General features: G+C 44.0%; 48 protein-coding genes (2 of these 48 cut by a window edge). 24 read left to right on the top strand and 24 right to left on the bottom strand.

Going from position 1 to position 57671, the window contains the following annotated elements; genetic code table 11:
• Nucleotides 1-348: the start of an alpha/beta fold hydrolase gene (locus F3J22_RS02410; protein WP_167013934.1), read on the bottom strand. 657 nt of this gene lie to the left of the window's left edge; 348 of the gene's 1005 nt are visible here — the first part of the coding sequence; the start codon lies at nucleotides 346-348; its stop codon lies beyond the left edge, outside the window.
• A 262-nt stretch (nucleotides 349-610) separates the two neighbouring features.
• On the opposite strand from F3J22_RS02410, the gene typA reads away from it, so the two are divergent.
• A complete protein-coding gene (typA, locus tag F3J22_RS02405; RefSeq protein ID WP_167013932.1) occupies nucleotides 611-2419 on the top strand; it encodes a translational GTPase TypA in 1809 nt (602 codons plus the stop codon).
• A 763-nt stretch (nucleotides 2420-3182) separates the two neighbouring features.
• On the opposite strand, the gene recA is transcribed toward typA, so the two are convergent.
• The 5 genes from recA to F3J22_RS02380 form a co-directional block, all read right to left on the bottom strand.
• On the bottom strand, nucleotides 3183-4196 hold the full coding sequence (gene recA / locus F3J22_RS02400) for a recombinase RecA (protein WP_167013930.1): 1014 nt from the start codon (nucleotides 4194-4196) through the stop codon (nucleotides 3183-3185).
• 566 nt (nucleotides 4197-4762) lie between these two features.
• The gene (locus F3J22_RS02395; protein ID WP_167013929.1) at nucleotides 4763-5473 is read right to left on the bottom strand and encodes a hypothetical protein; all 711 of its coding nucleotides are present in this window, start codon (nucleotides 5471-5473) and stop codon (nucleotides 4763-4765) included.
• A 6-nt stretch (nucleotides 5474-5479) separates the two neighbouring features.
• Complete coding sequence (rpoN, locus tag F3J22_RS02390) at nucleotides 5480-6964, bottom strand: RNA polymerase factor sigma-54 (protein ID WP_167013927.1); 1485 nt, start codon at nucleotides 6962-6964, stop codon at nucleotides 5480-5482.
• Between the two features lie 54 nt (nucleotides 6965-7018).
• On the bottom strand, nucleotides 7019-7618 hold the full coding sequence (locus F3J22_RS02385; RefSeq protein ID WP_167013925.1) for a ribonuclease HII: 600 nt from the start codon (nucleotides 7616-7618) through the stop codon (nucleotides 7019-7021).
• A gap of 66 nt (nucleotides 7619-7684) precedes the next feature.
• Nucleotides 7685-8116, bottom strand: coding sequence for a hypothetical protein (locus tag F3J22_RS02380; RefSeq protein ID WP_167013923.1), 432 nt, complete (start codon nucleotides 8114-8116; stop codon nucleotides 7685-7687).
• Nucleotides 8117-8349: 233 nt separating this feature from the next.
• Here F3J22_RS02380 and F3J22_RS02375 point away from each other — a divergent pair, with 233 nt between their 5' ends.
• From F3J22_RS02375 to F3J22_RS02350, 6 genes are all read left to right on the top strand, one after another.
• A complete protein-coding gene (locus F3J22_RS02375; protein WP_167013921.1) occupies nucleotides 8350-10512 on the top strand; it encodes a S46 family peptidase in 2163 nt (720 codons plus the stop codon).
• Between the two features lie 111 nt (nucleotides 10513-10623).
• A complete protein-coding gene (locus tag F3J22_RS02370; protein ID WP_167013919.1) occupies nucleotides 10624-11793 on the top strand; it encodes a porin in 1170 nt (389 codons plus the stop codon).
• A gap of 88 nt (nucleotides 11794-11881) precedes the next feature.
• Entirely contained in the window at nucleotides 11882-12541 is a 660-nt protein-coding gene (locus tag F3J22_RS02365) for a succinate dehydrogenase cytochrome b subunit (protein WP_167013917.1), read from the top strand.
• A 6-nt stretch (nucleotides 12542-12547) separates the two neighbouring features.
• Entirely contained in the window at nucleotides 12548-14458 is a 1911-nt protein-coding gene (locus F3J22_RS02360; protein ID WP_240154987.1) for a fumarate reductase/succinate dehydrogenase flavoprotein subunit, read from the top strand.
• Between the two features lie 16 nt (nucleotides 14459-14474).
• The gene (locus tag F3J22_RS02355; RefSeq protein ID WP_167013913.1) at nucleotides 14475-15221 is read left to right on the top strand and encodes a succinate dehydrogenase/fumarate reductase iron-sulfur subunit; all 747 of its coding nucleotides are present in this window, start codon (nucleotides 14475-14477) and stop codon (nucleotides 15219-15221) included.
• A 264-nt stretch (nucleotides 15222-15485) separates the two neighbouring features.
• The gene (locus F3J22_RS02350) at nucleotides 15486-15815 is read left to right on the top strand and encodes an IPT/TIG domain-containing protein (RefSeq protein WP_167013910.1); all 330 of its coding nucleotides are present in this window, start codon (nucleotides 15486-15488) and stop codon (nucleotides 15813-15815) included.
• A gap of 132 nt (nucleotides 15816-15947) precedes the next feature.
• Here the strand turns inward: F3J22_RS02350 and F3J22_RS02345 are convergent, their stop codons facing one another.
• From F3J22_RS02345 to rlmD, 10 genes are all read right to left on the bottom strand, one after another.
• Nucleotides 15948-17003, bottom strand: a complete 1056-nt coding sequence (locus tag F3J22_RS02345) for an META domain-containing protein (RefSeq protein WP_167013908.1) — start codon at nucleotides 17001-17003, stop codon at nucleotides 15948-15950.
• Nucleotides 17004-17057: 54 nt separating this feature from the next.
• On the bottom strand, nucleotides 17058-17969 hold the full coding sequence (locus F3J22_RS02340) for a hypothetical protein (protein WP_167013906.1): 912 nt from the start codon (nucleotides 17967-17969) through the stop codon (nucleotides 17058-17060).
• Nucleotides 17970-17983: 14 nt separating this feature from the next.
• Nucleotides 17984-18604: an alpha-ketoglutarate-dependent dioxygenase AlkB gene (locus tag F3J22_RS02335; RefSeq protein ID WP_167013904.1), complete on the bottom strand. Its 621-nt coding sequence runs from the start codon at nucleotides 18602-18604 to the stop codon at nucleotides 17984-17986.
• A gap of 66 nt (nucleotides 18605-18670) precedes the next feature.
• Nucleotides 18671-19666, bottom strand: a complete 996-nt coding sequence (locus tag F3J22_RS02330) for a M28 family peptidase (RefSeq protein WP_167013902.1) — start codon at nucleotides 19664-19666, stop codon at nucleotides 18671-18673.
• Between the two features lie 14 nt (nucleotides 19667-19680).
• Nucleotides 19681-21183, bottom strand: a complete 1503-nt coding sequence (gene cysS, locus F3J22_RS02325) for a cysteine--tRNA ligase (protein ID WP_205195132.1) — start codon at nucleotides 21181-21183, stop codon at nucleotides 19681-19683.
• 150 nt (nucleotides 21184-21333) lie between these two features.
• The gene (locus F3J22_RS02320) at nucleotides 21334-22473 is read right to left on the bottom strand and encodes an endonuclease/exonuclease/phosphatase family protein (protein ID WP_167013898.1); all 1140 of its coding nucleotides are present in this window, start codon (nucleotides 22471-22473) and stop codon (nucleotides 21334-21336) included.
• A 32-nt stretch (nucleotides 22474-22505) separates the two neighbouring features.
• Entirely contained in the window at nucleotides 22506-23621 is a 1116-nt protein-coding gene (locus tag F3J22_RS02315) for an endonuclease/exonuclease/phosphatase family protein (RefSeq protein ID WP_167013896.1), read from the bottom strand.
• An 83-nt stretch (nucleotides 23622-23704) separates the two neighbouring features.
• Nucleotides 23705-24640: a rhomboid family intramembrane serine protease gene (locus F3J22_RS02310; protein WP_167013894.1), complete on the bottom strand. Its 936-nt coding sequence runs from the start codon at nucleotides 24638-24640 to the stop codon at nucleotides 23705-23707.
• A gap of 55 nt (nucleotides 24641-24695) precedes the next feature.
• On the bottom strand, nucleotides 24696-25514 hold the full coding sequence (locus tag F3J22_RS02305) for a rhomboid family intramembrane serine protease (protein ID WP_167013892.1): 819 nt from the start codon (nucleotides 25512-25514) through the stop codon (nucleotides 24696-24698).
• A gap of 18 nt (nucleotides 25515-25532) precedes the next feature.
• Nucleotides 25533-26948, bottom strand: coding sequence for a 23S rRNA (uracil(1939)-C(5))-methyltransferase RlmD (gene rlmD / locus F3J22_RS02300; RefSeq protein WP_167013890.1), 1416 nt, complete (start codon nucleotides 26946-26948; stop codon nucleotides 25533-25535).
• A 62-nt stretch (nucleotides 26949-27010) separates the two neighbouring features.
• Here rlmD and F3J22_RS02295 point away from each other — a divergent pair, with 62 nt between their 5' ends.
• The 3 genes from F3J22_RS02295 to F3J22_RS02285 all read left to right on the top strand — a co-directional run bounded on the left by F3J22_RS02295 (nucleotide 27011) and on the right by F3J22_RS02285 (nucleotide 30219).
• On the top strand, nucleotides 27011-28423 hold the full coding sequence (locus F3J22_RS02295) for a TlpA family protein disulfide reductase (RefSeq protein ID WP_167013888.1): 1413 nt from the start codon (nucleotides 27011-27013) through the stop codon (nucleotides 28421-28423).
• A gap of 283 nt (nucleotides 28424-28706) precedes the next feature.
• On the top strand, nucleotides 28707-29327 hold the full coding sequence (locus F3J22_RS02290; RefSeq protein WP_167013886.1) for a porin family protein: 621 nt from the start codon (nucleotides 28707-28709) through the stop codon (nucleotides 29325-29327).
• Between the two features lie 199 nt (nucleotides 29328-29526).
• Nucleotides 29527-30219 carry a porin family protein gene (locus tag F3J22_RS02285; protein WP_167013884.1) on the top strand — a complete coding sequence of 231 codons (693 nt, stop codon included), beginning with the start codon at nucleotides 29527-29529 and terminating at the stop codon, nucleotides 30217-30219.
• A 346-nt stretch (nucleotides 30220-30565) separates the two neighbouring features.
• Here F3J22_RS02285 and metF read toward each other — a convergent pair whose 3' ends face one another.
• Nucleotides 30566-31519: a methylenetetrahydrofolate reductase [NAD(P)H] gene (gene metF / locus F3J22_RS02280; protein WP_167013881.1), complete on the bottom strand. Its 954-nt coding sequence runs from the start codon at nucleotides 31517-31519 to the stop codon at nucleotides 30566-30568.
• Nucleotides 31520-31645: 126 nt separating this feature from the next.
• Between metF and lptB the strand changes: the two genes are divergently transcribed.
• The 8 genes from lptB to F3J22_RS02240 all read left to right on the top strand — a co-directional run bounded on the left by lptB (nucleotide 31646) and on the right by F3J22_RS02240 (nucleotide 44718).
• Nucleotides 31646-32410 (top strand): LPS export ABC transporter ATP-binding protein, encoded by a 765-nt coding sequence (gene lptB, locus F3J22_RS02275; RefSeq protein ID WP_167013879.1) that lies wholly within the window; start codon nucleotides 31646-31648, stop codon nucleotides 32408-32410.
• An 88-nt stretch (nucleotides 32411-32498) separates the two neighbouring features.
• A complete protein-coding gene (locus F3J22_RS02270) occupies nucleotides 32499-33965 on the top strand; it encodes a GH3 auxin-responsive promoter family protein (protein WP_240154986.1) in 1467 nt (488 codons plus the stop codon).
• 18 nt (nucleotides 33966-33983) lie between these two features.
• Nucleotides 33984-34733, top strand: a complete 750-nt coding sequence (gene fabG, locus F3J22_RS02265) for a 3-oxoacyl-[acyl-carrier-protein] reductase (RefSeq protein ID WP_167013875.1) — start codon at nucleotides 33984-33986, stop codon at nucleotides 34731-34733.
• A 63-nt stretch (nucleotides 34734-34796) separates the two neighbouring features.
• Complete coding sequence (locus F3J22_RS02260) at nucleotides 34797-35417, top strand: RNA polymerase sigma-70 factor (protein WP_167013873.1); 621 nt, start codon at nucleotides 34797-34799, stop codon at nucleotides 35415-35417.
• Nucleotides 35418-35503: 86 nt separating this feature from the next.
• Complete coding sequence (locus F3J22_RS02255; protein ID WP_167013871.1) at nucleotides 35504-36607, top strand: FecR family protein; 1104 nt, start codon at nucleotides 35504-35506, stop codon at nucleotides 36605-36607.
• A gap of 269 nt (nucleotides 36608-36876) precedes the next feature.
• The gene (locus F3J22_RS02250) at nucleotides 36877-40050 is read left to right on the top strand and encodes a TonB-dependent receptor (RefSeq protein ID WP_167013869.1); all 3174 of its coding nucleotides are present in this window, start codon (nucleotides 36877-36879) and stop codon (nucleotides 40048-40050) included.
• Between the two features lie 22 nt (nucleotides 40051-40072).
• Nucleotides 40073-41572 (top strand): RagB/SusD family nutrient uptake outer membrane protein, encoded by a 1500-nt coding sequence (locus F3J22_RS02245; RefSeq protein ID WP_167013867.1) that lies wholly within the window; start codon nucleotides 40073-40075, stop codon nucleotides 41570-41572.
• 125 nt (nucleotides 41573-41697) lie between these two features.
• On the top strand, nucleotides 41698-44718 hold the full coding sequence (locus F3J22_RS02240) for a glycoside hydrolase domain-containing protein (protein WP_240154985.1): 3021 nt from the start codon (nucleotides 41698-41700) through the stop codon (nucleotides 44716-44718).
• A gap of 90 nt (nucleotides 44719-44808) precedes the next feature.
• Here the strand turns inward: F3J22_RS02240 and F3J22_RS02235 are convergent, their stop codons facing one another.
• Nucleotides 44809-45702: an SMP-30/gluconolactonase/LRE family protein gene (locus tag F3J22_RS02235; RefSeq protein WP_167013865.1), complete on the bottom strand. Its 894-nt coding sequence runs from the start codon at nucleotides 45700-45702 to the stop codon at nucleotides 44809-44811.
• 165 nt (nucleotides 45703-45867) lie between these two features.
• On the opposite strand from F3J22_RS02235, the gene F3J22_RS02230 reads away from it, so the two are divergent.
• On the top strand, nucleotides 45868-46920 hold the full coding sequence (locus F3J22_RS02230) for a nucleoid-associated protein (protein ID WP_167013863.1): 1053 nt from the start codon (nucleotides 45868-45870) through the stop codon (nucleotides 46918-46920).
• A 181-nt stretch (nucleotides 46921-47101) separates the two neighbouring features.
• Here F3J22_RS02230 and F3J22_RS02225 read toward each other — a convergent pair whose 3' ends face one another.
• The 6 genes from F3J22_RS02225 to radA form a co-directional block, all read right to left on the bottom strand.
• Nucleotides 47102-48583, bottom strand: a complete 1482-nt coding sequence (locus F3J22_RS02225) for a regulatory iron-sulfur-containing complex subunit RicT (RefSeq protein WP_167013861.1) — start codon at nucleotides 48581-48583, stop codon at nucleotides 47102-47104.
• A 147-nt stretch (nucleotides 48584-48730) separates the two neighbouring features.
• Nucleotides 48731-49870, bottom strand: coding sequence for a DNA polymerase III subunit delta' (locus tag F3J22_RS02220; RefSeq protein ID WP_167013859.1), 1140 nt, complete (start codon nucleotides 49868-49870; stop codon nucleotides 48731-48733).
• Nucleotides 49871-49902: 32 nt separating this feature from the next.
• A complete protein-coding gene (locus tag F3J22_RS02215; RefSeq protein ID WP_167013858.1) occupies nucleotides 49903-50454 on the bottom strand; it encodes a hypothetical protein in 552 nt (183 codons plus the stop codon).
• A 108-nt stretch (nucleotides 50455-50562) separates the two neighbouring features.
• Nucleotides 50563-51096, bottom strand: a complete 534-nt coding sequence (locus F3J22_RS02210; RefSeq protein ID WP_167013857.1) for a glutathione peroxidase — start codon at nucleotides 51094-51096, stop codon at nucleotides 50563-50565.
• A gap of 85 nt (nucleotides 51097-51181) precedes the next feature.
• Nucleotides 51182-51841 (bottom strand): ComF family protein, encoded by a 660-nt coding sequence (locus F3J22_RS02205; protein WP_167013855.1) that lies wholly within the window; start codon nucleotides 51839-51841, stop codon nucleotides 51182-51184.
• 45 nt (nucleotides 51842-51886) lie between these two features.
• Complete coding sequence (gene radA / locus F3J22_RS02200) at nucleotides 51887-53260, bottom strand: DNA repair protein RadA (RefSeq protein WP_167013853.1); 1374 nt, start codon at nucleotides 53258-53260, stop codon at nucleotides 51887-51889.
• Nucleotides 53261-53842: 582 nt separating this feature from the next.
• Here radA and F3J22_RS02195 point away from each other — a divergent pair.
• The 5 genes from F3J22_RS02195 to tsf form a co-directional block, all read left to right on the top strand.
• Nucleotides 53843-54532, top strand: coding sequence for a zinc metallopeptidase (locus F3J22_RS02195; protein WP_167013851.1), 690 nt, complete (start codon nucleotides 53843-53845; stop codon nucleotides 54530-54532).
• Nucleotides 54533-54811: 279 nt separating this feature from the next.
• Nucleotides 54812-55255 (top strand): 50S ribosomal protein L13, encoded by a 444-nt coding sequence (gene rplM, locus F3J22_RS02190; RefSeq protein WP_167013849.1) that lies wholly within the window; start codon nucleotides 54812-54814, stop codon nucleotides 55253-55255.
• A 14-nt stretch (nucleotides 55256-55269) separates the two neighbouring features.
• Entirely contained in the window at nucleotides 55270-55659 is a 390-nt protein-coding gene (gene rpsI, locus F3J22_RS02185) for a 30S ribosomal protein S9 (protein ID WP_167013847.1), read from the top strand.
• Between the two features lie 82 nt (nucleotides 55660-55741).
• Nucleotides 55742-56734 (top strand): 30S ribosomal protein S2, encoded by a 993-nt coding sequence (gene rpsB, locus F3J22_RS02180; RefSeq protein ID WP_167013845.1) that lies wholly within the window; start codon nucleotides 55742-55744, stop codon nucleotides 56732-56734.
• Nucleotides 56735-56850: 116 nt separating this feature from the next.
• Nucleotides 56851-57671, top strand: the 5' portion of a protein-coding gene (gene tsf / locus F3J22_RS02175) for a translation elongation factor Ts (protein WP_167013843.1). It continues 4 nt past the right edge of the window; 821 of the gene's 825 nt are visible here — the first part of the coding sequence; its start codon is at nucleotides 56851-56853; its stop codon lies off the right edge, out of view.

Below are 57671 nucleotides of genomic sequence, written 5' to 3'. Positions count from 1 at the left end.
TTGGAGGTGTTTTGGCTTGGAAGATTTACCGAAGCCTATCTGGTCGGGGATGATCACCCGGTAGCCGTTTTTGCTGAGATCTTTTGCTGTTTGTTCCCAGTAGGCGCCGTTGAAGTTTTTGCCGTGCAGGAGCATAATCACTTTGCCATTGGGCTGGGTGGGCTTTACATCCATGAAGGCCATCTGTAGCGTGTCTCCTTGAATATGAAGTTCCAGGAAATGTACCGGGAAAGGGTAGGTGTAGGTGGATAACATGGCATCCTGGGCAGTAATTGTTTGTGCCAGGGAATTATTAATAGTCAGAATGGTGGATAAGACCAACAGCAAACTCATCAACTTTTGTCTCATGGTACCGCTTGTTAATGTAGGGGAATTGAATGTTTTACAAAGCTATCGGATTATGTGATGTCAGTATGAAATTTATATGAATTCTACGTTTAAAAGGCTGATTATAAAACAATTACAAGGGTAAAAGTGTACTTTACCAAATGATTACATTTATTTAAAGGAGTATTCCTTCAATCTCGCAAGGTTTTCGTACCTTTGCGCCTTCTTTTTGTGGCTATTAGCGTAAAATTAGTTAATGGCTGATAGCTAAAGACATAAGTATATGAATATTCGTAATATTGCTATTATTGCACACGTAGACCACGGTAAAACTACTTTGGTTGACAAGATCCTTCATCAGACCAACGTATTTCGTGCGAATCAGGAAAGCGGTGAGTTGATCATGGATAGTAATGATCTCGAAAGAGAGCGTGGTATCACTATCTTCAGTAAGAATGCTTCTGTTGAGTATAAGGGTACCAAAATTAATGTGATCGATACTCCGGGCCACGCCGACTTCGGTGGTGAGGTTGAGCGCGTATTGAAAATGGCTGATGGTGTTATCCTGTTGGTGGATGCCTTCGAAGGACCTATGCCACAGACACGTTTCGTACTGCAGAAAGCGTTACAGTTGAACCTGAAACCAATTGTTGTTATCAACAAAGTGGATAAGGCTAACTGTCGTCCTGATGAGGTGCATGATGCAGTATTCGAATTGTTCTTCAACCTGGATGCAAATGAAGAGCAGCTGAACTTCCCAACCTTCTACGGTTCTGGTAAGAATGGCTGGTTCAACAATTCATTGACTCAGTGTGATGATATCACTCCACTGATGGATGGTATCCTGGAATATGTTCCGCAACCTAAAACTCCGGAAGGAAACCTGCAAATGCAGATTACCTCACTGGATTACTCTTCTTTCCTCGGCCGTATTGCAGTAGGTAAAGTAACCCGTGCTTCTATTGAAGAAGGACAGTGGATTACCCTGATGCAGGCTGATGGTACTGCTAAGAGACAGAAAGTGCGTGAGCTTTATATATTTGAAGCATTAGGTAAAAGAAAAGTAGCGAAAGTATTCGCTGGCGATATTTGTGCAGTTGTTGGTATTGAAAACTTCAACATTGGTGATACTATTGCAGATGGTGAAGAGCCGGAAGCATTACCAGTTATCAGTGTGGATGAGCCAACCATGAACATGATGTTTGGTATTAACAACTCTCCTTTCTTCGGTAAGGATGGTAAGTTTGTAACCAGCCGTCACCTGCGTGATCGTTTGATGAAAGAAACTGAAAAGAATCTGGCATTGCGTGTACAGGATACAGACAGTGCTGATAGCTTTATGGTTTATGGTCGTGGTATCCTTCACTTAGGCGTATTGATTGAAACTATGCGTCGTGAAGGTTACGAGCTGACTGTAGGACAGCCACAGGTAATCGTTAAACACATCGATGGTAAGAAATGTGAGCCTTATGAAACCCTGGTAGTGGATGTTCCGCAGGAGTTTGCAAGTAAGGTGATTGATCTGGTAACCCGTCGTAAAGGTGAGATGCTGATCATGGAAACCAAAGGTGAAATGCAGCACCTGGAATTTGAAATTCCTTCACGTGGTCTGATCGGTTTACGTACTCAGATGCTGACTGCTACTGCTGGTGAGGCTGTAATGGCACACCGTTTCAACGATTATAAAGCGTGGAAAGGTGCAATCCCTGGCCGTAACAACGGTGTGTTGATCGCTAAAGAAGCTGGTTCTACTACTGCTTACTCTCTGGATAAATTACAGGATAGAGGATTTTTCTTCGTTGATCCGGGAGAAGAAGTCTACAAAGGCATGATCATCGGTGAGAACAACAAACCTGGTGACCTGGTAGTTAACCCTAACGAGGGTAAAAAACTGACCAACATGCGTGCAAGTGGTACTGACGGTGCTTCCAACATTGCGCCTAAAACCCTGATGACACTGGAAGAATGTATGGAGTATATCCAGCATGATGAGTGCATCGAGGTTACGCCTAACAATATCCGTATGCGTAAATCAATACTGGATGAAGAAGAGCGTAAGAGAACTGCAAAAAGCATGAAAGCAGAAGCTTAATCAGCTGAAGTTTAAAATATATAACCGGTGGAGGAGATATCCTTCACCGGTTTTTTTATGCGTACAAATTGAACGGGGATGTTGTGGCACCTCTGGTGCCACAACATCCCCGTTCAGCATTGGCAGATCCTGCGGCATCTGCCAATGCTGAACGGCTAATATGATCTTATATAGCAGTCTGCCAACGGAGAGGGGGAATACTGGATAGTGGTGAATTAGAAAGGATACAAAACAAAAATCCCCGCCCAGGAAAAGGCAGGGATGTGCATACTAACCCAATGCTTACTAAAACTAAAACGATCTTTAAGTTAATGGTCGTTGCTTATTTCGATTGATCGATTGCCTGATATACCTGTTGCATTTTGGGGTTAACAATCGGGGGGCTTTATTACAGGTATATCAGACAATTGATACTGTTTCATTGTCATTGCTCCAATGAAAATATCGGGCTTCGACGTTTAACTGATATTTTATAGATATCTCTATTTTTTTAGATACAGATATCTGATTATTTTATCTGAATAACAGGCAATAGCTGTCCGGTACTGCTTTCGCAGATGTAAAATGACGTTACTGAACGACTATTGTATGTTAATGGATTTCTTTGATAATTGCTGACTGGCGGCTCATAACTAATGGCTTATGGTTGTTTATGCCTTAAGCGCTACGCCTTATGTTTTATGGTTATGATTGTGGTTACAGCGTTAAACCATAATTGATTTAACAACATATCCATATCCGCATCCCATCCGCCTGGGCATCATTAAGCTTCAGCTGCTGCTTGTTCAGCAAGTTTAGCTTTGATTTTGCCTTCAATTTCAGCAGAGAGTTCAGGATTATCCATCAGCAGTTGTTTAACCGCATCACGGCCCTGACCCAGTTTATTGCTCTCGTAGCTAAACCAGCTACCGCTTTTCTGAACGATACCGTATTCCACGCCCATATCGATGATCTCACCAGTTTTGGAGATACCATAACCGTAGATGATGTCGAACTCAGCCTGACGGAAAGGAGGAGCTACTTTGTTTTTCACTACTTTCACTTTCACACGGTTACCAATTGCTTCGTCACCGTCTTTGATCTGGCTCATACGACGGATATCCAGCCTTACAGAAGCATAGAATTTCAGTGCGTTACCACCAGTTGTTGTTTCAGGGTTACCAAACATAACACCGATTTTTTCACGTAACTGGTTAATAAAGATGCAGCAACAGTTGGTTTTAGCAATCGTAGCAGTCAGCTTACGCAACGCCTGAGACATCAGACGAGCCTGCAGACCCATTTTGCTTTCACCCATTTCACCTTCCAGCTCACCTTTTGGAACCAGTGCCGCAACAGAGTCAATTACCACTACATCTACCGCTCCGGAAAGAATCAGACGGTCAGCAATTTCCAGCGCCTGCTCTCCATGGTCTGGCTGTGAAATCAACAGCGCATCTACATCAACACCCAGTCTCTTCGCATAGCTGCTGTCAAAAGCATGTTCCGCATCTATAATTGCGCAGATACCACCTTTCTTCTGTGCCTCTGCAATAGTATGAATCGCAACAGTTGTTTTACCGGAAGACTCAGGTCCATAGATCTCTATAATCCTGCCCTTTGGAAAACCACCGATACCCAGTGCTATATCTAAGCCCAAAGAACCTGTAGAAATTACTTCCATCGGCGCTTCTGCTCTTTCTCCCATCATCATCACAGATCCCTTACCGAAATCTTTCTCAATCTTGTCCATTGTGAGGCGAAGTGCCTTCAATTTTTCTGCATTGGCTGTAGACATATAATTAGTTTTTTTACAAATTTAAATGATAAGCAAATCACTAAACTGGTCTGCTAAATTATAACTATTTTTTGATTTTCCTAAATTTTTTAGCATTTTATTTTAATTACTAAAAAAACTAGTATCTGTAGCTCGTTTCAAAGCTTATCGCTCATCAACACAACAAAGATCGCAACGCATTACGCATTGAATGTGCGTAATGATTTTTATCTCCCGAAAACTTTCCGAAAACCTGAAAAACAGGACTATAATAATAAGGGGTTAATGCTGTAAATCCTCTCTGGGCAAGACTACGCAAGAACTGCGACTAATACCGCTTTTTCAAAAAGCGTAATTATACGCTTGAGTTACAATGAAAAATTTTGGAGTTTTGTATTGTCAAGTTTAGTTGTTGAAGTTATACCCACACTGTTTGTTAGTTGTTTGTTAGCCTACCCCTTGGCCTTACATCCAACGTTACAGCCCGAAAGGCTGTAAAGGTCAACCCCAAAAACTCTTTCTTCCCCTGTTGTAAGCTCCTCACACCCGTTTCCCTGTTCTTAACAACAGAGAAACGGGCTTTTTATTTATACCACCAGCATCCAGCAGGAAGCCAGCTGCGTAATAATTCCTATACTAAAGCCAAGATAAATCTCCGCCGGCGTATGCGCCTTTAATATCATTCTGCAGGTGCCAACAATACCCGCTACCATAAAGGTAATTACCAGCGGCATAGCCACATTCATATGCATTCCCCACATCAGCGATAACAAAAATCCAATCACGCCACCCCAACCGGTAGCATGCATACTCGTCTTCCAGAAACTATTGGTAACGAATGATATAGAAATTGCCAGGAACATCCCCAGGAAAAAAGCACTATAAAACTTAGGGGCCCTGCCTTCTTCTAAAAAAGTATAAAAAGCCCAGAAATAATATATAATGATGGCCACATATGGAATAATCCTGTCGCGCTGCGTATTCAGATAAATAGACGAAATAAAGCCCAGCGTTTTTGCCAGCACCACCGTCAGCAACGGAAATAATAAGCTGATCAGTCCCACACGGAAATACAGCAGGTCATACGGAAATTTCCTGCTCTCCTGCTTGAATGCCACAAAGTATTCCGGCAGTGATTGCAATAACAGGAAAGTAACCAGTAATGGAATAAACAGCGGATGCGTGATATAGGAAACTACCTGTGCAAGTAATTTCGCTCCTTTCGAAAACTCCGGCGCCTGATCTCCATTGTTGGGCTGCTGGCGACTTTCATGGTATGGTAATGCTTGATCGTGCATGTGCTGTTATAATTCTTTTCTTAATCGTGCTACAGGAATATTCAACTGCTCACGGTATTTGGCAACTGTTCTGCGTGCAATATTGTAGCCCTTGTCCTGCAACATCTTCGTCAGATGCTCATCACTCAACGGCTTACGCTTATTCTCCGCTTCTATCAGATCTGATAAAATCTTCTTTACTTCCCTGGTCGATACTTCCTCTCCACTATCTGTCGACAGCGATTCTGAGAAGAAGAACTTCAGCTTGAACGTACCAAACTCTGTTTGTACATATTTACTGTTGGCCACACGGCTGACAGTAGAAATATCCAGTCCGGTACGATCTGCAATATCTTTCAGGATCATTGGCTTCATGGTCGTTTCATCTCCCGTCAGGAAAAATTCACGCTGGTAATCCATGATAGACTCCATGGTAGACAACAACGTATGCTGGCGTTGCTTGATGGCGTCAATAAACCATTTCGCGGCATCTATCTTCTGTTTAATAAATAAAACAGCTTCTTTCTGACGCTTATCTTTTTTATCACCACGGTCATACTCCTTCAGCATCTCCCGGTAACCACCGGAAATACGTAAATCAGGCGCATTCCGGGAATTAAGGGTCAGCTCCAGTTTACCGCTGTTGTTCAAAATGAAGAAATCTGGCAATACATAGCTTTCTGCTTTGTTAAGCGTAGCATAATTGCCTCCAGGCTTGGGATTCAGACGAATGATCTGGTTGATGGACTCTTTCAGCGCCTCATCAGATAATCCCAGCGCTTTCTGTATTTTCTCGTAATGTTTCTTGGTAAACTCGTCGAAATAATTCTCCAGGATCATATACGCAGTACGTACACCCGGATCCTCCTGGGATTTACGTTTTAACTGCAATAACAGACATTCTTTCAGATCCCCGCAGCAAACACCCGGCGGATCAAACTCCTGTATCTTCTTAATCAGCTCCTTAATCTCTTCTTCGTCTGTAGATACATTCTGGGAGAAAGACAGGTCATCCACAATGGCACTTACTTCCCTGCGGAGATAACCATCATCATCGATGCTGCCGATAATTTGTTCTGCAATGGCATTCTGGCGCTCGTCCAGCTCCAGCATGCCCAGCTGACTTAATAAATGTTCATGGAAAGAGGTCTCCACTCTCACCGGGATGGTTTTGTTGCTTTCATCCGGATCAGGGTAGTTATCATCTCTTAATTTATAATCTGCTACTTCATCATCTCCGTCACTCACATATTCCGAGATATCAATATTATCATATTCAGACTCACTGCCATCCGGCTCAAAATCATCATCATCGCCGGATTCAAATTCATCCTGCTCCTTGAACTCATCTTCGTGTGCATCTTCACCATATTCCAGGGCAGGATTTTCCTCCAGTTCTTCTTTGATTCTTTCTTCCAGATTGACAGTAGGCACCTGCAGCAGCTTCATTAACTGAATCTGCTGTGGCGACAGCTTCTGTAATAACTTTTGTTGTTGTGTCTGTTTTAACATATCTCAGTCCCAATCATTTTAGCAGTGATTGGTGAATTATATTTTAAAAATTCCCTACAGGTCCAGTTCCAGCTGCTCAGGCAGCAAACGGAATGATTTCCTGTGGTAAGATGTTTCACCGTGTACCTGTATGGCCTCGCGGTGTTTCTTTGTGCCGTATCCCATATTGGTGTCCCAGCCAAAATGAGGGTGCTCCTGGTGCAATTGCTGCATGTACTCATCGCGATATGTTTTCGCCAGCACAGAAGCAGCGGCAATGGAAGCATATTTTCCGTCACCCTCAATAATACAGGCGTATGGAATATCGCCGTAGGGTGTGAACCTGTTGCCATCCACCAGGATATATTCCGGGCGTTGTACCAACTGATCCAGTGCCAGGTGCATCGCTTTAAAGGATGCTTTCAGGATATTAATCTTGTCAATCTCCACATTATCAACACTGGCAACTGCATAACAGATAGCTTTTTTCTCTATTATCTTTCTCAGTTTATCCCTGTCCGTAGCTTTCATCTGCTTGGAATCATTCAGCAAAGGATGCTTGAAATTGGCCGGTAATATTACCGCCGCCGCAAATACGGGTCCTGCGAGGCACCCGCGTCCGGCTTCATCACAGCCAGCTTCGTAGAATAAATCCTGATATCGAGTTAGTAGCAAAGTTCAATCGGTTAAGCCGGGTAAAATTACATGAATAATCGACAAGGAACAAGCTCCCGGCCCGTGCTATTTGAACAGGTCTTTGAAATCGTGCTTAAAATCAGCCCATAGCTTTTCAGATTTTTTTCCAAATTCATCTGCCGCTTTTTTGGTGCTGTCCCATTTCTCAGCACTGGCCTGTTTTACATCCTCGATTTCCTGCTGCATCTGTAATTTCAATTCTTCCAGTTTCTTTCTGGCTTCCAGACTTTTTTTATCACCTTTTTTCTTTAATTCATCAGCCGCCTTGTCTAATTCAGCAATCCTGTCATTCAGGGTGTCTATCGTCTGTTTTTTCTGCTCCTGCAGATAATCACCCGCATTATTTGCTGCTGATTTTAAATTGTCGCCTGCCTGTTGCAGGTCACTCTTAACAGAATCCTTTTTCTCTTCCTGGGTAGTACCGGAATGGCAGGAAACAAGTGCCGCGATTCCAAATACGAAAAATAGTTTATTCATATACTACAGGTTTTAAAGAATTTATCCTGATTCACAGGGGATTTATAATAATTGGCATGGCCATTTGAAGCTCCCATAATCAAAACATATTCCAGTTTTTTATTTTGATACACATTTTTGATGATTTTATTTGGAGAGATCCCCTGCATTTAGCCGTCAATAACTGTTTCCTGCTGCTTATAACGAAAAAAAAGCCTAGGTTTGAGGTCCTTAAAAATAAATCTGCACAAACTATGAGAAAACATCTAGTGGTTTTGCTCCTCCTGATGGCCTTCAGTATTAAATGGGCCAAAGCGGATGAGGGCATGTGGCTTCCCTATTTGCTGGGGCAGCAGACGTATAACGATATGGTGAAAAGAGGCCTCAAACTGACGAAGGATCAACTGTACAGCATCAACAAAGCGTCCATCAAAGATGCAATCGTAATTTTTGGTGGTGGCTGTACCGGTGAAATAGTTTCCAACGAAGGGCTGATCTTCACCAATCACCACTGCGGCTATGATGCAATCGCTTCTGCCAGCTCAGTAGAACATAACTACCTCAAAAATGGCTTCTATGCCCAGAACAAACAACAGGAAATTACTTCTCCGAAGTTATCTGTTCAGTTCCTGGTAAAGGTAGATGATGTTACCAAACAGGTAGAAGACGTTGTAAAAGGTCTCAATGGCGCCGAAAGAGCCAAAAAAGAACAGGAAATTTATGCCGATATCATCGCTAAAGCTACTAATGGCAACGGTTACGAAGCAAAAGTAGTTCCGATGTTCAAAGGCAACCAATACCTGCTCTTCGTTTACGAACGCTATACAGATGTCCGCCTCGTTGGCGCTCCACCTGAAAGCGTTGGTAAATTCGGTGGCGATACCGACAACTGGGAATGGCCACGTCATACCGGCGATTTCTCCATCTTCCGCGTATACGCCAACAAAGATGGTAAACCAGCTCCATATTCTGCAGAAAACGTTCCGCTGAAACCTAAACATTTCCTGCCGGTTTCCATAAAAGGAATCAAAGAAAATGATTATGCCATGATCTTTGGTTATCCTGGTGGTACCAACCGTTACGAAACTTCTTACGGTGTGGAGCTGAAAACTACTGTGGAAAACCCTTCTGTTGTTAATCTCCGCGACGTGCGCCTGAAAGCAATGTTCGAGCAGATGAAGAAAGACCCTGCAGTTAAACTGCAACTGGCTTCTTCCTATGCCGGCATCGCTAACTACTGGAAATTCTTCGACGGCGAAACCAAACAGCTGGAAAAATACCACGTACTGGATGAAAAAAGAAAACAGGAAGCTGCTTTTATTAAATGGGCGCAGGACAAACCAGAGTTTGCCGGCGTATTTAATGACTATGCTGCTGCCTATAAAGCCTGGAGCCCTTATGCAAAAGGCCGTATATACCTGACCGAAGGTGTACTGGGTTCTCCGGTAGCTGCCTTTGCTGGTTCCCTGACAGGTCTGGAAAGAGCACTGGCAACTGCCAATGTTCCTAAAGAAACTTTACAGCAGGCGATCGAAGCAGCTAAAGCAGCAAGAACAAATTTCCTCGCTGCTGAAAATAAACCAAGCGATCAGAAAATCCTGGCAGCTACCTGTCATATGTTCTACACTGATATCCCTAAAGATCAGCAACCAGGCGGTTTCTATGATGAGCTGAAAGCGAAATATGGTCCGCTGGATGAAGATAAAACCTATAACATGTGGGCAGCTAATCTCATGGCTAACACCATGATTTTCAACGATGCCAAATGGAATGCCTTCATCGCTAACCCGGATGCAGTAACGCTGCAGAATGATCCTGCTTTTGCCTATGCAAGCGCATTCCTGAAAAACTATCAGGGTAAATACCTGCCGCTGTACCAGCAGTTTGTTGCTAAAAACAATGACCTGGGCCGCGAATACCTGAAAGGTGTAATGCAAATGCAGCCTAACGCCAACAGATACCCGGATGCAAACTTCACCATGCGCGTATCTTACGGCCAGGTGAAACCTTACTCTCCGCGTGATGCCGTTAACTACGACTACGTATGTACGATGAAAGGGGTTATCGAGAAATATGTTCCTGGTGATTATGAATTCGATCTGCCGGCAAACTATGTAGACCTCTATAACAAAAAAGATTTCGGTCAGTATAAAGATGCGAAACGTAATGATGTCGTAGTTTGCTTCATCACTACCAACGATATCACCGGCGGTAACTCTGGTTCCCCGGTAATCAACGCTAACGGTGAACTGATCGGTCTGGCCTTCGATGGTAACTACGAAGCACTCAGCCACAAAATCCAGTTCGACTCCAACTACAACCGTACTATCTGTGTAGATGTACGCTATGTACTGTGGTGCATCGAAAAACTGGGTGGTGCTAAAAATATCATCAACGAGTTGAAACTGGTAAAATAGTTTCAGTCTTTAATAAAACTGAAGCCCGTCTCTACGCAGTAGAGGCGGGCTTTTTATTTCAAACATTTTCGTTTTATGCGGTGTTAATCACGGAGACAATCATCATCGTGCATGCATATACGAATTTTGTTTTTCCTGTGCTGTCTGCTGATCTCTGCCAATGCCCGGGCTGCGCTGCTGCTGCCTGCCCCGCCAGTAAAAGATACAGCAGGAACGGACTCCGTGCCAAAGAATTTCCTGAAGAAAATTACGGTCGGTGGTGTATTCCAGGCCCGGTATACGGTTTCTCTAAATGATAATGTCGATGTGAATGGGCTCCATTACCGGCCTTCAGATAGTGTCGATGTGGTGCGTAACAGCTTTAGCCTGAAAAGAGCACGCCTCCAGCTGAAAGCTGATGTCAGCGACCGCCTTACGGCGGCAGTACTGGTCAACCTCGCTGATTTTGCCTCAGACCCTAAAGGAAAAGTACTGGAAAATGCCTATATCTCCTACAAATGGAATGACGCCATTCACTTTACCATAGGGCAATTCCGCCCATCCTTCGGACTGGAAGACCTCTATCCGGTGGATATCGTGAAATCCATGGATTTCTCCAATCAATACTATGCTTTCGGTAATAACGGCTGGCAAAGCTTTCAGCTGGGTATTTCCATGTTCGGCGAATTCAATAAAACGGGTAATATCCCCATAAAATATGCGGTTTCAGCAGTAAACGGCAACAACCGCAACCAGGTACAGGACAATGACAACGGTAAACTGGTGACCGGCCGCCTCGAACTGGGAAAAGCCAGTGTGATCGCGGTTGGACTCAATGGTGGCTGGGGAAATGTACATAATAAAGGCGTATATGCGACCGGGATAGACGTCAGTACCGTTATACCCATCGCCCCTAAGCTCGACCTGGAACTGCAATCCGAATATAAACGCGGCACCAACCATGTACTGTATTACGGACTACCAGACTCGCTTCGTAAATATCCCATTGATCAATATGTAATGGGAGGCATCTACATACTACCCAACCTCCGCTATAATATCCGGTATAAAAAACTCACTTCCATTGAGTTTTCGATGAGATACGAATATTTTAATGAGAATGAAAAGCACGATGGTATTGGCCGGAATACTTATATACCTATGATCAGTTTCGCTTTCTTAAAAGATTATGGAGGAAGAATTCAGTTAGGAATGCAGATTGATGATTATCAGAAAGATATTGCCGGCACAAAAATACACAATAGCAACCTGATGATTTTACAGGTACAATGCAGGTTATAACAAGTAGGGCGGTTTAGCTGTTAAGTTGTTGGAATGGATACACGCAACTAATGGGCTTTATGATTCAGGCAGTTTTAAAATCATTGTTATGCAACAATCTACACTTACGAAGAAAATTTGGATGGCACTCACCGGATTGTTTCTCTGTTTTTTTCTGGTTATTCATCTGCTGGGAAACCTGCAGCTGCTGATTCCGGGAGAACGATCGAGAGATATGTTTAATGCTTACTCGCACCTGCTTTCGGGCAATATCATCATCAATATTATTTCTTATATACTCTATGCCAGCATAATAGCGCATATAGTATATGCTGCCATTATAACGCTGAAGAATAAACGTACGCGTAAACAATCCTATCATTACGACAGGCGCAGCGCTGTAAGCACCTGGCAGAGCAGGAATATGGGCCTGCTGGGTACCATCATTTTTATCTTCCTGGTGATACATTTCAGGGATTTCTGGTATGTATACAAATTCGGTTCCTTGCCGCTGGATCCCGCCGGCCATAAGGATTTATACACATTGGTTGTTTCCGTTTACAGTATTGGCTGGTATGTAGGCGTGTATGTACTTTGTATGGTGGCGCTCTGTTATCATCTGTTGCATGGCTTCTTCAGCGCAGCCCGGACATTGGGCGTATATCATCCTAAGTATGTCCGCTGGATAAAAATCTTTGGCTGGATATATAGTGTAGGCATTTGCGCCGGATTTGCATTCATACCCGTATACGTTCATTTTCTAAAATAGTTGGTGATGCTGGAATCTAAAATACCTGATGGACCACTTGAAGATAAGTGGAGTAACTACAAAGCACATGCGAAACTGGTGAACCCTGCCAACAGGAAAAAGCTGGAAATCATTGTCGTTGGTACCGGGCTGGCAGGTAGTTCCATTGCGGCCTCCCTGGGGGAGATGGGCTATAAGGTAAAAAGTTTCTGTTTTCAGGATACTCCCCGAAGAGCTCACTCTGTAGCGGCACAGGGAGGCGTGAATGCCTGTAAGAATTATAAAAACGACGGCGACAGCGTGTTCAGGATGTTTTATGACACCATTAAGGGGGGCGACTTCCGGGCAAGAGAGGGGAATGTTTACCGCCTCGCAGAATGTAGTACCAGTCTGATAGATCAGGCCGTAGCGCAAGGAGTGCCGTTTGGGAGAGAATATGGAGGATATCTTAATAACAGGTCTTTTGGTGGGGTACAGGTTTCCAGAACATTCTATGCCAGGGGCCAGACAGGGCAGCAGTTGCTGCTGGGCGCTTACCAGGCTTTAATGCGACAGGTAGCTGCCGGCACTGTTCAACTGTTTGCACGTCACGAAATGCAGGACCTGGTGGTAATAGATGGCAAGGCTAAAGGTGTGATCATACGAAATATGGATACCGGCGCTATTGAGCGCCATGCCGGACATGCGGTGATCCTGGCTACCGGCGGTTTCGGAAAGATCTATTTCCTTTCCACATTAGCGATGGGCTGCAATGGCAGTGCCATCTGGAGGGCCCATAAAAAAGGCGCACTCATAGCAAACCCCAGCTGGACGCAGATACACCCTACCAGTTTACCGCAATCGGGCGAATACCAGAGTAAACTTACCTTGATGTCTGAATCACTCCGGAACGACGGAAGAATCTGGGTACCAAAGCAAAAGGATGACCAGCGGCCCCCTAACCAGATACCGGAAGAGGAGAGAGATTATTATCTGGAAAGACGTTACCCAGCCTTTGGTAATCTGTCTCCCCGGGATATTGCTTCCAGGGCGGCCAAAGAAAGAATTGATGCCGGTTACGGTATCGGTCCCCTGAAAAACGCCGTATACCTGGATTTCAGCAAGGCTATACGTGAACAGGGAGAGAACGCCATCCGGAAAAAATATGGTAACCTCTTCAGGATGTACCAGAAGATTACTAACGTAAACGCATATACTGAACCGATGCGTATTTCTCCCGCAGCGCATTTTTCTATGGGAGGATTATGGGTAGATTATGAGTTGATGACCACCATCCCCGGACTCTATGCATTGGGAGAGGCCAATTTCGCTGATCATGGTGCTAACAGACTGGGTGCTAACTCTTTACTGCAGGCATGTGTAGATGGATATTTTATTACCCCTTACACCATAGCGAATTACCTGGCAGATGAAATCCGTACGCCGCTGGCAGATCTTAACCATCCTGCTTTTGCGGAGGCAGAAGATAATGTCAAGGAACAACTACGGCTATTGCTGGCTATACAGGGAAAGCAGCCTGCTGATTTCTTTCATAGGGCCTTAGGGAAAATACTGTATGATAAATGTGGATTGTCCAGGTCTGCCGCGGGTTTGGAGGAAGCTATAACAGCCATTAAAGATTTGCGTAAAGATTTTTATAAAGACCTGTATGTGCCACAGGGTCTGGGAGTAAATGCTGAACTGGAAAAGGCAGGAAGAGTGGCCGATTACCTGGAACTGGGAGAGCTGATGTGTTATGATGCGCTGACCCGCAATGAGTCCTGCGGAGCGCATTTCCGCGAAGAGTATCAAACTCCTGACGGCGAGGCATTACGTGTCGATAAAGACTTTTCCTTTATCTCTGCCTGGGAGTGGCAGGGAGCGGATAAGCCACCTTTGCTGCATAAGGAACCACTTCATTTTGAATTTGTTACACCAACAGTGCGTTCGTATAAATAACCTAAAACTATCGGTAATGCATATACGCTTAAAGGTATGGAGGCAGGAAACTCAGGATGCTGCCGGTAAGATGGAATCTTACGAACTAAATAATGTGAGTGATGATATGTCTTTCCTGGAGATGCTGGATATGCTGAATGAGCAATTGATGAAACAGGGAATCCGGCCGGTGGAGTTTGACCACGATTGCCGGGAGGGCATTTGCGGGCAGTGTGGAATAATGATTAACGGGCGCCCTCATGGGCCGTTAAAGAATACTACTACCTGTCAGCTGCATATGCGGACATTCAGGGACGGAGATGAAATATATGTGGAACCATTCAGGGCAACGGCCTTTCCGGTTAAATGTGACCTGAAGGTAGATAGAAGTCCCTTTGACAGAATTATCCAGTCGGGCGGATTTATCTCTACGAATACAGGCCAGGCGCCGGAGGCTAATACTACCCGGATAAGCTCTCCTTTGGTGGAATCGGCCTTTGATGCCGCTGCCTGTATTGGTTGTGGCGCCTGCGTGGCGGTATGTAAAAATTCAAGTGCGGCGCTTTTCACCAGTGCGAAGATTACGCATATGGCACTTTTGCCGCAAGGTAAGGAGGAGGCACAGGCACGGGTGCTGAATATGGTAAAGCAGATGGATGAGGAGGGGTTCGGGCACTGTAGTAATACGGAAGCCTGTGAGGCGGAATGCCCTCAGGAGATCTCTGTTTTGCATATTGCACGTATGAACTGGGAGTTCAACAAGGCACATGCTCTGAAAAAGTAGTTGATTATCAGCTTCATATAGCCGTATGCGTATTTATACGTATTTATACGTATTTTTTAATTAGCGTATATCTACGTAGATTTTTGTTAAAGATACTCGGTAAATTTGCACCGTTTGAATACCGAATCGATGTTACACACAAAGTTAATACACGTATCAGGTGTAACCATGTTAACCCCCGGTAATTTATTGTAACAGGGTTTGTGACCCCCAAATAAGCATTAAGAAATGAAAAATTTGAAATTGTTTGCGACACCCCTCGCTATGTTATTTGTTTGCATTATTGCATGCACCCCCAAAAACGAAAAGAAAGAACCCCTGGCAAAGGAAACGGTAAGTGGTAATTCCGGGAACTTTATCAGGATCAAAGGACACGGTTTCAGCAATGATAGATTGCAGAACGTGGTAAAATTTGGTGATGTGAAGGCAGTTGTAGTGGATGCAACACCAAAGTATCTCTTAGTAAAAGTACCACCTCATAAAGCAGGGACAGTACCGGTGATGGTAATCGTAGGTGAGGAAAGTTCTAATCCGATTTTGTTTGAATACAACTCTCATCCTGCATTGCTAGCGGCCGCCATTCCCACTAAGTAATTGCAGTTAGTAACAAAAAGAAAAGGTCTTCAATTGAAGACCTTTTCTTTTTGTTGCGGTTTAGATATAATAAGTTTTCTGGAAACAGTCAGAAGAATTCAGTTAAATCTATTGCTCGTAACGTTGATCTGATTATTTATCCTGCATACCGAAGATCATCACTAATTTATTCTTTTGATAGAAATTAAGTGTTTGTTCTGCTACATCAAATTTGAAGGTTTGTCCGCCAATAGCCTGCAGAAACTCATGCTCTCTTTTCATAATTTCCGGGCTGCAAGCCATTCTGGTGCTGATGGCCTGCGTCAGTGATACGGTGCTTTTGGTTTTTTTCATACCACCATTGATTCTATTGCAACCACCACTGCCGAAGAAGCGATCTTTCTTTACATCAAACTCCAGCCAGATACCCGACTCGGTTAAAGTATTATCACCCAGTTTTATCAGGTTCCATTTCTTGCTTGAAATGAACGTCCATACATCCGGTTGTTCATTGGAGCTCTGGTCGTTGCCGGTCTGTTTGAAGGAAAGCATTAACCTGCCGTTGCCATAGAAGTTCAGGTGACCGTCTTCAACGCGGTAGTTGTATGTTTTGCCTTCCAATGCACGCTGGAAGTTGGTTTCGTTGCGCATATCCTGCTCATTAATACATGCCATCATGGTGCTCATGCCCCTGGTAAAGCTAACAATACCCGCGGCTTCATTCACTTTTGCCTCACCGCCAATACCATTACAGCCACCATTACCATGATAACGGTTTTTTCCGGCCTCAAATTCCAGCCAGATTTTATCACCATCAAGCGTTACGCCGTTCATCTGCTCCAGTGTCCAGCGTTTGCCGGCAACAAAAGGAGAGGCGCCAGTATTAATAGTCACTTTCTTTTTCTCCAATATTTTTTTCAGGGTATATTTTATAGAAGATCCGTCTGCCGGAGGATTTTTTACAGGAGATACCATTACCAGCAATTTATACTGATATCCCGGTGTATAGTTGAATCCCTGTATATTCTGATATAGGTTAGACCAATCGGATTCGTTCGCTGTTTTTACCTGCAAACACTCCATGGGAGCCACTCCCGTGCATGGGACCTTGCTCTCTTTCACATACATCACCTCTGTTTTGGGGGTAATCGGCTGCTGCTGGGCCGACACAAATAATGTGCTCAGTGCCACTGCTAATTTCAATAACATAAACTAAGATTTTAATTATTAACAATAAAGAGAGCGTTCAGGTTCTCTGTTTTGTTACATCTGAGTCTGCTTTATACAAAGATTGTTCCGGTATCCTAATTGGCCTATCTGGGCGATGATTTGCTGGTAGTACGCGGTTTTATCTTTGCCTGGGAAGCTGATAACCGTCACGCCATTGGCTTTCAGGAGGTCTATCTTTAGTTGGGAGCTCAACGTATATTCATCGGGGATATAATAGTAGATATTGTTAGGAACACTGATGTTACGATAGTTAAACTGCTGGCGTGCCCTGTAGGTGAGCAGCCACCAGAGGTCTGTTTCCGTGAAATCCAGCGAAAGCCCCAGGATATGTATGTCTTTGGTGAAAAACAGGTCGATCCAGGAATGGAAATAAACTTCCCCGTTATGAATACGCCTTATCAGAGAGGCTTTAGGCACTTCATTATTGGCGTAAACCGTACCGCTGACTACATAATTCCGCATTAATTGCAGCTGTCCGCCATAGTGCTCAAATCCCAGATTGATGCTCATCGGGTTCAGGCAGTCGCCATGGATATGCCAGTAATGAATACCATCAAGGGTATACTTCCTGAAAATGCTGTAAAAACGCTCTTTAATAAGACTATTACTGTGCTCCGGCGTTCTTCCCTCCAGGGTGAATTCATAATTGGTGGTAAGGATATGTGCAGGACGCAATTCCCTGATGGCTGTATGCACCTCATTAGGGCGTATTTCAGCAGTTTTGGCTGCAATGAAGGCCTTGAGGTCCTTTTCGTTGATGCGCTGTTTTTTAATGCCTGTGAGGAAGATTTCTTCGTACAGCAGGGAAAAAGGTTTCCGGTCATCTACCTTAATACAATCGGTAGTATGACAATAGGCGATGATATCCTGCAGCAGGTCTTTCCAGCTTTGCCCGGCGGAAATGTTATTAATATCATTTCCTACCAGTAATACCAGATCGTTCATAAGGTGTAACGGTTTTAAGTATATATGTAACGGAACGTCAGGTTGATACGGCCTTCAACAGGTTTGGCCGTTTTGGGGACCTGGTGTTCCCAATGATGTTGCAAGGTTCCTTTCATGAGCAGGAGAGAACCATGTTGCATCGCAATTTCATGTTTTACAGAATGGTTCTTTGTTTGTCGGAGCAGGAAGCGGCGTGTGGCGCCAAAGTTTATGGAGGCAATTACGGGGTTTTGACCTAACTCCGGCTCGTCATCTGCATGCCAGCCCATAGAGTCGTTTCCGTTACGGTAATAATTCAGCAGAACGCTGTTGAAGGGAGATTCCGATACCTGCCGGATACGCTCCTTTATCTCGAGCAGCGTATCCGTCCAGGGATTCGGTGTAAATGTATTTCCGGAGAAACCATAAGAGGTGGCGGCATCTCCGTACCAGGCCATTAACCTGGGAAACAAAACCTCGCGGCCATACATCATCATGGACGCCTGTTTCCAGTTAATGGTATCAAGCAATATCTGCCAGTAGCGATTGCTATCTGCAATTGAAAAAAATTGCGGATAGTAAATCAGCTCATCCGCTATCAGGATGATTTCCTTACCGGTGTTTTCGGCTTCAAATAAACTTCCCTGCAGGCTCATAGCACTAAGTTAAGACACTACTACGCATTGTACCGGCGTATAAATGCAATTCCTGCAAAAAGCAATTTAGTAGCTGAAAGGCTGCGTATAGATTACCTGCAGTATGGTCTGACCTACTGCCTGTAACGTACGCTTGTCGATCACACTCATATTGTCGTTGGTAGTATGCCAGTGTGCAGGAAACTGCCCTGTCTGCTGCCAGGCGATAATATCGAATGTAGGGATCTTCGCTATTGTATTTACGGGAATATGGTCATCTGTAATATAAGAACCATAATCTTCGTACCTGAAAAAGTCGGAATAACCAATCTTGTTGGCTGCATCCCAGAACAGTTTCATCGGGCCCATTGCATATTGCTTGGAAGAACCTTCCATGTAGAATGTTGAATTACGGCCACCAACCATGTCCAGCAAAATGCCATAATTGGCTTTATATCCCGGAACATGCGGGTTTTTAGCCCAGTATTGGGTACCCAGACAGAAAGAGTTCTCATCTGAAGGAATACCATAATCTTCCACATCAACAAAGAGCAGATCAACACCGGCTTCCGGCTTCTGTGCATGGAACTGACGGGCAGTTTCCAGTAATACACCTACGCCACTCGCGCCATCGTCGGCGCCATCCAGCTTTTTCTTCTTATCGAAAGCGTCTTCATCGGCGTAGGGACGGGTATCCCAGTGCGTCAGCAACAATACGCGTTGTTTGTTGGCCGGATTGAAACTGCCCACGATATTGATACAAGGGAGTTTTTCGCCTTTCGGACCGATAACGGTGGTACGTTGAATATACACGGTGTCTGCCCATTGTTTCAGCTTGCCGATAATCCAGTCCGCACATTTTTCCTGTGCAGGGGTATTCGGGATTCTTGGCCCGAAGCTAACCTGTTTGTCGGTGAAAGCGTAGGCCGAATCAGCAGAGAAAGCAGGTACAGGTGCTTCTATTTTGGCTACTTTACTTGCTCCTGTGCTATCGGAATTGTTGTCCTCAGATGATTTGCCGTTTTGCTGACAGGCGCCGGCTGTCATAGCCAGCGCCATTAAAGCGATAAGAGCTTTGCGCATTATCTTTTATATAATTAGTCTTTTTGAATACTGTAAGATACACTGCCGTCTTTTTCATCCTTCAGCTGAACACCTACAGACAGCAGCTCATTTCTGATTTTGTCAGAAGTAGCATAGTCCTTACGGGCTTTGGCTTCTTTGCGCATGTTGATCAACATTTGCAATACGCCATCGAGCAGATCTTCATCATTACCCAGTACTTCCATTTTAATACCCAGAATTTCTACCAGGTAGAGTTTCCAGGTTTCCTGTAATAAACGGAAAGTATCCTCGCTCAGTTCATGCATTTTTATCTGGCCGCCTTTCAGTGAATTCACAATAGGTACCAGTTCAAACAGATTGGCGAGTACTTTGGCGGTGCTGAAGTCATCGTTCATGAACTCAGGGCATTCTTCGCAAAGCCTGCGTACCTGTTTGTCCAGTTCTTCGTTGATGGCTTGTCCATCGCTGCTCCAGGTGAGCTTCTGCGACAGTTCATATGCAGCCCAGAGACGATTTAAGCCTTTCTCGGCAGCCTGTAACGCCTCGTTGGAGAAGTCCAGCGTACTGCGGTAATGCGTCTGGAGGATGAAGAAACGGATGACCATCGGGCCATAAGCCTTATCCAGCTGAGGGTTGTTACCGGAGAACATTTCTGTGAGCGTCAGGGTATTTCCATAAGATTTACCCATTTTACGGCCATTGATGGTAATCATGTTGTTGTGCATCCAGTAACGGGCCATCATTTCACCATGTGCAATCTCGCTCTGGGCAATTTCGCACTCGTGGTGAGGGAACTGAAGGTCCATACCACCGCCATGAATATCAAACTGATCACCTAAGTATTTGGCACTCATTGCAGAGCACTCAATATGCCATCCTGGGAACCCTTCGCCCCATGGACTTGCCCAACGCATGATATGCTCTGGTGGTGCTTTTTTCCACAGGGCGAAATCTACTTTATTGCGTTTTTCATCCTGTCCTTCCAGCTCCCGGGTGGTTTCGAGCATATCTTCCAATACACGGCCACTCAGGATACCATAATCATGGGAAGCGGCATATTTTTTTACATCGAAATACACGCTGCCATTCACTTCATAGGCATAACCCTTTTCCATGATGGTTTTGATCATTTCAATCTGTTCGATGATATGACCGGTGGCAGTAGGTTCGATGCTTGGTTCAATATTGTTGAACTGAAGCATGGCCCAATGATAGAGATTGGTATATTTCTGTACCAGCTCCATAGGCTCCAGTTTCTCCAGTAATGCTTTTTTAGAGACTTTATCCTCTGCTTCACGGCCTTCTTCTTCGAAGTGGCCGGCATCAGTGATATTACGTACGTAACGAACTTTATATCCGAGGAATTGCAGGTAACGTAATACTACATCAAAGGTGATATATGGACGCGCATGTCCGAGATGGGACTCACCCGAAACAGTAGGGCCGCACACATACATGCCCACGTGACCGGGATGTATAGGGGTAAATACTTCTTTCTGACGATGTAGTGAATTGTATATTTTGAGTTCTGACATATGCTGTAATACCGGCATTTAATCCTTATGCCTTGTTTAAAATTGTGGATTGCAAAGATAAATATTGTTTCTGTCGCCCGTTTAAAAAGAGACGTTACAACATCGGTCAGTACTAAAAATATAATAATGTTTCATAATGTTTATCGTTTGTTATTTAGCCATGTCTGCTGCCGGTTTTTCGCCAACGATACTCAGGTTGGAAATCACCGGGTAGTGATCAGAAAGATCGGAATTTATTTTCCGGAAACTGTTGACCTTGAAATAAGGACTAACAAAAATATAATCGATGCGAAGGGTAGGAGCCAGTCCGCTGAAAGTGCGGCCTATTCCTAATCCTTTCTGCAGGAAAGCGTCCTGTAAGTTGCCTCTTATCTTAAAGTAGGTATAAGATGCAGGTGTATCGTTAAAATCTCCACAAACAATTACAGGATAAGGGCTTTGTCTGACAAAATTACCCACAATATCGGCTTGCTGACTGCGACGAATATACGCCTCACGCATCTTTTGCACAATACTTTTGGTAGCTACCAGGCCCGTGTCCTGCTGGTTCCTGATTTTTTTGATGGCCTTATAATCCTTTTGATTAAAGCGGTACGACTCCAGGTGCATATTAACAATCCGGATCGTATCACCATCCCGCACAATATCTGCGTAAATCAGGCTCTCACTCAGGGGCCCCTCACTCATCTTTACCTTATCTGATGCAATGATAGGGTATTTGGAATAAATGATAGAACCCCAGTGCTGATTACCATTACGGTTAAAATCACTGGAGAAGAACCTGTATGGGAGATTCATCTCATGTGAGATATCTTCCCGGTTATTGAAATCATTTTTTCTTTCAGCGGTATAGAAATCCTGGAAGCAGGCGATATCCGGCTCCTGTTTTTTTATAAGCGCAAACATTGCCTGACGGTTATATTTACTGTCCCGCTCCTTATAAAGGCCGAACTGGCTTACATTATAGCTCATTACCGTGATACTTTCCGTGGCAGGTTTCGGTTTATTTCCTGACGGCATATTGAAGGCGACAAATGCACTAATCGATTTCCAGCCTAACAATATTGCAATAACGGAAAGTAGCGCATATCGATAATTAAAAACTAACCAGGCCAGCATAAACACCACCAGCAACCCCAGCAAAAACGGGAACGCCAGCGTCAGAAAACTGATGGGCCAGAACCAGGCTGGCGAGATATAGGGTGCCAGGCAGGCTGCCAGAAATAATATAACCAGGGCGATATTCAGTATTACAAAAAATCCTTTTGTAAAAAGTCTTAAGAATCGCACTGTCTACGTACTTTGTTGAACGTATAAAGTTACTATTTTTTCAATAGCAGTCGGGCGATTACAGGGAAATGCTCTGAGTCCGCTACACGAATGGCATCACAGGCCTCAATTTCAAACTGTTTTGAAGGGAGAATGTAATCTATCCGCAGGCTGGGCGACATATACGACATCGTCCGGCCCCAGCCGCTGCCACAGCGGAGAAACGCATCCTGCAGCGGTGCTGCCACCGTTTGATAGGTATAGGACACCGGCGTATCGTTAAAATCTCCGCAAACAATCAACGGGTAAGGACTAGCGGTTATCAGTGCCCTCAACTGGCGTGCCTGATCCGACCTTCGGGTAAATGTCATCTTCATCTTCCTGGCCAGGTTCTTAATATCTTCCTTATGCTCTACCATGCCCTGTTTGAAGTTGTACATCTCTCTAAACTCAGCCCTGGTAAACATGTACGATGCCAGTTGAACCGTAATTACCCGGATGGTATCCTGGTTTACCAGCAGATCTGCCTGTAAAAAGCTGCTGCCACTGCCATTCGAGCTGTAACCGCAGGGAATAGTGGTCGCATTCAGAATAGGATGATGGGAAAACAGGGCAATTCCATAGTGCCAAGTATCCCAGTGGGTTTTATCGTTCGTGAAATAATAATGTTCATAGCCCGCCTTCATGCGGATACTGTCGATATTATTGGACTGTTCTTTCCAGTCGTTGGTGTAAAACTCCTGGAGGCAAAGGATATCTGCCTGCGCATAAACGACGGTATTATAGACATTGCTTCTCACCGGTTTTACATCTTTATAATACAACAGCCCCATATTGCTGGTATTATAGGTCATAACGGTAAACTCCTTGCTACCATAGGTTTTATCCATCTTGTTTTCCCTGAAAGGGTGTATGGCCCAGGTTCTAAGCACTGCATCGGCTGAGAAAAGCAATGCCAGTACCGGTAACAGCCAGTATTTTTTTCTTAATATTATCCAGAGGGGGAGCAGGAGAAGATTTAGTAAGAAAAATACCGGGAAGGTAAGTCCGGCAAATCCGGCGGGCCAGAAGCCATGCGGATCTATAAAAGGGAAGAAGGTCGCCGCCAGTAAAGCCAGCGGTACAAGTATATTGACACAGATCAGGAGGAAACGAAGGAACGTTTTCATCAGGTATTTGGGATAAAAAAAATTTGAGTATTCTGTAGCACAAAATCACTACAAAATACTCAAATCTCTATATACAAATACCCTTAATTTTCAGGATTGCTGGCACGTACCAGGGTTTCCTTTTCTTCAGGAGTAAGTGATGTAATGCCGTTGGCATTTATTTTATCAAGAATTTCATTCAGCCGTTGTTCCGGAACTTTGCCCACTCTTTTGTAAGGAGGTTCTGCGTCATCGGTTGCTGCTGCGTGTTCCTGCAGTTCGGTTGGCAGTTTTTGTTCAGCCGCCGGATGGAACATATGGGAAAGTTTGAAAGATACTCTGTTGAAACCACCACCCAGGTCATTGCCTTTTTTCCATTGCGACATATAAACCCAGCCTGCGAGGCCGCCACCAACCAGCATAGGCAGAAATACCACGCCGCCGGTACTGGTGAAATGGGAACCTATGTTGAGCACGAGGTAAATAGCGGTAATAATCCAGAGAGGAATACCGCCACCTGCCAGGAGTGGGAATATACGGTACTTAGGAGCAATGATGGTAGCACCTATGGCTATTGCCATTACACTACCTGCTGCGCCCATAGCACCGGCACCACCGGCAATTGCCTGGAAGCCGGGAATAAACTGCATACCCAGTACATAAAAAATATTACCTACTACCCCCCCGAAAATATACAAAGGCAGGATACGCAGATAACCAGCCAGGTGCTGCAGCATAGAGCCAAAACACCATAACCAAACCATATTGGTAAATACAGGTAACACTTCAATATGAGTGAAGATAGCGCTTAGCACTGTCCATGGTCTACGCAAAGCCAACCCGGGATCTGAAGGAACCCGCAGGTAGGACATGATATCCGTGTAGAATTGTGGTACACCCACATTTTCCATCTGATAAATCACTTTCGTGAATAACAGAAAAATAAATACAGTCAGATTGATTACCAGTAACTGCGTTACCATATTCTTTCCTGCTCCCAGAGAGAGGCCCGACATCTTCGTTTTTTCGAGGGTATGCATGGTATCAGATATTTTCAATACAAAATTACGGCAATATTACCGTAGTAACGGTGCATTACAACAATTTCCTGTTCCAGTTCCGGAGCAGTAAAAACGCAAACAAAGCACCACCAAGGTGGGCCACATGCGCTACGTTATCGCCTGATGTGCTCTGCAGCTGATGCACCAGTTCCATTGCAATCATAATACCTACCACATATTTCACCTTTACAGGAAAAAACAGGTAGATATAATCATTAGGGAACATGTAACCAAAAGCAAACAGAATACCATAGATAGCTCCCGAAGCGCCTACCATTGGCATATCGCGGTAAGCGGCCACCAGGTTATAGACGAGATCTTTAGCAATAGAGATAGCTGCCGGGTCGTGATTGCCGATCGCTTCCCGCATGCCGCTCATATTATAATAATTCTGCAATAGTAAGCCCAGGTCATAACGATTGTCCAGGATGACAAAATTATTAAGGGTAGGATTGTTCAGGAAGGCTTCCGCCTCATGCGTCAGCTTAATATTATCGTAGGTGAGCCATCCCATATAGCAGAAAGCGGCTCCCATGCCACATATCAGGTAGAACAACAGGAATCGTTTGGAACCCCAATAATCTTCCAGGGTGCTGCCAAAAAACCACAATGTAAGCATGTTCATCCCGATATGTCCCACGCCGGTAGTATCGTGCATGAACAGGTGTGTTACAAATTGCCATGGCCTGAACAGATCTGATTTCCAGTAATGCAATGCAAAGAGGTCCGACAGGTTATAGTTGAACCTGTATATCAGGGTTACCTGAATCAGCCATACCAATCCATTGATGATTAACAGATTCTTAATGACAGTAGGTATGTGAAAACCTCTGGGCCTAAATGCATTATTCATTGTGGCTAAACTTAATATTTATCTATTCGCTCTCTTTTTTAATAACACCACATTCTCTATATGATGAGTATGAGGAAACATATCAACAGGCTGCACTTTTTCCACGGTATAAAGCTCATCCAGCAAAGCCAGGTCTCTGGCCTGTGTAGCAGGATTACAACTTACATAAACGATTTTAGGTGCAGCTATTTCCAGTAATTTATTCACCAGTTTTTCGTGCATACCTGCACGTGGAGGGTCCGTGATAATTACATCTGGCTGGCCATGGTGTGCAAAAAATGCATCATCACAGATATCTACCACGTCTCCGGCATAAAACTCGGCATTGGTGACATTATTCATAGCCGCATTTTCACGGGCATCGTCAATGGCTTCTTTAATCAGCTCAATCCCCACTACTTTTTTCGCCTGACGGGAAACAAAGATGCCGATACTTCCTGTACCGCAATACAGGTCATAAACGGTTTCAGTACCTGTTAATCCTGCAAAATCGCGGGTAACCTTATACAGCACTTCACCCTGATAGGTGTTGGTCTGGAAGAAGGATTTAGGCCCGATCTTGAAAGTGAAATCTTCCAGTTTCTCTTCTGCATATCCTTTACCAAAATAGGTTTTAGGTTCCAGATCGAAAATAGAATCGTTCTTTTTGGGATTGACGGTATATAAAACGGTCGTAATGGCCGGTACTGTTTTTAAAAGGTGGTCCAGCAGTGCGATCCGGTTAGCTTTATCTTCATAATGAATAACGAGGTTAACCATTATTTCGCCGGTGGTACACAAACGTACAACCAGGTTACGCAGCCAGCCTTCCTGTTGGCGGATATCAAAAAATGTGAGGTCGTTGGCAATTGCGTATTCCCTGATGGTATTACGGATGAGGTTTACTGGTTCCTGCATCAGATAACAAGTGTTGATATCCAATACTTTATCAAATAATTTAGGAACGTGGAAGCCCAGCGCCGGTTTTCTTTCTATCTCACCGTTATTGGCTTTTATCTCCGCATCGGTGAGGTAGGCTTTGTTACTGAAGGTAAATTCCAGCTTGTTGCGGTAGTGCTCGGTGTTGGCCGAACCCAGTATAGGGCTCATTTCCGGAAGTTCCAGCTTGCCGATACGTTGCAGGTGATCTGCTACCTGTTGCTGCTTGTATTCCAGCTGCAGGCTATAGGGCATCATCTGCCATTTACATCCGCCACAAGTGCCGAAATGGGCACAGAAAGGCGTTACTCTTTTGTCGGAGTAAGAATGGAAATGAACAACTTTACCTTCTGCCCAGTCTTTTTTATTCTTACCAAGCCTGACGTCTACCACATCTCCGGGTACTACGCCACCTTCAATAAAAATGACCTTGCCATCCAAACGGGCCAGGGCCTTACCTTCTGCTGCATACGCAGTGACAGGTACATTTTCTAATACAACATTTTTTTTCCTCACGGCTGCAAAGGTAAATGGATTTTAAGATTTTGGGGTATTTTTACCTGTACTTAAAATATCCTATGCGAAGACTGCTGTTACTGATGATCGCTACTTTGCTGGTACACGGCCAAATGATGGCCCAGGGCTACCAGCTGACAGTTAAACTAAAGAATTATAAAGACGGGAAGCTATTCCTGGGGCATTATATGGGGAAAAGCACCTTCCTGGCTGATTCTGCTGATATTAGTCCGGCCGGAGTTGCCGTACTGAAAGGCAAGACGCCGCTAAATGCCGGTATTTACCTGCTGGTAATGCCTGATAAACAACGATATATAGAAACCCTGATCGATAAGCACCAGGTATTTGAAGTAGGTATCGATACCAGTGATTTTGTAAACAAAACCACTTATAAAAACTCTGCGGATAACGACTTCTTCCTGGCCTATAATAAGTTCCTGGCTGCCCAGGATGCGGATGGTAAAGAAATCCAGGCCAAACTGAAGGCTGCCAGAACAGCCGACGATACGGCCAAAGTACAGCCTTTACAGACCGCACTGATGACGAAAATCCAGGATTACCGTCTGAAATTTATCAAAGAGCATCCGGATAATATTCTCTCTACTATCTTCAATGCCATGCGTGAGCCTGAAGTGCCCACCAAACCGGCTAATGAAGATTCCCTTTTTGCATACAGGTATTTCAAAACACACTACTGGGATAATGTAGACCTTACCTCCGACAGGCTGGTGCGTACGCCTGTGCTGGAAGCTAAGTTGCAGAAATACTTCACCCAGCTGGTGATAGGCATGCCGGATTCTATTAATGTGGAAGCGGATGTAATGATCGATCGTACACGCAAGAATAAAGAAGTATTCAAATTTGTATTGTGGTGGCTTACATATAATTATGAGTCCTCTCCTTATATGGGTATGGATGCCGTCTTCGTTCACCTGGTAGAGAAATATTATGTTGGAGGGGAGGCTTATTGGTTAAACGACGAACAAAAAAATAAGATTATAAACAGGGCCTACGCTTTGGCGCCTAATCTGATCGGCCAGCAGGCGGCACAGCTGGAGTTGAAAGACACCGCCTCGCAAGCGATTTCATTGTATAAAACCCAGGCAAAATATACAATCCTGGTTTTCTGGGACCCTACCTGCGGGCATTGCAAAATAGAGGTGCCAAGACTTGATTCTGCCTATAATGCAAAATGGAAGGCGCAGGGCGTTAAGATGATCGGTATTAAAACGGAAGGTTCCAGGGAAGAATGGATATCCTTTATTAAAGATCATCACCTGAAGGGCTGGATACATGCATCTGATCCTCAGTCTACCAGCAATTACAGACGCTTATACGATGTATATTCTACACCGGTTGTCTACCTGCTGGATGAAAAGAAGAAAATCGTTGCCAAAAGGCTTGGCGTGGAACAGCTGGACCAGGTTTTATCCAGGAGGGAAGATAAAGGTGATAAGGCAACCGCTTCAAAATAGCGACCTTAAAACAGCAGCATAAGCGCATCTGCCCGTAAGGGCTAAATTATATTTTTAAAAACCGGGGGAGATATCTTCCCCGGTTTTTATTTTTAAGGCTATAGGTATATGATTATCAGTTGTTTATAATGAATAGCGACCGCATTAGCCAGAACAATCTTTTACCGGTTTTGTAATTAGGGCATAACAGGCATTGTTAAAACTATAATTCTCGAAGAGAAGAAATGGAGTGATATATGAGCCTGGTATATGCACTTTCTCCCTTTAACAAAATCCAAAAGAGATGAAAAAGCTAGTGTTAACCGTTGCAGCATTGTTTGTGGCAATCGTTTCATTTGGGCAGGTACAATGGGGAATCATTGCAGGTCCAAATTTTTCTGCCTTTAAGTACAGAGATTTTATTGACGGAAACAGTAAAAGAAATAGCAGCATTCTGACAACCTTCCGCGGAGGGGTTACAGTGGATATTCCGTTAACAGATGAGTGCGGAATCGGAACAGGGTTACTATATGAAGGTAAAGGAGGTAAATTTAAAGACACAGATACAAAAGCACTATTAAGTTACCTGCAATTGCCGGTTACCTTCCAGTTTTCACCTGAAGTTGGAAATGGCCGGATAGTATTGGGTGTAGGTCCATATTTTGCACTGGGCGTAGGTGGTAATTATAAAAATACGATCAATGGTAACGTAGGTGCATTTGATAATGCCGCAGGGGTATACCAGCTGAAACGCTTTGATTTTGGAGGTACACTTAACATCGGTTATCAATTACCTATGGGTTTATATTTTGGTTTGAACGGAGATGTAAGTTTTCTTAATAGTGCGAAATATACAGATAACGATAGAAAGTTTAATAATGGAACGTTTGGTGTGTCCGTTGGATATAAATTTCACTCCAGATAATTAATGTTTTATATATAAAAACATATTCCAAATCATAATGGCAGCGGCTATTGCGTTCTTCGTAACGGCCGCTGATTATTTAAAAACTATTTTTTTAGACAATCTTTTCTTGTTGAAAATTCGTTAGTAGTTTTGTCGGACCGACTATGAAAATTAATACAAGTCATACAGTGGCCATAAAATCCCAAACATCCATTAAATGAAATGTTTCACTATTGTGGTAGTAACCACTTGTTTATCCATGTCTTATGCGAGAGGTCAGGTAAGTGTGGGCGTACGTGGTAGCTATGTAAACTCAAATCTGTCGATTGAAAGACCCAGTGTACCGGCGTTGAGTCCGGGAGCAAAAGCTTTAAGCAACTGGAATGTAGGTTTGGTTTTTAACATCCCGGTTGCTACAGGATTGTACCTGCAGCCTGTTCTCAGCTATGAGCAAAAAGGTGGTGCATTGTCATACCCCGACAAGAGCCCGGCCAATGCTTATACGATAGCGGCAACAAAGCTTCGGCTGAACTATCTGACATTACCGGCAAATCTGGTATACAAAATTCCAGTTGGCAAAACAAAGCTGGCAATAGGAGCAGGGCCTTATGTCGGGTATTGTGCCAGTGCCAGATATGATCTCTCCGTGTACAACGAAGGACGTGAGGTGCAGACAACCCATCAATCAGTAGATTTTAATTCCGGGGGACTTCCCAACACCAATATACAGCTATCCAGATGGGATTTTGGTGCCAATGCAATCGTTTCACTGGAACTGAATAACTATACTACTTTCAGTGTGAACTATAGCTATGGACTCTCTGATATTGACAAGTCTCATGAGCTGAAAATTAACAATCGTTCTTTTGGTATTTCCTTTGGATTTATACTGAATAGAGAAGATTGGTAATTTATAAAGTATTGATTTATATAGATATCTGAATTATATTGATAATTATATTTTTATTTACCCAAAGTGTAAAATAATTATCAGCTATGTACGTCGTCTTAAGGGCTGCTTATGCAGCCCTTTTTTATTTTTTACAAATGAATAGGGGCAGATAAATGCACAGGCGTCTAATAGTATTGAGCGCCGCTCCCAGGGGTGGGAGCTGCTCACTTGGACAGTTAAATTAAAAGTGTGACAGTTATAGGGATATGCCACTATGTATCTACATGATGGCATTTTTTATATGAAAGAAAGCAAAAAAGGGAAAGACTTACGTCCTTCCCTTTCTTTATTAAAATGAATATTTTTAGAAAATAGCTTCCACTGCCTGTCTGACCACTTTAGGTTTTCCCAGTGTATAATAGTGTAATACGGGTACGCCATGTGCCTTCAGTTCTTTCGATTGTGCGATCAGCCATTCGGTACCTACCTGTTCTACCTCTTTATCGGTTTTACATTTCAGGATTTCATTGGAGAAATCTGTCGGGATATCTACGTTGAAGGTACGCGGCAGGATACTCAGTTGCTTCCGGGTGGTTAATGGTTTCAGCCCTGGTATGATAGGGACGGTAATGCCAATTTCCCTGCATTTATTTACGAAGTCGAAATATTTCTGGTTATCGAAAAACATCTGTGTAACGATGTAATCGGCGCCGCCTTCCACTTTTCTTTTCAGGTTCAGGAGGTCTGTCTGCATATTGGGGGCTTCGGCATGTTTTTCCGGGTATCCGGCTACGCCGATGCAGAAATTTGTTTTTACGCCACCTTGCAGGTCATCTTCCAGGTAAATGCCATTATTCATATGTACCACCTGTTCGAGGAGTTCGCTGGCGTAACTGTGTCCGTGCGGGTCAGGCTCAAAGAAAGATTCATTTTTAGGAGCGTCTCCTCTGAGTACCAATACGTTATCTATTCCAATAAACGCCAGATCGATCAATGCGTTCTCTGTTTCTTCTTTGCTGAAGCCACCACAGATAAGATGAGGGACGGTACTGACGTTATAATGGTTCATGATTGCTGCGCAGATACCAACGGTGCCCGGGCGTTTGCGGATTTCTACCTTTTCGAAGGAGCCGTCGGTTTTTTTCTTGAACATATGTTCCGAGCGGTGGTAGGTGACGTTGACGAATGCCGGCTTGAATTCCATCAGGGGATCGAGGTGCTCGTAGATGGATTCAATGCTTTTGCCTTTCAGGGGAGGCAACACTTCAAAAGAGATAAGGGTATCTTTGGCCTGAGTGATATGTTCGATTACTTTCATATGATCAGTTGCAGCATTAGTATTGCTAATTTACTACATCCGGGTAAAAAAGTACCATTTTTGATCTTATGATAACTATAACTAGGCTAAGTGGATGAATTGTTTAATTTTGCTAAGTTTGAAAATATGGCACTAAGAATACATACAGACCAGCTTGTAAAGCGTTATGGCGCCAGAACCGTAGTAAATCACGTTTCTGTAGAAGTATCGCAGGGCGAGATAGTAGGACTGCTGGGTCCTAACGGTGCGGGTAAAACCACATCTTTTTACATGGTAGTAGGCCTGATTAAGCCGGATGAAGGTAATGTTTATCTTAACGATCTGAATATCACCAAGTTGCCTATGTACAAAAGAGCAAAAATGGGTATTGGGTACCTTCCACAGGAGGCATCTGTATTCCGTAAGCTCAGCGTAGAAGACAATATTGCAGCCGTTTTAGAGATGACCAACCTGAAAAGGGCGGAACAGAAAGACAAACTGGAATCATTATTAACAGAATTCCGTTTGCAACACGTTAGAAAGAGCCCCGGAGACGTACTCAGTGGTGGCGAACGCCGCCGTACGGAAATTGCGCGTGCACTGGCCGTAGACCCTAAATTCATCCTGCTGGACGAACCATTTGCAGGTATTGACCCTATCGCCGTAGAGGATATTCAGTCTATTGTAGCCAAACTGAAATACAAGAATATTGGTATTCTGATTACTGACCACAACGTACAGGAAACGCTATCTATTACAGACAGGGCTTATCTGTTATTTGAGGGAAAAATCCTCAAATCGGGATCAGCAGAAGATCTGGCAGAGGACGAACAAGTGAGAAAAGTGTATCTTGGCCAGAATTTCATTCTGCGCCGTAAAAATTATCTGGACGAAGCAGCTAAACAACAATAATACATTCCCACCGCAATCCTATATGAGAATATTAAGTCCTGCAATATCACAATTGGCCAGACTGCGCATGGGGCGTATAGCCCATTTTATGCAGTATCCTGTCCAGGTGCAGCAGCAGGTATTCCAAAACCTTATCAGTGCAGCGCAGTATACTGAATTTGGAAAACAACATGGTTTTTCCAAAATTTATAAGATAGATGAATATAAACAGGCGGTCCCTATTCATACATATGATACCATCAAGCCGTATATCCAGCGCGTGATGGAAGGACAGCAGAATATTCTCTGGAATACCCCGATAAAATGGTTCGCTAAATCCAGCGGCACTACTGCTGACAAGAGCAAATTTATTCCTGTAACTGTTGAAAGTCTGGACGAATGTCATTATCGTTCAGGAAGAGATGTACTTACCTTATACTATAATAATTTCCCTGATTCTGACCTGCTTACCGGTAAATCACTGGTGATAGGCGGAAGTCATCAGGTAAATAAATTATCCGAAGGCAGCGACTCTTACTTTGGCGACCTCAGTGCGGTGATGCTGCAAAACATGCCGTTCTATGGAAATATGATCCGTACCCCGGACCTTTCCATAGCCCTGATGGACGAATGGGAAGAGAAAATAGAACGTATGGCCAACGCTGTTATACATGAAAATGTAACCAGTATTGCCGGTGTTCCGACCTGGACCATTGTTCTCATCAAAAGAATTTTTGAACTTACAGGAACAGACAACCTGGCCGACGTATGGCCAAGTATTGAATTGTATATGCACGGAGGTGTGAGCTTCACCCCATACCGTGAGCAGTTCAAGAAGCTGATCCGCAAGCCGATGATGTATTACCAGGAAACCTATAATGCATCAGAAGGATTCTTTGCCGCACAGGATGTAGTAGGAGAAGAAGGATTATTGTTATTCCTCAACCATGGCATCTTCTATGAATTCATGCCAATGGAAGAGCTGGGTAAGGAAAATCCTAAAACCCTGCAACTGCAGGAAGTGGAGCTGGGTAAAAACTACGCCCTTATCATCAGCACCAATGGCGGACTTTGGAGATACCTGGTAGGAGATACCATTCAATTTACTTCACTGCTGCCATACAGAATTAAGGTGAGTGGCCGTACCAAATCCTTCATCAATGCCTTTGGTGAGGAAGTAATTGTGGAAAACTCCGATATTGCAGTGGCTAAAGCCAGCGAAGCAACAGGAGCGGTTGTAAACGATTATACAGCAGCACCGGTGTATTTCAGTGACAACGGCAACGGTGGCCATGAATGGCTTGTTGAGTTTGAAGTAATGCCGGACAACCTGGAACACTTCACTAACGTCCTGGATGCAACGCTGAAAACCATCAATTCCGACTACGAAGCAAAACGTCATAAGGATATAGCATTGAGAATGCCGGTTGTACATGTGATGCCACAAGGCACCTTCTGTGAATTCCTGAAAAGTAAAGGAAAGCTGGGCGGACAGCATAAAATACCAAGATTGAATAACGACCGTAATTACCTGGAAGAAATTCTGCGTTTTGCGGCAGCCAATATGAAAGCTTAAAAACCTATCAACTATAACATGAAATTACTGGAGAACAAAGTAGCGATTGTAACAGGCGCCAGCCGTGGTATCGGTGAAGCGATTGCCTTAAAATTTGCGGCGCAGGGCGCTCATGTGGCTTTCACATATGTAAGCTCCGATGAAAAGGCTAAAATATTGGAAGACAAGCTGAAGGCTTTTGGCGTAAAAGCGAAAGCATATAAATCCAATGCTGGTGTTTTTGAAGAATGTGAAACACTGGTTGCAGATGTTCTGAAAGAATTTGGTGCCATCGATATCTGCGTAAATAACGCCGGTATTTCTAAAGATAATCTCCTGCTGCGCATGAGTCCTGATCAGTGGGACGATGTGATGAATATCAACCTGAAAAGCGTGTACAACATGACTAAACAGGTTATTCGTCCGATGATGAAAGCGAAAAGCGGATCCATCATCAACATGAGTTCTGTAATCGGTATCATGGGTAATGCCGGCCAAAGCAGCTATGCCGCTTCTAAAGCTGGTATTATCGGCTTTACCAAATCTATTGCACAGGAAATGGGTAGCCGCAATATCCGTGTAAATGCAGTAGCGCCTGGTTTCATCGAAACAGATATGACCAGCTACCTGAAAGAAGGTGAAGCTGCTACTAACTACATCCAGCAAATTCCACTGGCACGCTTCGGAACACCAGAAGATATTGCCAACGTTTGCCTCTTCCTCGCTTCTGATATGAGCTCCTATGTTACAGGTCAGACTATCAGTGCTTGCGGCGGATTATGCATGTAATCGCAACATTATAAATTACTTATATTAATAAAAAACGCGGATCTAAATCCGCGTTTTTTATTAATGCAGGATGTCGTATCTTTTCGCCACAGTGAACACGCTCGTATTGCCAGCCATACTTTGGAGAATAGGATATTAAATATTGCCACTAACAACAGTGAACTAATCAACTTTGAATCACTATTCAAGGTGCACTATGATGCACTCTGCACTTTTGCATTTGATTTTGTTGGAAGAAGAGAACTGGCAGAAGAAATTGTACAGGATACATTTCTGAAGATCTGGGAGCGCTATGAAGAAATAAAAATTGAGGTTTCAGCAAAAGCCTATCTATACAGAGCAGTGCAAAATAACGCACTCAATTACCTTAAGCAAGCCAAAATCCGCGACAGGTACGGTTCTGAGTTATTGCGCCAGATAGAGTCACGTACAACCTTAATGAGCTTGCCTGTACCTCACGATCCATCAGAAAACCTGGAACGTACGGAAATGGAAGGCATGGTGGAGAATGCCATCCGCAGATTGCCGCCACAGTGCCAGGATATATTCAGGCTTAGCAGATTCGAACAACTTAGTTATCCGGAAATTTCCCGCCATCTGGGCATCTCCATCAACACGGTGAAAACACAAATGACCCGCGCCCTTAAAAGGCTTCGGGACGAATTGCTGCCTTTACTGAAGTAGCAATATTAAATAATTGGAAACTTTTTTTTCTTCTTGTCACCCTATCGGCAATCGGCGATTGTCTAATTAAATGATTTGTTCTGGTTATGACTAACTATTCACGCGAGGAAATGGATGAACTGATTGCTGCATTCCTATCCGGAGATATTTCCGCATCTGAACAACAGCAGTTGGAAGACTGGATTGAGCTAAGTATGGCCAATCGCCTGCATTTTCTCGAACTGCGTGAAGCATGGACAGCAGCTGCCAAATCAGGAGGCTATGATACCCTGAGTGCCTGGAAAGAGCTTCACGGGCAAATTGTACCACCTGCTGATAATTTTTCAAAATGGAAAAGGGCCGTTCGTATAGCCGCATCTTTTATACTGCCTTTCCTGTTGGGAGGCGGGGCCATGCTGGCATGGTCTGAAAAACAAGGAAATAAAGGCTCCGGCAGCGACATGGTGACCATCACCAGCCCTAAAGGAGCAACAACCAGAATCGAACTTTCGGATGGAACAGAAGTATGGCTGAACGCAGGAAGTAAACTGCAATATGCGCAATCATACAATACACTTAGGAGAGAAGTAAATCTGGAAGGAGAAGCATTTTTTAAAGTACATACAAATCCGCAGAAACCCTTTACTGTAAAGGCTTCTGATTTGAGGATACTGGCGCTGGGGACTTCCTTTAACGTGAAGGCCTACCCGGAGGAAAAAACAGTTGTAACCACCCTGATCGATGGGGAGGTAAAGATTGACGGTTCTTCCACCCGCCAGCCGTTTAATGTGGTCATGAAACCACATGAACACGTTGTATATGAAAAACCTGTGTCCGTACAGCAAGCGCACAAAACCGACAATGAAAAAGAACCTGAAAAACAGCCAACACCAGTAGTGAGTAAAGAAGTGAACAATACTGAAATCTATACTGCATGGAAAGATGGTAGCTGGATCATCGCCTCACAATCGCTTGAAGAACTGGCAGTAACAATGGAAAGAAAATTCAATGTACAGGTGGTCTTTCAAAATGAAGAACTGAAAAAGTATAAGTTCAGTGGCACTTTCCGTCAGGAAACACTGGAACAGGTACTGAATATTCTCAAGCTGACTGCCCCGCTTCAATATAGAATAGAAGCAGGAGTAGTAATGTTGTCGTTAGATGAAACATTAAAGGAGAAATATTCTAACGCGTTTAAATTCAATAAATAATAAAGGAGTATATAAGAAGTTTTGCAATAAAGTGAACAAGGGAAAACTACATTTTTGTCACCTGTAAAAACAAGCTTAATGCACGATATGAACAACTAAAAAAATTGGGGTAATGCGACTTACCCCAATTGACGAACATCACTTTTTGTAGGAAGTCTTTGCGACGGACATCCTACTGTAACTATTCGTTTAACTAAAATCTTTACAAGTTTATGAAATCCACTTCAAACCTGGCGGAATTTCTATGTCCCAGGCGAAAATTATTGCGTATGACGAAACTGACCAGTGTGCTGATTTTCGGAGGATTCTTACAGGTATCTGCAACCACCTTTGCACAAGAAAAAATAGCATCTGTTTCTGCTGAAAATAAGCGCGTGAAGGAAGTTTTCAAACTGATTGAGAACTCCAGCAACTACCGTTTTTTTTACAATGAGGATTTTGCTGATCTGAATAAGAATGTCAGCATAGATGTGAAAGAAAAGAAGATAGATGACATTCTTGGAATGCTCTTCGATAAGTCGAATGTAACTTATCGAGTGCTGGAAAACAATCTGGTTGTAATTACTCCTTCGGCAAAAGCTGTCACAGAAAAAATTACCGGTAAAGTTACCGATGCCAAAACAGGCGAGGCTTTACCAGGTGTAACGATTACCGTTGAAGGTACCACTGCAGGTGCCGTTACAGATCCGACCGGTACTTTCACCATCAATGCTCCGAATAACAACGTTACCCTGGTTTGTTCCTATGTAGGTTATATCCAGCAAAAAATCAGACTGGAAGGCCGTACACAGGTAAGTATCAAACTAGAACCAGACACTAAAAAGCTGGATGAAGTAGTTGTAATGGGGTATACCACTACCACCGTGAAAAACCTTACGGGTGCTGCACAGGTAGTAAATGCTGCCAAACTGAAAGACGTAACCGCCAGCAGTATGGATAAAATGCTGCAGGGTAAAGTATCCGGTGTATTTATAGGTAGCAGCTCCGGAGATCCTGCTGCTGCACCGACAATCCGTATCCGTGGTAACGGTACGCTTACTGCCGGCAACCAGCCGCTGATCGTAGTGGACGGTATCATCGGAGGTTTGCCTAACCCGAGTGATATCGAATCTGTAACCGTACTGAAAGATGCGGCAGCCACTACTTTATATGGTGCCCGCGCTGCAAACGGTGTAATGGTAATCACTACCAAAAGAGGTAAAGCTGGTAAATCACAGACGACCTTCCGCACCAATATCGGTTCAGCTCAATTAAATACAGGTCATTTCCACCTGATGAATGGTTCCCAGTTATTCGATCTGCAACAGGCTGCAGGCGCTAATATGGACCCTGGCATCAGAAACCTGAACACCGATTGGCAGAAACTTGCCTTCCATACTGCGTCAAATCAGAACTATGAGCTGAGCACTAGTGGAGGTAGCGAAAAAACTAAATTCTACCTCGGTGGTAACTATTACAAAGAAGATGGTATCCTCAGAGGTACAGGACTGGAGCGCTTTAGCGGCCGTCTGAACCTCGATCACAATATCAATGACAAGTTCCGCATCAGTGCCAACGTCGCATTTTCTCAACAAAATGACCATGACAATTCCGGCGGTTCGTTGTACCAGTACTATACTAACAATCCATGGGATAAACCATATGATGCCAACGGGAAACCAATTAATCCTATCAATGCGCCAGTGTGGTATAACAGGGATCAGGTTAACTTCCTCTATGATCAGCAGTATAACTACGACGCTAAGAGACGCCAGCAGCTGGAAGGTTTATTCAAACTGGAATATGATATCACCAAATGGTTGTCCTTCAGCAGCACTAACCGCGCTGAATCCTACCATGAGCGTGAAGAATACAACGGCGACATCAGAACATCCGCTGGTGGTGATGACCTGGGTACACTGTATAACGGTAGTATCGACTCTGCTACCTATATCAGCTCTAACCTGTTGAAAGCAAGATATACCATCAAAAAGGATCACCATATTGATGGATTGCTCGGAGCTGAGTTCCAGACTGTAAATTATCAGTTCAACAGCGCTACCGGTAAAGGTATCCTTCCTGGTAGAGATGTATTAAACGCAGCTGCAACACCTCAAAAGATTGAAGGCCTGAAAATTGACCGTGCTTTCAATTCTTACTTCGTACAGGCAAACTATAACTACGCTTATAAATACTACCTTACTTCTTCTTTCAGACGTGACGGTTCATCCCGTTTTGGTGATGCAAACCAATATGGAAACTTCTACGCATTTGGTGCTTCATGGGCTGCTTCTGAAGAAAATTTCATCAAACAAATCAGACAGATTTCCAACCTGAAAGTACGTCTGAGCTATGGTACTACCGGTAACGCCAATATTGATGATTATCTGGCAATCGGTTCATATCAGGCCAAAGCACAATATAACGGCCTGCCATCTATTTATCCACTGACGATAGGCGTACCTAACCTTACCTGGGAAAAGGCTTACAATACCAACCTCGGTATAGACCTGGGCCTCTGGAACAGATTGAACCTCACCCTTGAATTGTACCAGAAAGATAATAAGGATCTGTTGTTCAACGTTCCGCTGCCAGCAAATGCGGGCTACTCTTTTGTACCAATGAACATTGGCCAGGTGCGTAATAAAGGGATCGAAATTGCTATCAACTCCGAGAACCTGATCGGTAAATTTAAATGGAGCACCGACTTCAACATCGGTTTCAATCAGAACAAAATTGTTTCACTTTATGGCGACCAGGCACTGATCATTGATCCTATGAGTGGTTATTTTGGGCTGCAAACAGGCCAGGATATGCGTACCTTCTACATGCGTAAATGGCTGGGTGTAGATCCTGCAAATGGCGATCCGCTGTGGGAACAGGTGACTAAAGATCCAACTACCGGAAAAGTAACCAAAACAGCTACCAACAATTATAATAATGCAACTTTACAAAATGTAGGATCTGCATCTCCTAAATTCTTTGGAGGTATCAGAAATACATTCGCATATAAAAACTTCCAGTTGTCTGCATTCTTCACCTTTGTTTCCGGCAACCAGATTTATAACGGAACCAGAGAACTGATGGATAACGATGGCGCCTACTCACAGTACAACCAGATGCAATTGGATAAAGGCTGGAGCCGCTGGGAAAAAGCGGGTGATAATGCCACCCATCCTAAATACACACTCAACGGAAATAAATACTCTAACAAACCATCCTCCCGTTACCTGGAAGATGGTAGCTACCTGCGTCTGAGAAACGTAAACCTGAGCTACTCCCTGCCACACGAATGGCTCGACCGCATGAAAATTGGCAACGCCAGAATTTCTATTGGTGGAGATAACCTGTGGACCCTCACCAGATTCTCAGGTATCGACCCTGAGGTAGACGACCGTGGTATCAATAGTTTCAAGTATCCTATTGCCAGAAAATGGTTCGCTGGTCTGGAAATTAATTTTTAACAGGTATTAAAAAGAGATTACGATGAAGCATATATCAAAATATTTTGCAGGACTTTCACTGGTGATGTTGGCTGCTTCTTGCTCCCTTAATAAAGAACCGCATCAGGCAGTGCCAAACATAGATGCAAAAGATCCAGCTATGTGGCAAAATGCAACTGACGGTAACTACGCATTATTAAAAGAACCTGAGTTCACCCGTAACTACTGGCAGATTGGAGAGTTCCCCAGCGATGATATCGCTTTGAGCGGAACTACAACTGACCCGTTATTCTATTCTTATACATACGGACATCTGACTAACCAGGGTAATACTTCTGCCTACTGGCGTGCAGCTTACAGAGCTATCAATGGTTGTAATCTGTTGCTGGCGGAAATGAAAGAAGGTACTTCTGCCGATGTAGACCAGATGATAGGTGAAAACCTCTTCATCCGTGCATTCGTACATCATAGCCTGGTACGTACATTCGGCCGTCCATATGCCCAGTCTCCGGAAACTAATCTGGGTGTTCCTGTGGTCACTACAGCTGATATAACAGCTAAGCCTAAACGTAATACTGTTAAAGAAGTATACGACCAGGTAATCGCTGATCTGCGTAAAGCAAAAGATCTGATGACCAAAAATACAGATGACCGGCCGAATAGTTATGCTACCAAAAACGTAGCCCTGGCCATGCTGGCTAGAGTATATCTCTATAAAGGCCAAAACGATTCTGCTTATATCTTTGCTGATTCTGTTATCAATTCCAATAGATACTCCCTGATAACAACAGATGATCTGCCTAAATATTATACAAAAGGTAATCAGGATAACAAGGAAACAATCTGGGCAATCCATCACACTGCACAAGATGATCGCGACTGGTCTTCCATCGGTTCTATGTATTATACTTCCCCGAATGGCTTAGGCTACGGCGAAATCTATGCATCTGAAGCCTACCGCAAATTGTTGGATAAATATCCCCAGGATGCAAGACATACTTTTGTACAACCGCTTTACCTGAAAAGTGCTGCTGGTGGAGATTCTACTAATGCTTCCGGTAAAAAAGTAGTAGCTACACGCGGTAAAGCTGGTGGTATCCAGGTAGAAAAATGGTACATCACCAAATTTTCTAATCAGGATAATATCCCTACACTCAGCTCTCCTGTAGTATTCCGCCTCGCGGAAATGTACCTCATCAGAGCAGAAGCTGCTGCGAAAATGGGCAATAACAATCAGGCAATCGCTGATGTAAATACCATCCGCACCCGTGCAGGACTCAGCGGCACCGCATTGTTCTCTACCGGCGACCTGAAAGGATATGCGACGGTACTCGATGTTGTACTGGATGAAACCCGCCTGGAGCTTGCGTTTGAAACACATCGCTGCTTCGACATCTTCCGTAACAACAGAAACCTGGTAAGAGATTACCCTGGATATCATCCGGTAAATCCACAAACCATTGAATATACGAATGCAAGGGTGGTTCACTATATTCCTGAACAGGATATCTTATTGAACCCTAATCTGGTTCAGAACCCATAATATCTGTTGTAAACTCAGAAGGCTCCTGTCGGTAACGCCAGGAGCCTTCGCTTTTTGCCGCTTACATAGTCTTGCATTGAATTCGGCAATTTTTTATATATTTTTCGAGGATCAATATTATTTACATGTTACAGAACCGACCGTTTACTGCATTCGCTAAAAAAGGATTGATCCTGGCAGGACTCAGTCTGGGTATGATAGGTACCATTACCGCCCAGCAGCTGAAGTATACTGAAGGCAACAATTCCTGGAACGCCGACTCCCTGGGAAATCACAGGGTAGTGGTTACTTTCAGTGGAACAGGAAATGCTGCCAGGGTAGTGATCCCATGGCGCCGCCGCGACGAAAATCCGGAAGCCAAACGCATTATCATCCAGGATGCAAAAACGAAAGCTAAAGTTACCAACGTTAAAACGTTGGTGTTAAACCGTGAACAAGGAGACATTATTTTCGAACCTACCTCCGGTAAGGGCGAATACTACATCTATTACCTGCCCTACAAAAACGAAGGCCGCTCCAATTACCCTAAAGGCGTTTACCTCCAACCTGAACAAACCGCTGCCGATAGCTGGTTACAGGCTATTCCGGCATCCCTGAAGCCGAACGCCGCCGTTAAAGAAATGGAAGCCGTTGATGCTTTCAATTCATCCTATCCGATGGAAGTAATTGCCACGGATAAGGAAATGAAAGCCTTGCTGCTGAAACATCCAGGCGCCGGTTACCTCGTGTTCCCGGAAGACAGATCAAACGTTATCAAGATGACCGATGATCTGCCACAACGCTGGATCCAGAGCGGCCCTTCCCAATCTTTCAAAGGCCAGGCGGATAAAGGTGAATACTATTCTTTCCAGTTAGGCCTTTATGCGATCAGGGAACTGAAAGATGTGAAAATCACTTTCACGGATCTTATCGGCCCTGACGGCAGAAAAATCGCTGCTTCCCAATTCAGCTGTATCAATACCAACGGAACTACCTACGATGCAAAACCTTTTGTAAATACCGTGAATGTTCCTGCCGGCAAAGTGCAGGCAATGTGGTGTGGTATTGATGTGCCCAAAGACGCCGCCACAGGAAGTTATAGCGCTACTGCGATGGTGAAGCCTGCCGGTATGCCCGCCATGCCCGTTCGTATATCCTTTACTGTTACCGCTAAAACTGCTGTCAACAGCGGGTTCAATGAACCATGGAAACAGACCCGTCTGAAATGGCTGAACTCCACACTGGCACAGGAAAATGCAGTAATCGCACCATACACGCCGCTGGAGCTGAAAGACACAGTCATCAGTTTACTGGGTCGTAAAGTGGGTATTAATAAAGAAGGTTTCCCTGCACAAATCCAGACTTTCTTCACCCCTGAAATGACAGAAATGACGCAACAGGGAAGGAATCTGCTCGCAGAGCCGATACATTTCCACTTCTTCGCTGCCGCTGACGGCAAAGACCTGAAATGGCAAAGCAAAGGCTGGCAGGTAGCGTCGAAAGATGCAGGAAAGATCACCTGGCATGCCCAGAATACCGCACCAGGACTGCAAATGGACATAGACGCCGGCATCGAATTCGACGGCTATATGGAATACACCGTAAAGGTGACAGCACTGGAAGATGTTGACCTGAAAGACATCACCATGCATATTCCGTTTGAGCCTTCCGTGGCGAAATACATGATGGGGCTTAACCAGAAAGGTGGCCTCCGTCCTGAAAAAATCGACTGGAAATGGGATGTTAAAAACAAAAACCAGGATGGCGCCTGGGTAGGGGATGTCAATGCCGGCCTGCAATTCACCGTTCGTGATGAAAATTATGTAAGGCCGCTCAATACAAACTTCTACCTGCAAAAACCTTTACTGTTGCCTGGCTCATGGGCCAATGGTGATAAAGGCGGGATCACAGTGGCGCTGAAAGGTAAATCGGTGCTGGCCAATATGTATTCCGGCGCCCGCACCATGCATAAAGGAGATGTGCTGTATTATAATTTTCATCTCTTTATCACACCATTCCATACCATCAATACGGACTTCCAATGGTCTACCCGTTTCTATCATAAATATGACAACCTGGATACCATCAAGGCTACCGGGGCTACTGTCGTGAATATCCACCACGGAAATGAAATCAATCCATGGATCAACTATCCGTTTATTGAATGGAAGAAGATGAAGGATTACGTGGATATGGCACATAGCAAAGGCTTGAAAGTGAAGATCTACAATACAGTCAGAGAGCTTTCCAACCATGCCTGGGAAACATTCCCGCTGCGTAGTCTGGGGCATGAAGTATACAGTCCCGGAAAGGGTGGTGGCTTCAGCTGGCTGCAGGAACACGTGGAAAAAGACTATATCGCTGCCTGGTTTGTGCCCGAATTTAAAGATGCTGCCATCATCAATAGTGGTATGAACCGCTGGCACAACTATTATGTGGAAGGAATGAACTGGCTGGTGCAAAATGTTGGCATCGACGGTATTTATCTTGATGATGTGGCCTTCGACCGTGTAACTATGAAGCGTATCAAGCGTGTGCTCACGCAAGACGGACATCCCGGTATCATCGACCTGCACTCCGCTAATCAGTATAATAAGTCCGATGGATTTATCAATAGCGGCATGTTGTATATGGAGCATTTCCCTTATCTGAACCGGCTTTGGTTCGGAGAATACTTCGATTATGAAAAGAACACGCCGGATTTCTTCCTGACAGAAGTAAGCGGAATTCCATTCGGATTGATGGGAGAGATGCTGCAGGATGGTGGTAATTTATGGAGAGGAATGGTATATGGTATGACTAACCGTATGCCATGGTCTGACAATGCAGATCCGCGTCCCATCTGGAAAGTATGGGATGATTTTGGTATGCAGGGCAGTAAAATGGTGGGCTACTGGGTAGAAAACAACCCGGTTAAAACCGACAATCCGAATGTGCCGGCAACGATATACCGTAAAAACGGTGCGGTGCTGGTATCCCTTGCCAGCTGGGCTGCTGAGGATACAACCATTCACCTGAATATCGACTGGAAGGCACTTGGTATCGACCCATCCAAAGCTACTATTACGGCGCCGGATGTACGTAATTTCCAGCCAGGGCAGGTATTTGCCAAAGATGCGGCTATCCCTGTTTCAAAAGGAAAAGGATGGTTGCTGATAATAAAGTAATCGCGCTTTATAAATAAGCAAAATGGGCGATCCGCGGGTGCGGGTCGCCCATTTTGTTTTTCTTTTCTGTCCGAAGGACAGAAAAGAAAATTAATATCTCTTCCCAGGAGTTTCTACTCTGAAAGTCTCTACACATTTCCTGTCCTGCAGCGTCACATATACGGTTTTGCCATCTTTGTCTCCAAAAATCAGGTTGCTGCACTGTTTTCCTTTCAGGGGAACTTCTCTGACCAGTTTCCCATCGGGAGAAAGTACAGCGATAGTACCTTTTCCCCAGCGGGCTACGTAGAGGTTGCCGGCTTTGTCGCATTTCATGCCATCGAAGCCATAGTCCGGGAAGGTGGCAAACAGGGTTTTATTGGAGATATTACCATTTTTGTCCACATCATATTTCCAGATATTGCGTTGGATGCTTTCGTTGACGTAGAGCGTTTTTTCATCCGGGCTGAGTTCTATCCCGTTGGTGGTGCCCATGTCCGTTTCCAGCAGTACTGGTTTGCGGTCTTTATCTACTCTCCACAGCTGACCTTTGCTGTTTTTCCAGTTGGGATCAGAGGCGAAAATTTGATCTTTTTTATTGATACACAGATCATTAGGTTGATTGAATTGATCAGAATGTACGTAGATGCCTACCTTTTTTGTTTTCATATCCACCGTCAGGATGTTATGGCCTTTGAAGTCGGGCAGGTACATGGTTCCTTTGCTGTCGAAGTTCACGCTGTTGCCGATGCTGGAGTCGGGGAGCGTAACGAAGATCTGGCCGGCACCGGTTTTGGTATCGATTTTCCCGATGGTGCCGTCTTTCTGGAAGTTTACCACGTAGAAATTACCGGCTTTATCGAAGTTTGGTCCTTCAATATTTACAGAGAACATCTTTTCTGCGGTCAGGTCCTGGGCGGTGTAAAGCGGCCGTGCGGCAGGGGCTTGCTGAGCGAAGGCAGACATGCTACTACCTGCGAGTAGCAGTAAGCATATTTTTTTCATGATAGCTGAAGTTTTTGCGGAGATCAAAATACTCAACTAAGCTGAAAATTTATTTTTTACTTGATTAGCGGGAAATGCGGGCGGGCAGGGCATTCTGTTTTTTGCTGATATAGGAAGATGACCGGCATAAAATTCTATGTGTGGTATTTTACTAATTTTGCCCGCATGATTCACGTTTCGGAGTTTAATGATCTGTCGCACCTGACCATTCATAAAGTAGGTAATTCATCAAATGAGGAGCCACTGATATTTTCCAAGGCTCCATTGGAGCTGACGGATGAAACGATAGGCCAGTTATTGATTACATATTTCATCCAGCCATTCACGAAATCAGCGGAATATTTCCGTTTTTTTCATGAAGCGGATTTGCAATTGAATGAGATTTTTCAATATTGTCGACGTATATTTGGCGACCAAAGTGAGTTTCAGGAGCAGTCTGTAAATATTGCCAAACATCTATATAAACACTCCACCCATCCCAAAATCAAAGGCGGAGAGCTGTATATAGCCTACTTTAGCAAGTGTCAGGTGGATGGAGAAGAGGTTGCAGCGATAGGAATCTTCAAGTCTGAAAACCGCGATACCTATTTGAAAGTCTACCTCGAAGATGAAAATTACCAGGTAAATTATGAAGATGGGATCAATATCAACAAGCTTGATAAAGGATGTTTGATCTTTAATGTGGAAGAAGAGGACGGTTATAAGGTGAGTATTGTTGACAGTGTCAGCAAACAAACCGAAGCTATCTACTGGAAAGACGCTTTTTTACAGGTCCAACGTAGGGAGGACAGTTACCATCAGACAGAAACGGCTGTAAATATGTGTAAGCAGTTTATTAGTAATAAGCTGCCCACAGAATACGAGATGGATAGGGTAGATCAGGTAGATCTGCTGAATAAGTCCGCAGCATACTTCAAGGAAAAGGAGCAGTTTCAGATGGAGGACTTTGCCAATGAAGTGTTAGGTCATCCGGATGCCATTGCCTCGTTCAAGGAGTACAGAAATGAATACCAGCAAACGTTTCAGCAAGAAATTCCTGATGAATTTGACATATCCGCACAAGCCTATAAAAAGCAGCAAAAAGCTTTTAAGAGTGTGGTTAAGCTGGATAAGAATTTCCATATATACATACATGGTAACCGGGAGCTGATAGAGCGCGGGTTTGATGAACTTACCAATATGCATTACTATAAGCTGTTGTTCGAAAACGAAGAATAGCAGGTTATAGTGAGATAATTATGCAACAAGAAATATGATATTTAAATTTTTCTCATAAGCAAAAACCAATTATTAACAAAGGCTGCTCCGTCTGGGCGGCCTTTTAAGTTAATGACATTGGAAAATAAAAAACCCTTCTGCCTCACGACAGAAGGGTTTTTTATTGCTTTTATGACCTGAATTAGCCTTTATTATTATTGTTGTTGTTGTTAGGATTGTTGGACGGCTTCGGCTTATTGTGGTGCCTTGGCGGTCTGCGGTCTTGTTTAGGCTGTTGACCTTGACCCTGTCCCTGGTTATCCTGTTTTTGCCCTTGCTGCTGGCCTTGTTGCTGGCGTGGCTGCTGATCGCGTTGTTGGCGTGGCTGGTTTTGTTGCTGGCCACCCTGTTTCTGCGGAGGACGATTGTTATTATCCTGCTTTTGTTTCTGGCGCTCTGGCTGGCGGTTGTCCTGTTTGGCGTGCTGCTGTTTAGGTTCCTGTTTGGAATGTTGCTGCTGCTTATTAGGAGCTTCCGCTTTTTGTTGTTTTTGTTTGTCTTTATCTTTTTGTTTGCGCTTCTGGACAGTTTTCTCCAGGGATTTCAGACTGATTTGTCCTACTACGTCCGCAAAACCAAGATCTGCTTCTTTAGGTTTGTTGACATTCACCACTTCAACTGCTTTCAGATCTTCCGGTTTAACACCTTGTTTGTTCAGGTGACGGATTTCTTTTGCACGGGAGATTGTCAGCGGGTATTGTTTGTTGCTGCCTTCATAAGAGTACCACATCAGGCTCTTGAAGATATCACGTTTCTGGAGGGTAGCTACTCCATTGGCGGTTTCGATGGTGTCTGCATCTTCAGGGAAGTCCTTCAGCGCATCCATATAAGTATCCAGTTCATAGTTGAGGCAGCATTTGAGGCGGCCACATTGTCCGGATAACTTAGCCTGGTTAATTGAAAGGTTCTGATATCTGGCAGCAGTAGTATTTACGCTTTTGAAATCAGATAACCAGGTAGAACAGCAAAGTTCACGTCCGCAACTACCGATACCACCTACTTTTCCGGCTTCCTGGCGGGCGCCTATCTGGCGCATCTCCACTTTAGCCCTGAATTCGGAAGCATATACTTTGATCAGTTCGCGGAAATCGACACGATCATCGGCAGTATAAAAGAACGTTGCTTTACGGCCATCGGCCTGAATTTCGACCTCTGTGAGTTTCATTTCCAGCCCCAGGTTGCGGGCTAATGCCCTTGATTTAATCAGTGCTTCCTTTTCACGGGCTTTATTGTCACTCATCCTTTGCAGGTCGTCGTGGGTTGCGCGGCGAAGAACTTTTTTTACTTCGGGTGTGTCTTCTGCACGCCGCTTTTTCATCTGTAGTTTTACAAGCTCGCCTGTCAGGCTTACTGATCCAACGTCAAAGCCGCTGATACCTTCCACCGTAACCATCTCGCCCTTATCCAGGTGCTGTTTGGTAATATTACGGTAGAAATCCTTGCGACTGCCGTTATTAAAACTTACTTCAATAATGTCAAATGGTGCTAAGCTATCTGCGAGTGGAATATTGGACAACCAATCAAACACATTCAGTCTGTTGCAACCTCCTGTACTGCATCCTCCATTACTCTTACATCCCGACGGCTTACCATCTACACCCGTACCACATCCGGCACAAGCCATATTATTAATTAGTTTAAATTTTAGAAATAAGCATTTCAGGTCATTCCAATCCTTTAATATACAGTATTCCTGCAATAAAAACAAAAAGACGGAATGCAGCAAAGATAAGGAAATCGCGATGATATGGCCCCTAAAGTCCGGTGCTTCTTAGATTGTAGGTATAGCTTTCTTTTTGAATATATATTGTAGCTTGATGGACAGGGCATGAAATAGCATCTTGGCGTTGGCGTTCCGCTCAATATGATAGTAGGAATTGTCCAATAATTCGATAATCTGCTCCATTTGCTCCAGATTGGCCAGTTTCAGCAACTTCGCAGAAAAGTCCATTTCCTCAGCAGAAAATGCCAGCTGACTACGATCTATAAACTGTAACCGGATAGTATGTTCCAGCAGGTTGATGAAATATCGGAGAAACTGTTTCTGGTTTTCCCTACCGGTTTTGGCACTGGAAATAGCTTCGATCCACTCCTGCAAAGCAGGCCGGTTACCCGTAAATATGTAGTTCAGCCAGTTGCGCAGCAATTCATGATAATCGTCGTCCGAATGCTGCAACAGGTAAACGGCTTCCCTGTAATTGCCGGCAGTAATAGTAGCGATTTGCTGTGCCCGCTGTGGAGGAACGTTTCCCTTTTCCACCAGTGATTTCACCATATCCTCTTTCGGGATGGGGTTCACTTTTATCAGGTGGGTCCTGGAAAGTATGGTGGCCAGGATCTGTTCCTGGTTTTCAGCTATCAGAATAAAAAGTGTATTAACAGGAGGCTCCTCTATTAGCTTCAGCAAGCGGTTCCCCTCATTGCCAAGATATTCCGGCATCCACATCAGCAGGATCTTATAACCACTTTCAAAGCTTTTCAGGTTCAGCTTACGGATGATATCCTGGCACTCTGTTGCAGTAATATTTCCCTGTTTGTTCTCGGCACCAATGAATTGCAGCCAGTCATAGGCATTCCCATAAGGGTTGACACCTACAAATTCCCTCCATTCATTGATATAATCTGTGCTGACAGGTTTGTCGCCCGATTTACGGGGAATAACCGGATAAGAAAAGTGTATGTCCGGGTGAATATACTGAGAGGCTTTAATACAGCCCGGACATTGCCCACAGGCCCCTTCCTGCTGCTTGTTTTCACAAACCAGGTACTGCGTAAATGCCAGCCCGAGTGGTAATCCTCCGGCACCTTCCGGCGCCAGCAAAATCATGGCATGACTAAGCCTGTTCTGTTGTACGGATTGCACCAGCTGTCTGGATACGGCAGATTGTCCTATAATGTCTGTAAAAAGCATGCCGCAAGATAATGAAAAGCCGCTAAACAGGTCTAGCGGAGTGACAGATAGCAGGTGCTTTCGAAACTGCCACTGCCCAGTACCGTGTGGCCCGAGGAGGATACATAGTAGTAACCATAGACTTTTTTCGTCTGGGGATTAATTTTCGTGATAGTCACACTGCTGGTGTCAGTATCCAGGTATTTATAGCCATAGTCACCCGGTACCTGTATGCCAACTATAACCAGTCCACCCTGCACTTTGGATGATTTGGAGTAGCTATATGTTTTGTAGGTAATGGAATCGTTTTGAATCAGGCTGTCTGAATACATGCCATCATTCACATTAATAATGATTTTCACGCTGTCATTTACTGCTTCTATGCTTAGGTATTTGCGGCCGCCACTATCTGTTTTCTGACGGAAGAAAGTACTACTGCTAAGGTTTAAGGCGTATGGCAGGTTGTTAAGGTTCAATTGAAAACTCATGCCCGGACAATTCATCGAAGGGCCGTCGATGGTGTTCTGGCAGGCCACACCAGAGATTAACAACACAACCAGCATTAGAAGGCATAGTTTTCCTGAGCGGTTTAAATATGGTTTCATGCATTAAAGAACTAGGTGTAAAAGATGGCTATATCAGCTGCGTGTGGGCATAACCGATAGTAGCGTATACATATACACTAAGAGCTGGCTAAGGATTATGAAAGAAGATTAGTATTTTTTCTCTATTGCTGCGATTACTTCAGGTGCTTCCGGCTGTGTTTTAGGAGAGAATACAGCAACCAGGTTGCCTTTTTCATCTAAAAGATATTTCTGAAAATTCCAGGTCACTTCCGTTGGCTCCATGTGTTTTGCTTTGCTTTCGTCTGTCAGCCATTTATACAATGGGTGGATGTCGGCACCCTTAACAGAAATTTTTGCAGCCATAGGAAAAGTTACGGCATATTTTTTTGTACAGAATTCCTGGATCTCTTTATTTGATCCTGGTTCCTGACTACCGAAGTTATTGGCAGGAAAACCAACTATCACCAGTTTACCTTCATACTTTTTATACAATTTTTCCAGCCCTTCATATTGAGGCGTGTTACCGCAGAGAGAGGCCGTATTTACAATCAGGACCTTCTTTCCCTTGTATTTGGAGAAATCGATTTTGCCGCCCTCTACGGCGTCTACTTTAAAGTCATATAAGTGGGAGGCTGCTGCTGCAAAAAACATAACGACAGATAGAATGGCAAGTTTAAACATATTACTATGGTATTAGTCCTATCAAAATTAAATGTGCTGATTAAAATATAAAGTTAATTATCCGTTATTAGATTTTGGGTTTTTTCTATGTCCAGGCATATGCCAGACAGGAAACACTGACATTGGCGCCTGCTTTTTGAAGGGCAAGGCAGCAGGCTTCAGTGGTGGCACCGGTAGTAATTACATCATCTACCAGTAATAAGTGATTGCCTTTCAAAGATTTACTTACATTGAAAACATCGGAAACATTATCCCACCTGCTCACCCTCCCTTTTCGGGTTTGTGTATTTGTATATTTTTCCCGCCTGAGTACGTCGGTCCAGATTGATTTGCCGGTGATAGCTGCAATTCCCTGGCACAACAGGGTAGCCTGGTTATATCCCCGCTGCCTTTCTTTTCCCGGGAACAGCGGCACAGGTATCAGCGCATCAATTTCGTATAGCCATTCACTTTGTAACAGCATATGTCCCATCTTCCTGCCCATGTATAACGCAATATCCTGCCGGTTCTTATATTTAAAAAGATGTATCAGCTGTTGTATTCCTGCCGATTTGGTATAGTAGTACCCAGCCATGGCATGACTCACCGGTGCTCTTCCCCAGAAGATCTTCTCCACCGGGTTGTTGGCCAGTAAGTGATATTGTGTTGCCGGTAATCCTGCTGCACAGGAGATACATAGTTTCTCTGCTTTGTCATTTAAGTCGGCACCGCAAATGTCACAGCAATGAGGATAGAATAGCTCCATTAAAGGAGTTAACAAACGGGAAATCATACGTTAATGGTTATTGGATCAAAACAGTTGTTGGTATACTTCTTCCACACGTCCAACCGCAATCACTTCTATATTGAATTTACTGAAATCTATTCCTTTTTTGTTGTATCTGGAGATAAATATTTTTTCAAAACCGAGTTTCTCAGCTTCGGCAATACGCTGCTCAATCCTGTTGACTGCACGGATCTCACCGCTGAGGCCAACTTCGCCGGCAAAGCAGAGCTTATTTGGCAGTGCAATATCTTCATAGGAAGATAATAAAGCGCATAATACAGCGAGGTCGATAGAAGGATCTTCTACTCTTAACCCTCCCGCAATATTCAGAAAAACATCCTTCACACCGAAGTGGAAACCACCTCTTTTTTCCAGTACGGCCAGCAGCAGTTGCAGACGGCGCAAATCGAAGCCGGTGGCGGTTCGCTGTGGTGTGCCGTAAACAGACTGGGTTACCAGTGCCTGTACTTCCACCAGCAGTGGACGCATCCCTTCCATTGTAGCAGAGATAGCTACACCGCTTAATAAATCGTCTCTTTGCGAGATCAGAATTTCGGAAGGATTAGTAACCTGCCTTAACCCTGTGCCGGTCATTTCATAAATGCCCAGTTCCGCAGTAGATCCAAAACGGTTTTTGATAGTACGCAGAATGCGATAGGCATAATGCTGATCTCCCTCAAACTGCAATACGGTATCAACCATATGCTCCAAAACTTTTGGTCCTGCAATGGAGCCATCTTTGGTAATATGCCCGATCAGGAAAACAGGAATGTTGCTTTCCTTTGCAAATCGCTGTAACTCAGCAGTTGTTTCCCTGATCTGCGAAACGCTTCCTGGTGCTGATTCTATGAAGGGCGACTGCAATGTTTGAATAGAATCCACAATCACTAACTGCGGCTGCAGTTTTTTAATTTCCTGGAAGATCGTTTGGGTGGATGTTTCCGTTAACAGGTAAAACTGATCATTGGAACTTTGGATTCTGTCTGCCCTCATTTTGATCTGTTGCTCACTTTCTTCACCACTGATATAAAGCGTTCTTACATCTTTCAGTTGAAGTGCATTCTGAAGAAACAAAGTAGACTTTCCTATACCAGGTTCACCACCAACGAGTACGAGAGAGCCTGCAACGATACCACCGCCCAGTACGCGGTTCAGCTCATTGTCCGGCGTCAGTAATCTTTTTTCCGCTACTGTTTGTATATCAGACAGACTAACAATCTTTTGGGTGCGTGCCGGATTGCTGTCCTGGTTTTTCCAGTCTTGTTTCAGCGGAATATCTTTTTGAACGCGTTCTTCAACGAAGGTGTTCCATTGACCGCAACTTGGACATTTACCATTCCATTTAGCAGATTCATATCCACAATTCTGACAGAAGAATGCAGTTTTAATTTTACTCATAGATTTTTGAAAAGGCGAGGTACAAAATAAATGGATTTATAAAATATGGGAGATAAAAGATGAGGTAAGAAGATTAAAATCCGGGTGAATGATTCCCCTAAAATGAGAAAAGAGCCAAACGGAAGATTCCGTTGACTCTTTCTACTTACTAACCCATTAAATTCAGGTCTAAATTACTAAATGGGTTCAGAATAAAAAAGTTTATTTAATCGATGTGAATAACTTTTGAGGTATTTTTTTAATGTTATAAAGTGGCTGCCATCGCTTGTTTCAGCCCCCTTTTTGGTTCAATATTACTTTCATTGGCAAGCCATAAAATGTTGATAAATAGGGGTGATGTCAGGGAATTTTGCATATGAAAACCGATCGGTCTATATGGGTAGGTTGTGTGACAAATAGTCGCAAAAAATGCTTAAAAAAAGTTCTATTTCGCCAATATGGCAGTGTTAAATTTATGGATGAACGGAAAGGTAGACGGATAAAAGAAGGGGTGTCAGGTAACCCCTAAATAAACGTTAAAGGGGATGAGTTGGAAGGGTTTTTGACCTCATTTTCTCAGATATTCTGTAAAAATTATTGCATATGACACCAGGAATAATGATCGTTTCTTTGATTTTTGTGGGGATCAGTATGTTGGTTGGGGCGGTATTAAAGAGCCGTTTCCGGGAATATAGCGAGATACCTACCTCTTCCGGGCTAACCGGCCGGGAAATAGCGGAGAAAATGTTGAAAGACAATAAGATATATGATGTTCAGGTGAGATCCGTGGATGGATTTCTCTCTGACCACTACAATCCGGGCGATAAAACGGTGAATTTAAGTCCGGATGTATATAATGGCGCCAATGTGGCTGCCGCTGCCGTAGCAGCGCACGAGTGCGGGCATGCGGTACAGGATGCGGCACATTATCCGTGGCTGGGCATGCGCTCCAAACTGGTGCCGGCGGTGCAGTGGAGTGCCAGCATTGTAAACTGGGTATTGCTGGGCGGCATATTGCTGATCAACACTTTTCCACAGTTATTATTGATAGGTATTATTATGTTCGGCATAACCACTTTGTTTGCCATTATTACCCTGCCGGTCGAATTTGACGCATCCAGGAGGGCACTGGCCTGGCTGGATAACACTACCATTATGGCGAAAGGGGAGCATGACAAGGCCAAAAATGCCCTCTGGTGGGCTGCTATGACCTACGTAGTAGCCGCTTTGGCATCCATTGCTACCTTTGTACAATACCTGATGATATTTTTAGGTGGTCGTAGCCGGGATTAGGCTTATCATATATTATTATACTGCGGCCCGAAATAGCAGATCTGCTGAATATCTGTTATTTCGGGCCTCTTTATATGAGAAAAAATCGACTTATCAACGGGGACGACAAATGCTGTTAATAACTTTTAAACAAAATTTTTATTGAACATCAATTAGTTACAAAGGTGCTATGCAAAAAAGTGCTGAAAATGTATTGTTATTAAGAATGTGAAACTTACCTTTGCACCTCCCTGTAATTGGGGAATTGTTTACAAGACGTAATCTTTATCGTATACAACAATGAACACTTTAAGTTTTAAAACAAAATCGGCAAACGACGCTTACGTAACGCGTGACTGGCACATCGTAGATGCTACCAATCTGACACTTGGCAGGGTTGCTGCTAAAATGGCCGCTATTTTAAGAGGTAAGAACAAACCTTACTATACTCCTCATACTGATTGCGGTGACTATATCATCGTTATCAACGCTGAAAAGATCAAATTAACCGGTAACAAAATGGATGAGAAAGAATACATCCACTACACTGGTTTCCCTGGTGGTCAGAGAATCGAGCTGGCTAAGGACCTGATCCGTCGCCGTCCTGAGGTTATGATTGAGAAAGCTGTAAAAGGTATGCTTCCTAAAAATCGCCTGGGTCGTAAAATGTACAAAAAACTGTTTGTATATGCCGGAGCTGAACATCCTCATGCAGCTCAGAAACCACAACCTTTAACTTTCTAATTTTTCTCTGATACATGGAAAAGCAAAAAAATACAATAGGTCGTCGTAAGGAAGCGGTTGCCCGTGTTTATATCACTAAAGGTACCGGTGCTATCGTTATTAACGACAAAGATTATAAAAACTACTTTTCTCTGATTTACCTGCAGAACCAGGTAGAGGCTCCTCTGAAAACCATCGATGCGGTTGATAAATTCGACCTGAAAGTGAATGCACAGGGTGGTGGTATCAAAGGTCAGGCAGAAGCTATTAAACTGGGTATCGCCCGCGCACTGTGCGAAGTGAATCCAGAGTTCCGTCCTGCACTGAAAGCAGCTGGTCTGCTGAAACGTGATCCAAGAGCGGTAGAACGTAAGAAACCAGGTAAAGCAAAAGCTAGAAGAAGCTTCCAGTTCTCTAAACGCTAATATTTTTGAGCTGTTGGCGGATGCGCTTTTCATTATCCGCTACAGTATTATTATTTGATCCTTTTAATTGAGCAATATAAACATGGAAAATAATACCTCATTGCAGCAGCAGTTACTGGAGGCAGGTGTTCACTTCGGTCACCTGAAGAAAAAATGGAACCCGAAAATGCTGCCTTATATTTTCGCAGAAAAGAAAGGTATTCATATCATCGATCTGAACAAAACCGTTGAAGGTTTACAGGAAGCAGCTTCTGCCCTGAAATCTATCGCAAAAAGCGGTAAGAAGATCATGTTCGTTGCAACTAAAAAACAAGCTAAAGAAATCGTAGCTGACGCTGCACGCAATATCAATATGCCTTACGTTACTGAAAGATGGTTAGGTGGTATGCTTACCAACTTCGCAACTATCCGTAAGAGCGTTAAGAAAATGCAGAGCATCGAAAAAATGCTGGCTGACGGTACTTTCGACAATATCACTAAAAAAGAGCGCCTGACTTTATCCCGCGATAAAGAGAAAATGGAGAAAGTACTGGGCGGTATCGCTCAACTGGCTCGCGTTCCAGCTGCTCTGTTCCTGGTAGATATCTCTCACGAGCATATCGCACTGGCAGAAGCTAAACGTCTCGGTATCGTTACTTTCGGTATGGTAGATACTAACTCTGACCCTACCAAAGTTGACTTCGCTATCCCTGCGAACGACGACGCTACTAAATCTATTGCTATCATCACCAGCTACATCTGCGCAGCTATCGCTGAAGGTCTTTCTGAAAGAGCTACAGAGAAAACTGAAGAAGTTGAAGAGGAAGAAGAAGCAGAAGATAAAGCTGGTAAATTCGAAGCTGAAGGCGGCGACGAAAAAGGTGAAAGAGGTCGCAGACCAGGTGGTGGCGCTAACCGTGGCGGTGGCCAGGGTGGCGGACAAAACCGTGGTGGTGGCCAGGGCGGTCAGAACCGTGGCGGTGGTCAAAACCGTGGCGGTCAGGGCGGACAAAACCGTGGCGGTGGCCAGGGTGGCGGTCAACGTCGTACCTCCAACACTGGTAGCGGTCCTCGCAAACCAGGTGGTGCCAGATAATATTATCTAAATACAAATTACGAATTGCGTTCCTGCTGGATTCTTCCCGCATAAACGTAATTCGTAATTTGAGTTTAATATCAACTCAATTTTAATCTTTAAACTTAATATAGCTCATGGCAACAATTACAGCAGCTGATGTAAACAAACTGCGTCAGCAAACTGGTGCTGGTATGATGGATTGCAGAAAAGCACTGGTAGAAAGTGATGGTGATTTTGAACAGGCAGTAGACTACCTGCGCAAAAAAGGTCAGAAAGTAGCTGCACTGCGTTCTGATCGCGAAACCAAAGAAGGTGTTATCATCGCTAAAACATCTGCAGATGGTAAATCCGGCGTTATCGTAGGTCTGGGTTGCGAAACCGACTTCGTTGCTAAAAACGAAGACTTCGTGAAATTCGCTCAGTCTATCGTTGATCTGGCACTGGCTAACAATATCACCACTGTTGAAGCCCTGAACGCTGCTCAACTCGACGGCGCTACCGTTGCTGACAGAGTGAACGACCAGGTTGCTAAAATCGGTGAGAAAATCACCCTGAACAAATTTGAATTCGTTACTGGCGGTGGCGTTACTGCTTACATCCACGGTAACTACCGCATGGGCGTACTCGTAGCTTTCTCTAAAACCGTTTCTGAAGAAGTTGGTAAAGATATCGCTATGCAGATCGCAGCAATGAACCCAATCGCGGTTGATGCTGACAACGTTCCTGCTGAACTGATCGCACGCGAAAAAGAAATCGCTGTTGAACAAGTGAAAGCAGAAGGTAAACCAGCTGAAATGGCTGAAAAAATCGCTGTTGGTAAAGTGAACAAATTCTTTAAAGAAAGTACCCTGGTTAACCAGGCTTTCGTTAAAGACAACAACAAATCTGTTGGCGATTACCTGAAATCAGTAGATGCTGACCTGAAAGTGACTAGCTTTAAGCGTATCGCGTTAGG

It is taken from the genome of Chitinophaga sp. Cy-1792, from assembly GCF_011752935.1.
In the GTDB taxonomy this organism is placed as follows: domain Bacteria; phylum Bacteroidota; class Bacteroidia; order Chitinophagales; family Chitinophagaceae; genus Chitinophaga.
The sequence above is the reverse complement of the archived record's forward strand: the minus strand, read 5'-3'. Positions and strand labels throughout refer to the sequence as shown.

Bases quoted from the DNA above. Each gene is read 5' to 3' on its own strand.
- F3J22_RS02305 (WP_167013892.1), bottom strand. From the start codon at position 25,514: ATGAATAATGCATTTAGGCCCAGAGGTTTTCACATACCTACTGTCATT.
- F3J22_RS02290 (WP_167013886.1), top strand. From the start codon at position 28,707: ATGAAAAAGCTAGTGTTAACCGTTGCAGCATTGTTTGTGGCAATCGTT.
- F3J22_RS02225 (WP_167013861.1), bottom strand. From the start codon at position 48,583: ATGGCTTGTGCCGGATGTGGTACGGGTGTAGATGGTAAGCCGTCGGGA.
- F3J22_RS02285 (WP_167013884.1), top strand. From the start codon at position 29,527: ATGAAATGTTTCACTATTGTGGTAGTAACCACTTGTTTATCCATGTCT.
- F3J22_RS02310 (WP_167013894.1), bottom strand. From the start codon at position 24,640: ATGCATACCCTCGAAAAAACGAAGATGTCGGGCCTCTCTCTGGGAGCA.
- F3J22_RS02295 (WP_167013888.1), top strand. From the start codon at position 27,011: ATGCGAAGACTGCTGTTACTGATGATCGCTACTTTGCTGGTACACGGC.
- F3J22_RS02395 (WP_167013929.1), bottom strand. From the start codon at position 5,473: ATGCACGATCAAGCATTACCATACCATGAAAGTCGCCAGCAGCCCAAC.
- F3J22_RS02375 (WP_167013921.1), top strand. From the start codon at position 8,350: ATGAGAAAACATCTAGTGGTTTTGCTCCTCCTGATGGCCTTCAGTATT.
- F3J22_RS02330 (WP_167013902.1), bottom strand. From the start codon at position 19,666: ATGCGCAAAGCTCTTATCGCTTTAATGGCGCTGGCTATGACAGCCGGC.
- F3J22_RS02205 (WP_167013855.1), bottom strand. From the start codon at position 51,841: ATGGAGCTATTCTATCCTCATTGCTGTGACATTTGCGGTGCCGACTTA.
- F3J22_RS02255 (WP_167013871.1), top strand. From the start codon at position 35,504: ATGACTAACTATTCACGCGAGGAAATGGATGAACTGATTGCTGCATTC.
- F3J22_RS02380 (WP_167013923.1), bottom strand. From the start codon at position 8,116: ATGAATAAACTATTTTTCGTATTTGGAATCGCGGCACTTGTTTCCTGC.
- F3J22_RS02215 (WP_167013858.1), bottom strand. From the start codon at position 50,454: ATGAAACCATATTTAAACCGCTCAGGAAAACTATGCCTTCTAATGCTG.
- F3J22_RS02355 (WP_167013913.1), top strand. From the start codon at position 14,475: ATGCATATACGCTTAAAGGTATGGAGGCAGGAAACTCAGGATGCTGCC.
- rpsI (WP_167013847.1), top strand. From the start codon at position 55,270: ATGGAAAAGCAAAAAAATACAATAGGTCGTCGTAAGGAAGCGGTTGCC.
- F3J22_RS02230 (WP_167013863.1), top strand. From the start codon at position 45,868: ATGATTCACGTTTCGGAGTTTAATGATCTGTCGCACCTGACCATTCAT.
- F3J22_RS02250 (WP_167013869.1), top strand. From the start codon at position 36,877: ATGACGAAACTGACCAGTGTGCTGATTTTCGGAGGATTCTTACAGGTA.
- F3J22_RS02235 (WP_167013865.1), bottom strand. From the start codon at position 45,702: ATGAAAAAAATATGCTTACTGCTACTCGCAGGTAGTAGCATGTCTGCC.
- rpsB (WP_167013845.1), top strand. From the start codon at position 55,742: ATGGAAAATAATACCTCATTGCAGCAGCAGTTACTGGAGGCAGGTGTT.
- recA (WP_167013930.1), bottom strand. From the start codon at position 4,196: ATGTCTACAGCCAATGCAGAAAAATTGAAGGCACTTCGCCTCACAATG.
- F3J22_RS02340 (WP_167013906.1), bottom strand. From the start codon at position 17,969: ATGAACGATCTGGTATTACTGGTAGGAAATGATATTAATAACATTTCC.
- F3J22_RS02195 (WP_167013851.1), top strand. From the start codon at position 53,843: ATGACACCAGGAATAATGATCGTTTCTTTGATTTTTGTGGGGATCAGT.
- F3J22_RS02370 (WP_167013919.1), top strand. From the start codon at position 10,624: ATGCATATACGAATTTTGTTTTTCCTGTGCTGTCTGCTGATCTCTGCC.
- rplM (WP_167013849.1), top strand. From the start codon at position 54,812: ATGAACACTTTAAGTTTTAAAACAAAATCGGCAAACGACGCTTACGTA.
- radA (WP_167013853.1), bottom strand. From the start codon at position 53,260: ATGAGTAAAATTAAAACTGCATTCTTCTGTCAGAATTGTGGATATGAA.
- F3J22_RS02240 (WP_240154985.1), top strand. From the start codon at position 41,698: ATGTTACAGAACCGACCGTTTACTGCATTCGCTAAAAAAGGATTGATC.
- fabG (WP_167013875.1), top strand. From the start codon at position 33,984: ATGAAATTACTGGAGAACAAAGTAGCGATTGTAACAGGCGCCAGCCGT.
- F3J22_RS02220 (WP_167013859.1), bottom strand. From the start codon at position 49,870: ATGCTTTTTACAGACATTATAGGACAATCTGCCGTATCCAGACAGCTG.
- cysS (WP_205195132.1), bottom strand. From the start codon at position 21,183: ATGTCAGAACTCAAAATATACAATTCACTACATCGTCAGAAAGAAGTA.
- F3J22_RS02345 (WP_167013908.1), bottom strand. From the start codon at position 17,003: ATGTTATTGAAATTAGCAGTGGCACTGAGCACATTATTTGTGTCGGCC.
- F3J22_RS02315 (WP_167013896.1), bottom strand. From the start codon at position 23,621: ATGAAAACGTTCCTTCGTTTCCTCCTGATCTGTGTCAATATACTTGTA.
- F3J22_RS02245 (WP_167013867.1), top strand. From the start codon at position 40,073: ATGAAGCATATATCAAAATATTTTGCAGGACTTTCACTGGTGATGTTG.
- metF (WP_167013881.1), bottom strand. From the start codon at position 31,519: ATGAAAGTAATCGAACATATCACTCAGGCCAAAGATACCCTTATCTCT.
- lptB (WP_167013879.1), top strand. From the start codon at position 31,646: ATGGCACTAAGAATACATACAGACCAGCTTGTAAAGCGTTATGGCGCC.
- F3J22_RS02365 (WP_167013917.1), top strand. From the start codon at position 11,882: ATGCAACAATCTACACTTACGAAGAAAATTTGGATGGCACTCACCGGA.
- rpoN (WP_167013927.1), bottom strand. From the start codon at position 6,964: ATGTTAAAACAGACACAACAACAAAAGTTATTACAGAAGCTGTCGCCA.
- F3J22_RS02210 (WP_167013857.1), bottom strand. From the start codon at position 51,096: ATGTTTAAACTTGCCATTCTATCTGTCGTTATGTTTTTTGCAGCAGCA.
- F3J22_RS02270 (WP_240154986.1), top strand. From the start codon at position 32,499: ATGCAGTATCCTGTCCAGGTGCAGCAGCAGGTATTCCAAAACCTTATC.
- typA (WP_167013932.1), top strand. From the start codon at position 611: ATGAATATTCGTAATATTGCTATTATTGCACACGTAGACCACGGTAAA.
- F3J22_RS02335 (WP_167013904.1), bottom strand. From the start codon at position 18,604: ATGAGCCTGCAGGGAAGTTTATTTGAAGCCGAAAACACCGGTAAGGAA.
- F3J22_RS02360 (WP_240154987.1), top strand. From the start codon at position 12,548: ATGCTGGAATCTAAAATACCTGATGGACCACTTGAAGATAAGTGGAGT.
- F3J22_RS02260 (WP_167013873.1), top strand. From the start codon at position 34,797: ATGCAGGATGTCGTATCTTTTCGCCACAGTGAACACGCTCGTATTGCC.
- F3J22_RS02350 (WP_167013910.1), top strand. From the start codon at position 15,486: ATGTTATTTGTTTGCATTATTGCATGCACCCCCAAAAACGAAAAGAAA.